This is a genomic window from Nocardia crassostreae (assembly GCF_001613405.1).
GTDB lineage: Bacteria > Actinomycetota > Actinomycetes > Mycobacteriales > Mycobacteriaceae > Nocardia > Nocardia crassostreae.
Genome location: NZ_BDCH01000014.1, coordinates 339,087 through 396,757, shown reverse-complemented (window position 1 = coordinate 396,757; position 57,671 = coordinate 339,087). Strand labels below are relative to the sequence as shown.

Genomic DNA, 57,671 nt, shown 5'->3' with positions numbered 1-57,671 from the left:
GCCATCGTTCAACTACGAAACCCCACACCCGGCCGCGTCTACTACGACCTGCGCAAAGGCGGCGGCAAGACATCCATGGAGGCCCTGCGCGCACTCAAACGCCGACTCTCGAATGTGGTCTACATGCGGATGCTCGCCGACCAACGACGTCGTGAATGGGCAGGCCCGGGAGGGCAATCGGGAACGACTCCTGCCTCCAGCGCGACCGGCTCAAACCCGCACACCGATCCTTCGGACAAGCCACATCCCGGACCCTCATTCCAGGCTAACCCCAACCCCGCCCCGAGGGGTTGACATAGAGGGGACCCAAAGGCGGATGTCTCGCGCCGCAGCCGGTCTCGGCCGGTCGGCCGTTTTCCCGGGCTCCCCGCCCAGCGGCATCGCCACGTGCCGGTGGGCGGTCGAATTCTCGTCGATGTTGTTGGGCGGGAACAGGTTTGGGGTGTCTGGTCGAAGGCCGATGCTCGGATCGCGCATCAGGGGACAGCCTGTCGACTAGACTTCGCCGGATACCACACTGTCGCGGGCTACTGTATGCCGGTATCGCATGAAGGCCATGGTGTACGACCGCTACGGCGGTCCCGAGGTGCTCTCGCTCGCGGAAGTTCCGGAACCTTTCCCGGGACCGAAACAGGTGCTCGTCCGGGTGCACGCGACATCGATCAACCTCTCCGATTGGGAGACCCTGCTGGGGACGCCGCTGTATTCGCGCATCGGCGGGCTGCGGGTGCCGATGCGCCCGGTTCTGGGATCCGATATCGCCGGACGGGTCGAGGCCGTCGGCTCCGAGGTCACACTGTTCGCTCCGGGTGACGAGGTCTACGGCGACAATCTCGCGCTCAAGGGCGGGTTCGCGGAATATGCCGTGGCGCCCGAGTCGGCGCTGGCTCGCAAACCGGCAACGCTGAGCTTCGCCGAGGCGTCGACGCTGCCGCAGTCGGGGGCGATTGCACTACAGGGCACAGCCGACATTGCCGCTGGTATGTCGGTGTTGATCAACGGTGCGGGCGGGGGATCGGGAGCGTTCGCGATCCAACTGGCCAAGAACGCAGGAGCGCACGTGACCGGGGTGGACAACGCCGACAAACTGGCGTTCATGCGCACGCTCGGCGCCGACGAGGTCATCGACTATCGCGTCGAGGACTTCACCCGAACCGGGCCGTACGACCGGGTGCTCGACCTCGTCGCCCACCGATCGGTTTTCGCCTATCGCAGGTCGGTCGTACGTGGCGGCCGGTATCGCTGCGTCGGCGGCACCACACGCGCGTTGCTGCGGATGACGACCGTCGGCGTGGTCGCCGGGATGGTGACCGGCCGGGGGCCCGGGGTCCTCGCGGTGAAAGAGGGCCCCGCCCACTTCACACCGCTGGCGGAGTTGTGCGTCGCGGACCGGATCGATATCCACATCGACCGCACCTTCCCCCTTGCCGAGACCGCGACCGCGCTGGCCCATGTCGGTGGCGGGCACGCCCTCGGCAAGGTAGTGGTCGAGATCCGCTGATCGAGAGCGTTCCGCCGACGTCATTGGCGGACAAGGGGAGCTGTGAAAACACCGCCGTACATCGACTGCTGCCGGATGCCGGAGCTACAGGTATTGCGAACCTTGTACGAGTCGCGGCATGACGTCGAGGCCTTACAACAGTGCCAGTCGTGTCATGCCTACTGGTTCTACCGGTTCCATGAGTACACCAACTGGTCGACCGGGGACGGCGATCTGACGTCGTGGTTCAGCCCGGTGTCGAGCGAGGAAGGGGCACAGCTTCATACCGCGACGGATCCGAGCCGAATCGACCTGACCTTCCTCGCGACCCGCTCATGCTGGATGGACGACAATGGCTGCATTCGGCGCGTCGGTGGCGGACCAGTGAATCCCTGGTCTTGAACGAACTCCGGTTCGCTCAGCGAGATCGGCGGACTCGGGCACGACTCGACCGGGAAGCCGCAGTCGCGTGTTATGGTTGGCTACGAGCGGCGGTAGACCAGACTCCGGCCGCCGATCGGGACATGTACCAACCCGATTTCGATACCTTCGTCCTCGGGCTGCAAATTGTGCCGCAAGTGCCATGAAGCACTGACACAGGTCCGCGATGGTCGCTTCGGATCGCACGGTATACGGCACGAGCGTGCGCTCGCGCGCCGGGTCTGGCCTGGTTGTGACCACAGAATCTGACACCAACCTGCCGCATGTGGACATACGATCACCGGGAACTGGTGGCGGCATCGGCCGAGAAGGCTCCGCCACCAGTTCCCGGTGATCAGTTGACCAGTCGGCTGGGACAGGTTCTGGTGCTGTCCATGCCCGATCGAGTGGCTCGGGCCGATGGCTCGAGCGGGTGTCCATCCGACCGTGCGTGACACGGTAATTCGTATGGTGGCCGCGTTCCGTGATACATGGTTTTCCCACCGACGATCGACCAGTAGGAGCTCGGCAAAGGCGGGTGCTGGATGGTACGAGCTTCTGGCGGGGACCAGGGTGGCGCTGTCGTCAATCGGTGACGACGGCCGATATCCGCCAGCATCGGGCAAGACGCCACGCTTGGATCGTCGATATGACGGAGAGTCCCGCAATCCCTGACGCTTCGAAATCTGCTGCCGAGTTCGTGGGCCGATTCGAGGCCTTCTGGGCGAATCCGGATCCGTCCGCGCTCGGTGAGCTGCTCCATCCGGACGCCCATCTCGTGCAACCGCTCCGTCCGGAGATGCACAGCTCGGCCGCCTATGCCGACGAGCTCACCCGGCTCCTTCGGTTATGTCCTGACCTGGCTGGTCACCTGCTCTGGTGGGCGGTCGTGGATGACGGTGTCGTCATCGAGCACACGCTGTCCGGAACCGTCGTCGGCAAGCGATTCGAGCTGGACCGAATCACCCTGCGCGCTGGGAAGGTGGTCGAGCGAATCGCCTACTTTGATCCCAGTCCGCTGATACTGACGATCGCTATCAGTCCGACGGTCTGGCTGCCCTATTTGAGGATGAGACTCGCTACGAGGACTTGAGAATTTCGCAATCGAGCGCCGCGCTGCGCCAGGTGCGGAAATACCATCGCGGAGCACTCGGCGGTCACCTGCGAAGGTGACATCGAGGTCGGAGGAGGGAGCCATCCCCGCTGGCCTCGGATCGGTTCTATCCGTTGGTCTTCCGATGTCGCGTGTTGATCGGTTGCTCAGTGCGGGAACCGGCATGCGTGTGTGGTCCTCTGAATGCGCACGATTCGGCGATATCGGCGCGCGGTTCGGCTTCGGTTGTGGTTATGGCTCATTCCGAGGGTTTGTCGCCATCGACGCAGGCCGGTGAGCGGCAGCCTTGTTGCGGTGGGACAGGTGGCCGGTCAGCTGCAGGCCGTCGCGGATATTGAGCGACATCAGCACGATATTCGTTGCACCGACAAGCAATTCGAGTGCCTGGATGCAGTAGAAGACGGCCCCGAACTGATCGCGTCGGGCGAGGATTGACAGGGTGATCGCGCAGGGGACCAGGATCAGCAGGCCGTTGGCTGCGATGATCGGCATCCGGCGTTTCTTGGCCAGGATCACCGGGTCGGCAGAATGGTCGGCCAGCCGGAAACCACTGGCTCCGGTGACAGCCAGTGCGAGCACCAGAATCGGTAGGGCCCAGGGGATGGTTTGTTTGACCGTGGTGACGGCGTGCTCGGATCCGGTGAGTTCGGTCGCGACGGTCGAGAGCCAGAAGGTGAGGATGGTGGCCAAACCGATTATGCCCGCCACGGGGTGGATGCGAGAGAGCATTGCGCACCTCTATTCGAGGGGTTGGGTGGCGCGAGCGCCTTCGAGGTTGTCGATCGCCCGCCGGAGCATGCGCAGGAACTGCTCGCCCTGGTTCTGTGCGAGCCCGGCGGTGGCGATGCCGTTGATTTCGGCGGCGGCAGTAGCCAAGGGGGCGTGCAGTTTTCGGGCGCGCTCGGTGAGGTAGATGAGCGCGCGCCGCCCATCGTCGGGGTCGGCGGTGCGCCGGATCAGGCCGTCGCGTTCCATGCGTTTGAGGGTGTGCGCCATGGTCGACTGGTCGATGCGGACCTTCTCGCAGAGTTCGTTCTGGGTGACGCCCTCCTGCTCGTACAACGCCAGCAGTTGCGCGAATTGCCCAGGCACCACACCGTATTCGGCGATGCGATCGCGCAGCGCCTGTTCCATGAGCCGCGCGAGATGGTTGACCACGTATCCCAGCGAGGTCGCTCGATCGACCGGCCACTTCTCGTTCGGCTCCATACCGCCTTCTTCCAGCGTTGTTCCGAGACTCCTCCATGATACATGGCAAGCAATGTAATTGCCCGACCATGGATGTCGGTGGCGCATGGCAGTGTCAGCCACTGTGACTGCTTTGGCTGGTAACGAAACGGGGACGGTATGAACACCACGACCGGTGGCCTCGGCTGGATGTACGGCAGGGATCTGCCGCTGCTCAGCCTCACCTTCGCGCGTCGGATCAACGCCCGGGGGCTACTGGAGCGGATGGGTGTTGACCACGGCACGGTGGCGGTGCGCGGGCCGGATGACTTCCACTACGAGCTGGGCGGCCTTCTCTATGCGTCCGACGGATATGTGGTCAGCGCAGGGCATTACCGAAGCTGGGCCTGGGTGTGGGAGCACGGCAGTTGGAAAGGCGTCGAAGACCGAGGACTGGTGCTGCGCGCCTCGATCGGCACCGCGGCGTTGGTGCTGAACACCAGCGAGAAACCAGGAGTGGTGTTCCGGTACGCCGAGGACGGCCGCCTTGTCACCGGACTCGACAGCACGGACATTTTCGCGCGGACAGGCAGCGACCCGCACCGCTTCGACGCCGAGATGCAGGCCCTCGGCGCCCGACCCGACGAACACGGGTACGGCGCCTTGGGATCCCGCGGAGTGTTCTACAAGCTCGCGGAGAACCTCGGCGTCGGCATCCGCGAGGACGACCTCACCAACCGCCCCGTCCTCAGCGGCCGGCTCCTGCCCCCAGCCTCACGGTAGTGCCGCCGCACCGCAGGGCTGCCCGAACCCGGGCTAGTCTGCCGGTGTGGCTAGGGCATGGGCTGAAGCGCAGTTGATCGAGGACGGCTTCGAGCGCGTGTACATCGAGTTGGACTGGTACGACGGACCTCGAGCGGGCATTGCCGACATCGGAGGCCGACCGCACTATTTCGAATGCCTGGACTACGACGAAGCTGACGAATACCGGGTTTGGCCCGCGTACGGCGAAGCCCTGGCGTGGGAGTTCGAGCAGTGGCGGATCTTCGTCAGCTGGAATCAACGCTATCGGTCGGGCGAGATCGGCACCGAAAGCCATCCGGGTCATGGCGGAATCGGCTCCCGCTACGACGAACTCACCCTCCTACTCGCGCCGCACCGTCGATCGCCGAGCGACACACGAACGTTGATGGGCGAGATACGGATCGACGACGGTGATCGCTACCGGCCAGAGGGGACCAACGTCTGGTTCCGGTGGCGGTCGAGCGACCCGCGTTGAAGTTAACCCGCAGCCAAGCACCCGCTCGGTGGCATTACAGAGCGGGCCGCAGTGCCAGTCGTGTCATGCCTACTGGTTCTACCGGTTCCATGAGTACACCAACTGGTCGACCGGGGACGGCGATCTGACGTCGTGGTTCAGCCCGGTGTCGAGCGAGGAAGGGGCACAGCTTCATACCGCGACGGATCCGAGCCGAATCGACCTGACCTTCCTCGCGACCCGCTCATGCTGGATGGACGACAATGGCTGCATTCGGCGCGTCGGTGGCGGACCAGTGAATCCCTGGTCTTGAACGAACTCCGGTTCGCTCAGCGGTCAGTGGAGGGGTTTGGGCACCAGCTCTCAACAGCGCGAAGTCGCACCTCATCGGCTACAGCTCGCCCACCACCGTTCGAGCCGAATCGGCCCCGGACGACGTCGCGAACGCAAGCGCTGGCCGCGGGGTGGGTCAGGGGCGGCCGGGGAGGTGGGAGATGAGGTTGGCCAGGGGGATTTGGGTGCGGTGGAAGCGGGTGGGTGGGGTGGTGGGGGGTGGGCCGAGGATGCCTAGTTTGGCGGTGGCGAGGGTTTGGGGGGTGGTGTATTTGAGGAGGCCTTCGGGGGCGTGGCGGTGGCCTAGGCCGGAGTTGCGGAGGCCGCCCATGGGGGCGGCAGGGGAGGCTGCGGCGGCTGCGTAGGACTCGTTGATGGTGACTGCGCCGGTGTGGAGGCGGGCGGCAATGGACTCGCCGGTGGCGGGGGTTGGGGCGAATACGGCTGCGGTCAAGCCATATTCGGAGTTGTTGGCGTGGGATATGGCCTCGTTCACGTCGGGGACGGGGTAGAGGGAGACGAGGGGGCCGAAGGTTTCGGCGTGGGCGCAGGTCATGGTGTCGGTGACGTCGGTGAGGAGGGTGGGTTCGAAGAAGAGGGGGCCGAGGTCGGGGCGGGGGTGGCCGCCGGTGAGGATTCGGGCGCCTTTGGAGGTGGCGTCGGCGAGGTCTTTGGTGACTTTTTCCAGTTGTTCGGGGGAGGTGAGGCTGCCCATGTCGTGGCTGAAGTCGTAGCCGGGGCCGAGTTTCATGGCGGCCACGGTGGAGACCAGTTTGGCGGTGAACTCTTCGGCTACAGGCTGTTCGACGTAGATGCGTTCGATCGACAGGCACAGTTGGCCCGCGTTGGAGAAGCAGGCGCGGGCCGCTACACGGGCGACGGCGTCGAGATCGGTTCCGGCGGTGACGATCATGGGGTTCTTGCCGCCGAGTTCGGCGGCGAAGCCGATGAGGCGGTCGGCGCAGCGGCGGGCCAGGGCGCGGCCGGTGTCGGTGGAACCGGTGAACATGAGGAAGTCGCAGGTGTCGGCGATGGCGCGGCCGACGGTGGCGCCGGGGCCGGGGAGCACGGCGAGCAGGGGGCGGGGGAGTCCGGCACGGTAGAGCAGTTCGGCATTGGCCAGTGCCGAGAAGGGGGTTCGGGCAGCGGGTTTCAGCAGGACCGCGTTTCCCGCGAGCAGGGCGGGGAGGGAGTCCCCGATGGCCAGGAACATGGGGTAGTTCCAGGGGGCGATCACGCCGACCACGCCCTTGGGGCGGTGGTGTACGCGGACACGGGTGACCAGCGGGAGCGGGCCGGGCACCCGGCGCGGGTGCAGCAGACCGGGTGCGGTGCGGGGTGTAGTAGCGCGTGGCCGCGAGGATGCCCAGGATTTCCTCCTGGGCCGTCCAGCGGGCGGGCGGCCCACTCGCGCTGGGCGGTGCGCGCCGCCGCCAGCGCGGTGGTGACATCACCGGCATCGGCTATCGGGACCGAGCCCAGCGGGGCGCCGGTGAACACTTCGCCGATGACGGCGGTGCGACCGCCGGGGGCGACCGCGGCCAGGCCGCTGAGATGTTGCAGGACTGTGGTTTCCGGGACAGGCATCGTCGTACTCCTCTTCGAACGACCCGCGCACCGACGCTAACGCGCGGTCGGTGTTCCCGGGTGCGGCGGTGGCCGCGCAGTTACCGCACGGTGGACGCGCGCAGACCGGGCGTTCCTAGGCTCGATCGAGACGGCGCCGCGATCTCCGGATCGTTCTGGTGCACGGTCTGTTTCGAGGCGCGGTAGCAGCGAGGAGCGCGACCATGGTGAACGACAGCGGGATGGCCGGTGGCGAGGATGCGGCCGACCAGGTGCGGCGGCTGGCCCGGCTGGCGCAACTGAGTCCGGCCGAACGGGTCCGGCTGCTGCGCGAGCTGATCGTGCGTCAGGTGCGCGAGGTGCTCGGCGCCCTGGCGCCCGACGAGATCGACGCCGACCTGTCGTTCCAGCAGCTGGGGTTCGACTCCCGCTCCGCGGTGGAACTGCGGGATCGCTTGCGTCGCACGACCGGTGTGGAACTCACCGCCGCGGTCGCCTTCGACTATCCGACCGTCGAGCGCATGGCCCAGCTGCTGCACATCCGGCTGACCGGCGCCGAACCCGCCGACGTCGACACCGATGCCCGGGCGGTGACCGCACCCGAGGAGCCCATCGCCATTATCGGCCTGGCCTGCCGCTATCCCGTCGGGATCGCCGCACCGGAGGACATGTGGCGCATTCTCGCCGAGGAGCGGGCGGTGACGGGGGAGTTCCCGGCCGATCGCGGCTGGGACGACGTCTATGATCCCGAACCCGGTGCGGGGGGCAAATCGTATGTGCGCACCGGCGGATTCCTCTACGACGCGACGACATTCGACGCCGACTTCTTCGACATCTCGCCACGCTAGGCCACCGCCATGGACCCGCAGCAGCGGCTGCTGCTGGAAACCTCCTGGGAGGAAATCGAACACGCGTGCATCGATCCGGTATCGCTGCGCGGCAGCCGAACCGGCGTCTACGCCGGGCAGTTCTACACCGACTATTCCGACGACGACGCACCACCGGAACTGCACGGATACCTCATGACCGGGGTGACGGGAAGCGTTGCCTCCGGCCGCATCTCGTACGCACTCGGGCTGGAAGGACCAGCCATCACCGTCGACACCGCGTGCTCGTCCTCGCTGGTCACCTTGCATCTGGCGACGCAGGCCCTGCGCCGCGGCGAATGCGAGCTCGCCCTGGCCGGTGGCGTCACGGTCATGGCGAAACCCAAGTCCTTCATCGGATTCAGCCTGCAGCGCGGACTGGCCCCGGACGGCCGCTGCAAGTCCTACGGCGCCGGAGCCGACGGCACGGTGTGGTCGGAGGGCGTGGGCATCCTGGTGCTGGAACGGCTTTCGCAGGCGCAACGCCGCGGCCGCCGAATCCTCGCGGTGGTGCGCGGTTCCGCGGTGAACCAGGACGGCGCGTCCAACGGTCTGGCCGCGCCCAACGGCCCGGCGCAGGAACGCGTGATCCGCGCGGCCCTGGCCGATGCGGGCATCGGCCCCGCGGATGTGGACCTGGTCGAGGGCCACGGCACCGGCACGGTACTCGGCGATCCGATCGAAGTGCAGGCCCTGCTGTCCACCTACGGCCGCGGCCACGGATCGGGCGAACCGCTGTGGCTGGGATCCATCAAATCCAATATGGGGCATACCCAGGCGGCCGCGGGTGTCGCCGGTGTCATCAAGACGGTACTGGCCATGCGGCAGGAGATCATGCCGCGCACCCTGCACGCCGATCGGCCCACCGAGCACGTGAACTGGGCCGACGGACAGGTGCGGCTGCTGTCGGCCGCGCGGCCCTGGCCGCGGCGCGAACGCGCACGGCGGGCGGGCATCTCCTCGTTCGGGATCAGCGGCACCAATGCGCACGTGATCATCGAGGAGCCGCCGCGCCAGGAATCCGCGCCCGCGCAGCGCACCCTGCCGCCGATCACCGCGTGGCTGCTCAGCGCGCGCTCAGGTCCGGCTCTCACCGCGCAAGCCGAGCGGTTGCGCACCACCGTGCAGGCCGATCCGGACCTGCCGGTCGTGGACATCGGCTATGCGCTGGCGGTCTCGCGCGCCGAATTCAGCCAGCGCGCCGTACTACTCGGCGCCGACCGCGCCGAACTGCTGGAAGCACTGGATGTGCCTGCGGCCGAAGGTGATTCCGAATCCGTCGTGCGCGGCTCCACCGACCGCGACGTGCGCACCGCGCTGCTGTTCCCCGGCCAGGGGGCGCAGCGCCCCGGTATGGGCCGGGCCTTGTACGACTCCTACCCGGTGTTCGCCGCAGCCCTCGACGAGCTCTGCGCCCAGTTCGACGCCATCAGCCCGCAGTGGCCGACGGGCCTGCGCGCGGTGATGTTCGCCGAGCCGGGCACTCCGGAGGCCGCGCTGCTCGACACCACCGAATACACCCAGCCCGCGCTGTTCGCCCTCGAGGTATCGCTCTACCGCCTGCTGACCGCATGGGGCCTGCGCCCGGATCGGCTGGCAGGGCATTCGATCGGCGAGATCGCCGCGGCGTACGCGGCCGGAGTCTGGTCACTGCCGGACGCCTGCGCCTTGGTCGCCGCGCGCGGCAGGCTCATGCAGGCGCTGCCGCCGGGCGGCGCCATGGTGGCGGTCGAGGCCGCGGAGGAGACGGTGGCCGAACTGGTCGCCGAACGCGCCGACCGCATGTCGGTGGCCGCCGTGAACGGCCCGCGCTCACTGGTGCTCTCCGGTGACGCGGCGGCCGTCGACGAGGTGACCGGACTGCTCGCCGCCCGTGGCACACGGACCAAGCGGCTGCTCGTCAGCCACGCCTTCCACTCGCCGCGCATGGACCCCATGCTCGACGAATTCCGCCGCGTCTGTGCGGGGCTGACCTTCCACGCCGCCACCGTCCCCGTGATTTCCACGGTCACCGGCCTGCCGCTCACCGAGGCCGAACTCCGGTCCCCGGAGTACTGGGTGGCACAGGTACGGCAGCCCGTGCGATTCCAATCGGCCGTGCAACGCCTGCTCGGTGAGGAAGGCGTCTCGGTGCTGTGGGATGCCGGACCGGGCACCGTGCTCACCGGGCTGGTGCATCGCACCGCCGCCGAACTCGATACCGCGCCGACCGCGACCGCCCTGCTGCGCGAACCGGCCGCGGAGGAAGCGCGGGAACTGTTGCACGCCTTGGCCGTCGGTTACTGCGCCGGGGGTCACCTGGACTGGGCGTCGATCTTCGCCGGAACCGGAGCGCGCCCGGTGGATCTGCCCACCTACCCGTTCCAGCGGCCACGCTACTGGCTGGAACCGGTGGGCGGCGCCAATGTGAGCGGCGCGGGCCTCACCGCCGCCGACCATCCGCTGCTGGGCGCCATGGTCGAACTCCCGGACACCGCCGGCCGGGTGTGGACCGGCCTGCTCGCCCTGCACACCCATTCCTGGCTGGCTGATCACGCCATTGCCGGGAGCGTGCTGCTGCCCGGCACCGCCTACGTCGAGATGGCGCTGCACGCGGGCGCGGCGACGGACTGCCCACAGCTGGCCGAACTGATTCTGCAAGCGCCGCTGGTGCTTCCGGACACCGGAGCGGTCGAACTGCGCGTGGTCGCCGGTGCGCCGGAACCGGACGGTTCCCGCTCGGTGAGCGTGCATTCCAGGCCGCGCGCCGAGGCGGCCGAGCCGGGAGACTGGACCTGCCATGCCACCGGAGTCCTGCAACCGGACGACGAATCCGTCCCGGCGGCAACCACTCTCGCCTCCTGGCCGCTGCCGGGCGCCGAAAGCGTGGAGCTGGACGGCGGTTACGAGCAACTCGCCGAGCACGGCTACCGCTACGGTCCGCTGTTCCGCGGGCTGACCGCCCTGTGGCGGCGCGGCGAGGAATTGTTCGCGGAAGTCGACCTGCCCGAGGCGGCGCGCGGATCGGCCGAGCGGTTCGGTATGCATCCGGCGCTGCTGGATGCCGCGCTGCACGCGCTGGCCCTGAGCGGCCGGATGCCCGGCGCGGACGAGGTCTCGGTGCCGTTCTCCTGGGAGGGCGTACGGCTGCACGCGGTGGGTGCGCAATCGCTGCGCGTGCGGGTGACCGCGCCGGGACCGGACCGGATCGCGCTCACCCTCGCCGATCCGGTCGGCAATCCCGTCGCGGAGGTGGGCGCGCTCACGCTGCGCACGCTGCCGCGGTCGGCGCTGACCGCCGGGCGGGCGGCCGGGACGGATCTCTTCGTCCCCAGCTGGAGCGCCCTGCCCACCGGCGAAGCCGAGACGATCGGGTGGGAAGCCGGGGACGGGCTCGGGATCGCGACCGCCGGGGAGCGGCGAATCGCGGTGCTCCGCGCGATATTCGAACCCGATGAGGCCGAAGTCGGCAGTGGAACATCCGAATTTACTCGCCTTCGCACGACCGAACTGCTGGCGCGCATGCAGGGGTTGCTCACCTCCGGCACGGGCGAGCAGACCGTCTGCGTGGTCACGCACCGCGCCGTGGCCGTGCATGCCGCGGAAGTCCCGGACCTCACCGGCGCGGCCGCCTGGGGCCTGCTGCGCAGCGCCCAGAGCGAATATCCGGGCCGCGTGCTGCTGGTGGACATCGACGATCCGGCCACCTACCGCGACGCCGTCGCCCGGGCCATGGCCCTCACGGAGGAACCGCAGCTCGCGCTGCGCGACAGCGTCGCCTACACGGTGCGACTCGGCCGCGAGAGCACAGAGGCATTGGTGCCCAGCGCTGTAGCGGACGGCTCGCCGTGGCGGCTCGCGCCGCAGGGTCTGGGCACCCTCAGCGCCGAGAACCTCGCGCTGGTGACCGACGACACCGCCACCGCGCCATTGCCGCCGGGCCACGTGCGGGTCGCGGTCCGCGCGTGCGGGGTCAACTTCCGCGATGTGCTGATCGTGCTGGGCATGTACCCGGATCCGGACGCCGCCATCGGCGGCGAGGGCGCGGGCGTGATCGTCGACATCGCACTCGATGTCACCGAATTCGCGCCCGGGGACCGGGTTTTCGGCTTTCTGCCCGCGGTCGCCTCGACCGCCATGGTGGACCGGCGGCTGCTGGCGCGGATACCGCGCGGCTGGACCTTCGCGCAGGCCGCCGGCACCCCGGTGGTCTTCGCGACCGCCTACTACGGGCTGGTCGACCTGGCCGGTCTCACCGGCGGTGAGACGCTGCTGCTGCACGCCGCCACCGGCGGCGTCGGCCTGGCCGCGGTCCAGCTGGCGCGCCACCTCGGCGAGGAACTCTATGTGACCGCCAGCAAGCCCAAATGGCCGGTGCTGCGGGAGCTGGGCTTCGACGCCGACCATATCGGCGACTCCCGCACCCTGGACTTCGAGCAACGGTTCGCCGCCGCCACCGGCGGACGCGGGGTCGACGTCGTACTCGATTCCCTCGCAGGTGAATTCGTCGACGCCTCGCTGCGGTTGCTGCCGCGCGGCGGCCGTTTCATCGAGATGGGCATGACCGACCGGCGCGACGCGCAGGAGGTGGCGGAGCACCATCCGGGTGTCCGCTATCGCGCCTTCCATCTGATGGAGGCGGGTCCGGACCGGTTGCGCGAGATCCTCGGCACGCTCGTCGAGCTGTTCGAATCCGGTGTGCTGCAACCGATCACCACCACCGCCCGGCCGGTCCGCGAGGCGGCCGAAACCCTGCGGTTCATGAGTCAGGCCCGCCACATCGGCAAGAACGTGCTCACCATCCCGGCGGCCTGGGCGGCCGAGGGCACCGTGCTGATCACCGGCGGCACCGGCGGACTGGGCGCAATGCTCGCACGCCATCTCGTCGACGTGCGCGGCGTGCGCAACCTGCTGCTGGTCAGCCGACGCGGACCCGAAGCCGACGGCGCGGCCGAACTGCGGGACGAACTCGCCGCCCAGGGCGCACAGGTGACCATTGCCGCCGCAGATGTGGCCGAGCCGGAGACGGTATCGGCACTGCTGGCCGGTATTCCGGCCGCCCATCCGCTCACCGCGGTCATCCACGCCGCCGGTGTGGTCGATGACGCGGTGCTGGAATCGCTGACCGCCGACCAGGTCGCGGCCGTATTCCGGCCCAAGGTGGACGCCGCCTGGCGGCTGCACGAGGCCACGGCGGATGCCGATCTGGCCGCCTTCGTCCTGTACTCGTCGGTGGCGGGCGTGCTCGGCGGACCCGGACAAGCCAATTACGCCGCGGCCAATGCCTTCCTCGACGCCCTCGCCCAGCGACGGCGCGCCGCCGGACTACCCGCCACCGCGATCGCCTGGGGCGCCTGGCGCGGCACCGACGGCATGACCGCCGAACTCGGCGACCAGGATTGGGCCCGCATGCGGCGGCAAGGCATGCGCCCCATCGACAATGCGCACGGCGCCGCGCTGTTCGACGCCGCCGTCACCGCGACGCCCGCGACGGTGGTGGCCGCCCGGCTCGATATCACCGCGCTGTCGGCACTGGATCCCAGCGATATCCCGCCCCCGCTGCGCGGGCTGGCGCGGCCGGGGCGACGCACCGCCGCTGTCCGGACCGCCGAATCGGCGTCCTTCGTCGCGGGTCTGGTGGGTAGAGAACCGGCCGAGCAGGTCCGGGCCATCGTGGACGCACTGCGGATACAGGCGGCCGCCGTACTCGGGCACCGCTCCCCGGACGCCATCGACCCGGCCCGGCCGTTCCAGGAGCTCGGCTTCGACTCGCTGGGCGTCATGGAATTCCGTAACCGGCTCAAGTCGGCGCTGGGCATCACCCTCGGGACCACCGTCGTCTTCGACCACCCCACGCCCGCGGCGCTGGCCGACCATCTGCGCGCCGAGCTCGTCCCCGTCGACGACGCACCCGCCCGCCTGCGCGCCGGAATCGAGGCGGTGGCCCGCGACTGCGCCGCCGCCCACCTGGAACCCGAGGACAAACGGGAATTGGCCGCCCGGCTGCGCGCCCTGGTGCGCGAACTGGATAACGGCCTCGACGAAGCCGCCCTCGACCTGGACACCGCCGAGGATCGCGAATTGTTCGGGCTGATCGACCAGTTGGACTGAGCGGCAGCGGATTCGGCAGAGAAACGAGGAGAGATGGCCGAGGAGGAGCTGCGCCGCTATCTGCGGCGCACCGTGCAGGACCTGCTGCAAGCGCGTCGGGAGCTACAGGAGCTGCGGGAGCGGGTCGCCGAGCCGATCGCCGTCATCGGCATGGCATGCCGCTTCCCCGGCGGCATCGGATCCCCGGAAGACCTGTGGCGCATGGTTTCCGAACGCCGTCACGTCAGCGCCCCGTTCCCGGCCGATCGCGGCTGGCGACCGGCCGCCGCCCACGACGAGCCGGGCAATCCGACCGTGGCCACCGGCGGATTCCTCGATGACGCCACGGGTTTCGACGCCGGATTCTTCGGCATCTCCGACCGGGAAGCCGCCGCCATGGATCCCCAGCAGTGGCTGCTACTGGAGGTGGGGTGGGAGGCCTTCGAACGCGCGCACATCGACCCGACCAGTCTGCGCGGCAGCGACACCGGGGTGTTCGCGGCGGTGAGCGACCAAGTGTACTCCGACTGGTGCCCCGACTGGGACGGCTACGAAACCTATTACGTCCTGGGCAATCAGGTCAGCCTGGCCACCGGCCGCGTCGCCTACGCACTCGGCCTCAACGGACCCGCCATCACCGTCGACACCGCCTGTTCGGGCGCGCTCGTCGCGGTGGACCAGGCCGTCGCAGCGCTGCGCGACGGCTCCTGCTCGCTCGCACTGTCCGGCGGCATCACCGTCATCGACTCACCCACCCAGTTCGTGGCATTCTCCCGACAACGCGCCCTGGCCCCCGACGGATTGTGCAAACCCTATGCGGCCGCCGCCGACGGCACCGCCTGGTCGGAGGGCGTGGGCCTGCTCGTCCTGGAACGACTTTCGGATGCCCGCCACAACGGCCACCCCATCCTGGCGGTGGTGCGCGGCACCGCCGTCAACTCCGACGGCGCCTCCAACGGCCTGACTGCGCCCAACGGCCGCGCCCAACAACAGGTGATCCGGCAGGCGCTGGCGGCAGCGGGGCTGAGCCCCACCGACATCGACGTGCTCGAAGGCCACGGCACCGGCACCGTGCTGGGCGACCCCATCGAGGCGCACGCGCTACTGGAAACCTATGGCAGACACCGCACCCCGGACCGGCCCGCGTGGCTGGGATCGGTGAAATCCAATATCGGCCACACCCAATCCGCCGCCGGGGCAGCGGGACTGATCAAGATGGTGTCGGCCATGCGCCACGGCACGGTCCCCGCCACCCTGCACGTGGACCGGCCGTCCGACCACATCGACTGGTCCGGTGGCCAGGTGCGGCTGGCGACCGAGGCGACCCCATGGCCGGACACGGGACGGCCACGCCGCGCAGCCGTCTCCGCCTTCGGCTTCATCGGCACCAACGCCCACGCCATCGTCGAATACGACCCGGCAGGATACGGGCAGCCGCCCGATGCGACGCCCGCCCGACCGGATGTGACGGTTGCCCGACCGGCGGCGCCGGTCGCCGCAGCGGCCGGAATGCCCCAATCGGAAATGCCCGCACGGCCGGATGCGGCGCCCGTGGCGGCGGATTGGGTCCGGCGCCGGGTGCTTCCCGCCTATCCGGTCGTGTTGTCGGCGCGTAGCGGCGCGGCGGTGCGGGAGCAGGCGGCACGGCTGGCGGGGGTGCTCGAAAAGCCCGGCGAGGGAGGAGAACCGGTCGGCGTGGCCGATCTCGGGCTTTCCTCGGTGACGACTCGGGCCGTGCTGGTGGCCGGGAATGCGGAGCGGCTGCGGGCGGCGGCGACAGCGCTTGCACGGGGCGGCGGTGACCGGGATGCGGTGGCGGGAGCGGTCGGTGCGGGAGGGCTCGGGGTGTTGTTGCCCGGGCAGGGGAGTCATCGGCCGGGGGCTGGACGGCAACTGTACGAGACGTTTCCGGCGTTCGCGACGGCCTTCGACGAGGTGTGCGCCGCATTCGACGGGCATCTGGATCGGCCGCTGCGCGAGCTCGCCTTCGGGGTGGAGGCCGAGGTGCTCGAACGCACGGAGTACACCCAGCCGGTGCTGTTCGGTGTGCAGGTCGCGCTGTGGCGATTGCTCGAATCATGGGGTATGACAGCGGATTTCCTGCTCGGACATTCGATCGGCGAATTGTCGGCCGCACATCTGAGCGGGGTGTTCGCCCTGCAGGACGCGGCCGCGGTGGTGGCCGCGCGCGGACGGCTCATGCAGGGGCTCGGCCCCGGTGCCATGCTCGCGGTGCGGGCTACGCGCGCCGACGCCGAGGGCGCGCTGGCCGGATACGAGGATCGGGTGTCGATTGCCGCGGACAATGGCCCGAACGCCACGGTGCTGTCCGGGGATGAGGCGGCGGTGCTGGAGTTGGGCCGCTACTGGCGGGCCCGGGGCCGCCGGGTGCGGCGATTGCGCGCCCAGCGCGCGTTCCATTCCCCGCATCTGGACGGCATGCTCGGCGAGTTCCGCACGGTGCTCGAGGCGGTCGAGCTCAAACCGCCGTCGATTCCCTTGGCCTCCAATGTGACCGGGGGGCTCGCCTCCGCCGCGCAGGTGTGCACGCCGGAGTACTGGGTGCGACATGCGCGCGGCACGGTGCTGTTCCGCGACGGCGTGCAGGCATTGCGTGCGGCCGGGGTGGACACCTTCCTCGAGGTCGGGCCCGGCGAGGTGCTCTCCGGGATGGCCGCCGAATGCGTCGCCGACGGCGGCTGCGCGATCGTGCCGAGTCTGCGCGAGAACGATGCCGAAGTCCCGGCGCTGTTGCGGGCGGTCGCGGGGGCCTGGGTGCGCGGAGCCGCCGTCACCTGGGCGGAGGTATTCGCCGGGACCGGGGCGCGCACCACCGATCTGCCCACCTACGCATTCCAGCATCGCCGGTATTGGCATGGCACCCAGCACTATTGGTGTGGCAGCACGGCTGCCGGAACGGTCGTGGAGCACACCCCGACCGCGGGGACCGACGCGAGCGCCGCCGCGCCGGAGGTCGATCCGGGCGCCGAATTCCGAGCTGAGCTGGCCGCGATCGCCGGTTCCGACCGCGACGAGTACTTGCTGGCCGCAGTCCGGGCGCAGCTCGCCGCGACCCTCGCCGACGGCGCCGGATCGGTGCGCCTCGAGGACGATCGCGGAGTTCTCGCCATTGGCCTGACCTCGCTGTCGGTGCTCGAATTGCGCAGCCGGATAAGCGGTCTCACCGGGCTGGTGCTGCCGGTCGGCGCCTTCCTGGATAACCCGACACCCCGCGCGCTGGCGAGTTTGCTGGCCACCGAACTGGGCGCCCTCGCGCCGCCGATGCCGTGACCGGAAAGGAGACGCGATGATCGCACCCCAACAAGACACACCCGCGGGCGGCCTGGGTTTCGAGCGGACCGTGCCCCGCTCCCTGGCGCACCGCCGCTGTGTGGGCGAGGTGTTCGTCACCGATACCGCCTCGGCGGGCAGCGGGGAATACCTTGCCGCGGTGCAGATTCCACGGACCCACCTGCTCTGGTCGGATCGCCCCGCCGGACTGCACAATCCGCTCGCGCTGGTGGAGGCGGTGCGGCAGACCATGACCGTGGTCGGGCACCGCTATCTGAACCTGCCGCCGGGCACCGCCCTGAGCCTGCAACGCGCCGCGGTGGAGGTCGAGGATCGCAGTGCCCTGCACGACGATGGCGCCACCCCGCTCGAGGGCATCGTGCAGTTGCGTACCGATCTCACCGCGGGCAGTGCGTTTCTCACCGATCACGGGTTCACCGCCACGGTGGCTGTCGGTGGCGCGGTCGCGGTCACCGTCCATGGCGGTGGCGTCGCCTTCCCTGCCGAGGCCTACGCCGACCTGCGGCGGCATCAGCGCGCGCAGCGCCCGTCCACGGCGGGCGGCGGCAGGCGGCGGGCGCCGGTCGCGCCCGCGCGGGTGGGCCGCCGGGATGCCCGCAATGTGGTGATCGCCGATGGCCCCGACGGTCTGGAACTCGTGGTGGACCAACGGCATCCGGCCTTCTTCAACCACCCCTACGATCATGTGCCCGGACCGCTGCTGCTGGAAGGTTTCCGGCAGGCCGCCCTGCTGGGGGTCGGCGACGACACCGCGGCGGCGCACCTCGATCCCGCGCCCACCGGGCCCGCGCTCGTGGTGCTGGAGGCCGATTTCACCGGCTTCGCCGAGTTCGGCGCGCCCCTGATGTTCACCACCCGAATCGATCGCGACGACGAGATGGACTCGGCCGAAATACATCTCGAACTCATCCAGTTCGGCGCCCGCATCGCGGGTTGCCGCATCGACATCGCCACCGGTTCTCCCGAATCGTGGCTCGACCCGGCCCCCGCCGCGGCATCCCGAGGAGACAGCTCATGAACAACCCGGTATTCGCCCAGCCGCGGATCGCGGTGGTCGGCGCAGGCATGGCCGGTATGTCGGCCGCCCTGGAACTGCACGAGGCCGGTTGCCGCGTCGACCTCTACGACCGGATGCCGGTGCTCGGCGGCCGTTTCGGGGTCGACCGGCTCGGTGACCGGCCCGTCATGACCGGCGGCAAGAACCTCGGGCACAAGTACTCGGCGCTGCGCAACTTCCTCGCGCGGCTGGAGACGCCGCGCTATGAAATGTTCGGCATCAATACCTCCCGCGTGGTCGACGGACAGTTGCTGACCCTCGCCAGCACCCAGTCGCCGTGGGACAAACTGACCCGGCTGCGGCGGCTCGGCTCGGTGCGCGATCTGGTGAAGCTGGCCTGGCTGGGCCTGCTGGTGCGGCGCGACGAGACCAACCGCTTCCTCGGCGCACCCGCCTTCGCCAAACTCGCCGCCGCCTCCGACGACCGGCTCCTGGCCGCGCATTTCGGCCCCGATATCGTGCGGAAGATGTTCCGGCCCACGACTGTTCGCATGAACGGCGCGGAACCCGACGAGGTGTACCTGGGCACCTTCGGCACAAATCTGTCGATGATCATGGACACCTACGATCAGCTCACCGACGGCATCGGCCCCGCCATCGCCGCACTGATCCAGCGCGTCACGGCACACACCGGCGCGCGGGTGGAACGGCTGATCATGGAGGGCGACCGCGTGACCGGGCTGGCGGTCAGCATCGACGGGGGACCGGTGACCGAACACCCCTACGACACCGTCGTGCTGGCCACACCGGCGTACGCGACCGCCGACATCGTGAAGGGCGACCTGCCGCGCTTGAGCGAAATGCTGGAACCGGTGCGCTATTTCCCGGCCGCGGTGGTCCTGGTGCACTATGAGCGCCCCGTCTTCGGGGCGAAGGTCCGCGCCATCGTGCTCGACGACGGCCCGTGCAGCAATGCCGGGGTGTACGGGGTCGACGACCTCGATATCGTCCGCTACACCTTCAGCGGCCGCCTGGCGCGCCCCGCGCCCACCGAGGACCTCCTCGACGCCTGGATCGACGACGCCGAGCAGCGCTTGTTCGCACTGCTGGGCCACACCCGCATCGCGCGCAAGGCCATGGTCAAACGCATCTGGGAGGCCGCCTACTGCGCCTACGTGCCCGATCACGGCGCCTTCCTGGACCGCGTTGGCGATCAGGTCGCCGGTGTCGAGGGACTGGAACTGGCCGGAGACTATCTGCGCGGCGCCGCCCTGGAAGCCTGCTGCCGCTCGGGAGTCGAAGCCGCCCAACGGGTCCGGAACCGGCTCACCATCGCGACCGCCTGAGGCCGCGTCCGGCTCACGCCGTCGGACGAAACTGCCGGGACTGCAGGCACGAGTCCTGCGCGAGAATTAGCCGGTGCAGCCGCCGCAGATCCCGGCCCGGCTCGATCCCGAGATGCTCGACCAGCGTCGCCCGCGAGCGGTGATACACCCGCAGGGCCTCGGCCTGCCGACCGGACCGGTACAGCGCCAGCATGTACTGCCGATGAAACCCCTCCCGCAAAGGCGCTGTCGCCGTGAGCATCTCGAGTTCGGGAGTGATCTCCCGATGCCGCCCGACCGCCAACTCCGCCTCCAGGCAGTCCTCGTAGACATTGAGGCGTTCATCCTCGAGCGCGGTCAACTCGTTCCAGTCGATCCCGGCCTCCACCAGATCGGCCAGCGCCGCCCCCGACCACATCCCCACGGCCGCCCGCAAGCACTCCCGCCCCGGATCGGCCGCCCCCGCCAGCAGGGCGGACCGCCCCTGTTCGGCGAACCGCCGAAAACGATTGAGATCCACCGCATCCGGATCCACCCGCAGCCGATATCCTGGATTCTCGGTGAGCAGCACCGCACCATCCCCGTCGCCGAGGGTCTTCCGAATGGCCGACACCGCCTGATTATCGTGCAACAGCAGATACCCGAGCACGGCCCGCCGGGTCAGCCCGCCCAGATCGAGCCTGCTCCCACCGGATCTGATGTCCAGTGCGCCGAGAACACGGAATTCCACGGTGCTGCCCTCCGCTCCGCCCTTCGCTGTCGACCCCGATGGTGTCGCACCGAGGCACCGGCCAGTACCCCTACGACCGGCACCCTTAGAACCGGCTCCGTCAGGCGGCGAAGACGGTGCGCACGACGGACTCGTCGCCGTCGATCTCGACCAGGCCGAGCGCGCGGGCGTCACCGAGAATGAGGGCGCCCGCGGCGAGCCCGAGAAGGCAGGCGGGGTCGGCGTGGACGGTGGCGTCGAGGTCGCCGCCGTCGTGCGGGCCGACCTCGAACCCGGAGCCGGAGTGGCGGGCCGCCGATCTCGAGGCCGACAGTCGCCGCGGCGCGGACCTTCACCCGGGTGTCGAGCAGCGCGGGGACAGCGAGGGCGAGCCACTCGGGGCGGAAGGAATCGCCGCCGGGGCCGCGGACCATGAGCGGCGTGGACCAGCGGATGAGGCTCTCGATCGGCGTGCGTAGCTCGGCGCCCCACGGCGTGAGGACGTACTCGACCACGCTGCCCGCGCCGGTCAGGCGCCGCTCGATCACACCTGTGGCCTCGAGGTCGCGCAGCCGATCCGCGAGCAGGTTGGTCGCGATGCCGGGGAGTCCGTCGATCAGGTCCCGGTAGCGGGCGGGCGCGATGAGGAGTTGGCGGACGATGAGCAGATTCCACCGGTCGCCGACCACTTCGAGGGACCGGGCGAGCCCGCAGTACTGGCCGTAACTACGCATCATGTCCTTCTGCTTGAGTTTCTCAAGTGCACGTGAAAAACTCACGTCTACCGTGCGACCGAGCCGAAAAGGGGGCCGCCATCGCCGATACCACCGAGAGTGTGCGGCCCGCCTGGGTCGACGACGAGCTGTTCCCGTTCGAGAGCCGCTTCGTCGAGATCGACGGACACACCGTGCATTACGTGGACGAGGGGTCGGGTCCCACATTGCTGTTCTTGCACGGCAATCCGACCTGGTCGTTCCTCTGGCGCGAGGTGATCCGCGCGTTGCGCGACGACTTCCGGTGCGTCGCACTCGATTACCCGGGCTTCGGGCTGTCGACGCCGAAGCCCGGGTATCGCTATCTGCCCGAGGAGCATGCCGACGTGGTCACCGGGTTCGTCGATGCGCTCGGGCTCGAGGGGGTCACGCTGGTCGGGCAGGACTGGGGCGGCCTGATCGGCCTGGCCACCGCGCAGCGGCGGCCGGATGTCTTCGACCGGCTGGTGCTCGCCAACACCTGGGCCTGGCCCGTCAACGGCGTCCTCCACTTCGAGGCCTTCTCCCACATCATCGGCAACCCCGCGAGCCGCTTCCTGGTCCGGAAGTTGAACCTGCTCGTCAACGTGTTCATCCCCACCGGCCATCGCAGGCGCACACCGACCGCGGCCGAGATGGCTCACTACCGCCGGGCGCTGAACACCCCCGAGCGGCGCCAGGCCTCCGCCGTGCTCCCCGGCCGGGTCCTCGCCAGCCGGGCCTTCTTCGCCGAGGTCGAGGTCGGTCTCGCCGACATCGCCCACCTGCCGACACTCATCGTGTGGGGCGACGCCGATATCGCCTTCCGCCCGCTGGAACGTGAGCGCCTCGAAGCCACGTTCAGCGACCACACAACCGTGATCGTCGAAGGCGCAGGCACTTACGTGGAGTCCGACGCACCCGAGGAGTTCGTCGCCGCGCTCCGCGAGTGGGCGGCGACGCCGCGTGAGAATACGAGCAGCGCGGGTGGAACGGACCGATAGACCGGGTGTGCGCTGATCCGGCTGCTCGGACCGGAATCAGTTCACGGCGCGGTCGCGGCCCTGCCAGAACGGTTCGCGCAGGCGGCGGCGGAGGATTTTGCCGCTGGCATTGCGGGGGACGGCGTCGAGGATGTCGATCTGCTGGGGGAGTTTGAAGGAGGGGAGTTTGTCGCGGAGGAATATGAGGAGTTCGTGGGGGGTGGCGGTCTGGCCGGGGTGGAAGGCGACGAAGGCGTGGATGCGTTCGCCCCAGCGGTCGTCGGGGGCGCCGACCACTGCCGCTTCGCGGACGGTGGGGTGGGCGACGAGGGCGTTCTCCACTTCGGCGGGGTAGACGTTCTCCCCGGCGATAATGATCATGTCCTTGATGCGGTCGCAGATGAACAGGTAACCGTCGGCGTCCAGGCGGCCCGCGTCGCCGGTGTGCAGCCAGCCGTCGACCAGGGTGTCGGCGGTGGCGCAGGGGTTGCGGAAGTGCTCGAGCATCATGGCGGGGCCGCGCACCACGACTTCGCCGATTTCGTCGGGCGGCAAGGCATTTCCGGCCTTGTCCAGGATCATGATCTCGGATCCGGCGTAGGCGGCCCCGGCCGAACGCAGGCGCGGATTGCCGGGGGTGTGGTCGCACGGCGGCAGGAAGGTGATGGGGGTGGCGGTTTCGGTCATGCCGTAGAACTGGAGGAATTCGCAGCCGTAGAGCGACATGCACAGGGCGAGCATCTGTTCGGGCATGGGGGAGCCGCCGTAGGCGACCTGGCGCAGGCCGGTGAAATCCGCGGGGGTGACGCCCGGTTCGGCCAGCACCAGCAGCAGCATGACCGGGACTCCGCAGACGGCGGTGATGCCGAGGGTGCGGATGGCGTCCAGTGCGGCGGCCGGGGTGTACTCGGGCAGGACGACGGTGGTGACCCCGTCGAGCAGGCCCTGCACCGCCCAGGCCAGACCGGCGATGTGGAAGCCGGGAATCAGGACCAGGCAACGATCTTCCGGCGGTACCTCGAGCCACGGCATATCCGAGCTGTCGCGCACCTCGCGCACCGCGAACAGGCTCTGTTGCGGGATGACCACGCCCTTGGGGTTGCCGGTGGTGCCGCTGGTGTACATCTGCAGCAGCGCCCGCTGCCGGTCGGATGTGGCGGGCGGACGATGGTTGGCGTAGGGGGCGTACCAGGCGGCGAAGCCCGCGCCCGCGACACCGCCGGAATCCATGCGCACCAACTCCACCCGCTCGTCGAGACCCTGCGTGGCCTGGACGGCGACCGCCTCGTCGGCGGCGTCGGTGAACAGCAGGCGGCATTCGGAATCGGCCAGGATGTACGCGATTTCGGTGCCCGTGAGCCGCCAGTTGACCGGCACCAGCACGACGCCGATATCCGCGGCGGCGATGAGCAGCTGATAGAGCCGCTCGCTGTCGCGGCCGAGATATCCGATCCGCGCCCCCGGCGTGAGTCCGGCCGCCAGCAGCGCATTGGCGACCCGGCACGAGACCTGGTGCAGGGTGGCGAAGGTCGTCTCCCGCCCCGCGCACACCAGGGCCACCGCATCCGGTTCCCGCGCCGCACGGGCGGCGATGGCGGCGGACAGTCCTACTGTTGCCGATACCGTTTCCGGTGTCGCTGGCTTGGTCATGGCATCCCCTGAAACAGCTGTGGCGCACTGCATTTCGACACCTCACGGTATCGACCGGCGGTAATCGGGCAGTAACCGCGCGGACTCCGCCGGGATATATCTGCAAATTCGCAGATACCCCGTGCGTTTTTCGTTCTTGTCCGCACACGAGTGGGTGATCGATACTCGGCGACCGAGCCCTGTGCCGCGCGTCACACGCGCCGCGCGGGCTCGGGTGTGAGAGCAGAAAGAGGAGGAACGCCGGTATGACGTCCGCCAGCGCAGACACCAGCCCCGACAAGAACGAGGCGGCCAGTTCGGAGAAAGGGCTCGCGCGGATCGCGCAATCGCTCGCTCGGTGGACCGAGAAATGGTTCCCCGACGCGTATGTCGTCGCCCTGGCGGGCGTGGTCATCGTGGCCGTGGCCGCGCTGGCCAATGGTTCGTCGCCGCGCACGGTGGCGAATGCGTTCGGCGACGGGTTCTGGGATCTGACCGCCTTCACCTTGCAGATGGCCATGGTGGTGCTCACCGGCTACGTCATCGCCACTTCGCCGCCCATCGCCAGGCTCATCGACCGGCTGGCCACCGTGCCGCGCGCCGCCGCCAGCGCGGTGAGTTTCGTTGCGTTCCTGTCCATGTCGATCTCCTTCCTGAACTGGGGACTGAGCCTGGTCTTCGGCGGCCTGCTGGCGCGGGCCATCGCGCGCCGCACCGACCTGCGCGTGGACTACCGTGCGCTCGGCGCGGCGGCGTTCATGGGACTGGGAGCGGTCTGGGCGCTGGGCATTTCGTCCTCGGCCGCCCAATTGCAGGCTACCGCGGCCTCCTTGCCGCCCGCGCTGCTGAAGATCACCGGCGTCCTCGATTTCGGGACCACCATCTTCACCTGGCAGTCGCTGCTCACCTGCGCGATCATCATGGCGATCACCGTGGTGATCGCGCACTTCTCGGCGCCGAAGGGCGCGGCCATCAAGACCGCCGCGGATCTGGAGGTCGACCTGGACGACCAGCTCGCCGAGGTGGCCCCGCGGTCGCGCCCGGGGGAGTGGCTCGAATACAGCCGCGTCCTGCCGATCCTGGCCGGAATACTGACACTGGGCTGGCTGATCTCCCAGCTCGCCGCCAAGCCGGTGCTCACCGTGGTCAGCAGCCTCAACGGCTATCTGCTCGTATTCCTCATGCTGGGCCTGGTGCTGCACGGGACCCCGCGTAAGTTCCTGCAGGCGGTCTCGCTCGCCGTGCCCGCCACGGCCGGGATCCTCGTGCAGTTCCCGCTGTACGCCGCCATGGCCGCCATTCTCACCAAGGCGAAAGGCCGTGGCGGGTATACCGTTTCGCACCATCTGGCGGAGTTCTTCACCACTATCGGTGGCGGCGGCGCCTTCGCCGTCGTGATCGCCCTCTACACAGTGGTACTGGGCATCTTCATTCCCTCCGGCGGCGGAAAATTGCTGGTCGAGGCCCCCTATGTCATGCAGGCCTCGACCGATGTCCAGATGAACCTCGGCTGGACGGTCCAGATCTACAATGTCGCCGAGGCGCTGCCGAATCTCATCAACCCGTTCTTCATGCTGCCGCTGCTGGCCGTCCTGCGCCTACGCGCCCGGGACCTGGTCGGATTCACGTTCCTGCAGTTCCTGTTCCACCTACCGGTGGTCCTGCTGCTCGTGTGGCTGCTGGGCATGACCTTCGACTACGTCCCGCCGGTCGTGCCCGCCACGCCGTGACCGTCGGGTGGCCAGTATCGCGGTGGCCGTGCCCAGCGCGGTGAGCACCGCGATACCGAAGGTCATGAGGCGGGCCGAATCCACCAGGGACGCATCGCCGAGCCGGATGAGGGTGCCGACGATGGCGGAGGTCACGGCGTAGGCGATCAACTGGGTGGTGTTGAGGGCGGCCGCGGCCTTCGCGCCCTCGGCCGGGTCGTCGGTGCTGCTCATGGCGGCGACGCTCAGATGCGGGAAGGCCAGACCGATGCCCATGCCCGCGAGGAAGAGAACAGCGGCCCAGACGATGACGATCGCCGTCGAGGCATGGTCGGTTTGCAGCAGACCGTAGGCGACCAGGCCGCCGGTGAGTAGGAGCGGGGCAATGCGGATCGCGCGGCGGGCGCCGACGGCGGCGAGATTCACGCTGAAGAGCTGGGCTACAACCCATTCCACCGAGAGGGCGGCGCCGAGCAGTCCGGCCACCAGCGGGGAGAGGCCGCCCAGTTTCTGGCCGAACAGCGGAATGAAATTCTCGGTCATCACGCCCGCGCACAGTGCGGCGACGGTGAGATAGACCCATTTGAGACCGGTGCCGCGGGTGTAGGTGAGTCGCGGCAGAACGCTCACCGATCCCGTCCGCTCGACTACGAGGAAGGCCGCGATCAACAGCGCGCCCACGCCCAGGGCGATGACGGTCGGCGCGACCGGCGCGACCGTGGAACTAAGGCTGAACGCGCTCGCCGCCAGCGTCAGCAGCACCAGCGGCGTCACCGGAATCGGGCTGTGCTCACCCGAAGATTGTGTGGTGCGCGGCAAGGCTTTCCGGGTGAGCGCCGCCAGCAGCAGCGCGACGGCGAGCAGCAGCCCGTACGCCCAGCGCCACAAACCCAGCTCGGCGAAGACACCGCCCAGGGCCGGGCCGACGAGGGTGCCCACACCCCACATGGCCGAGACGAGTCCGGCCGCCCGCGCCCAGAGATGATCCGGCAGTGCGGTTCTGATGACGGCGTAGCCGGGCCCGGCCAGCAGCCCGCCGCCGAAGCCCTGCACCACGCGGCCCGCAATGAGGATCTCCATGGTCGGGCTCAGCGCATTGATCGCCGCACCGGCTGCGAAAACCAGGAAACCGGTGAGGTAGGCCGCCGCCGCGCCCCACCCCGCGAGGAACCGGCTGACCAGCATGGACGCAATGACCGCGGCCATGAGGAATCCGGTCGCGACCCACGCGTAATAGCGCTCCCCACCGATGTTCTCGACGATCGAGGGCATGAGCGCGGCGGTGAAATAGAGGTTCATAGCGTACAGCGCCACACCGCCCGCGAGGATCGCCACGGTGGCCAGATAGCGCCCGGCGAACAGCTCCGACCAGCGTCCGGTACCTTCGCCTGTCTGTTCCGGCTCGGCGTCATCCGGCGTATTGTCCGCTCTCGCCTGGGCATTCGAGGAAGTTGCAGTCACTCGCGCTACGCTAGAACTTCAAGAGAACTTGAAGTCAAGAGAGAAGATCCATGGCCGCACCCACCGATCTGCTCACCATCGGCGAGCTCGCTCACCGCGCGGGCGTGGCCACCTCGGCCGTCCGCTTCTACGAGGAGCAGGGGCTGATCACCTCGGTCCGCACCTCCGGCAATCAACGCCGCTACCCGCGTCATGTGCTGCGCCGATTGTCGCTGGTGCTGTTCGCCAAACGCCTGGGCATTCCGCTGGCCGAAGTGGCGGAGGCCTTCGACGGGCTGCCCGAGGAACGCATGCCGAGCAAACGCGATTGGGATCGCATAGCGAAACGCTGGAGCGATCACCTCGAGGCGCGCCGCCGCGAGATCGAGCAGCTGCAGCGTGAACTCACCGGCTGTATCGGCTGCGGCTGCCTGTCATTGCGGCGCTGCTACGTGCTCAATCCCAGCGACACTCTCGCCGCGCACGGCGCCGGGCCGCAGCGGCTGCTGCATCCCGACGACGAACTCTGAACTCAGCCGAGCAGCTGCCGCTCCACGGTGGTGCCCAGGCTGGTGCCGTTGAGGTCGAGGAACAGTTCGCGTTCGGTGACCGACACGCTGAGGGTATTGCGCCGGTCGATCGACGCGGCCGCCGCATCGATGAACTCGCGGTCGAGGCTGTAGAGCGGAATCGTCTCCGCGCGATGAATCCGCTTGCCGGACAACTGCGCCAGCACCTTCATCGGATCGCGATGGGTATACACCGCGGTCCGATCGGCCAGCTTGCTGCCCCGATGCACCCGATCCGCATCCGGCGCGCCGATCTCGATCCAGGCGGTAATGCGCCCCGTGAGGTCGCGCACCAGCACGGCCGGTTCATCGGTGGAGGACACCCCACCCTCGCTGAAGGTGATGCCCTCCTCATATTCCAGGCAGTACGCCAGCACCCGGGTGAGCATGAACTCGACGGTCTCCGACGGATGCCGCGCGACCCGCAACTCCAGGTCCTCGTACACGCCGCGATCGACGTCGGCGAGCTGGACGGCGAAGTGGTGCAGGGTTGCGCTGAGGGCCATAAGTGCCAGAGCCTACTGCCGCGCGCCGGGCCGGTCGCGGCTCGGCCCCGGCAGGGGCCCATGCGGCGGGAGCGACCCGTCGATCGGCCGGGCAGGCGGCGGTGTAGCGCACTTCGTTGCCCTGCACGAGATCGGCGAATGCCGGTTCCAGCACGTCGTCCACCCGGTGAGGGCGCGCCCAATGGTACCGCACCGGACCGCTCGACCGGTGGGCCGACCATTAGATCGGGCCGAATAGACCTCTGCTGCCTGTGTTTCGGTCGTGGCACCAGGTACTGGGCACCAAGCACCGGCGCGAGGCTCTGACCTAGGCTACGCGGACCGGCGCGGGGCTGGATGCGCCGGTCCCGCGCCGCTAGTCGAGCCGTGCCTCGTTCTGCGGGGCGACGTCCAGGGTCCGCGTGCCACTGCCGTCCGTATCGGCGTTGTGCGCCAACGAGTGATCCTCTGCCGCTGGTGTCTCACCCGCGGCGGGCAGGTGCCGCAGCAGGATCGCGGCGGATACGGCCATGGCCGCGATGAGCGCCGCGCTGATACCGCCCGCGAGATTCAGACCGTGGGTGAAGGCCGCCCGCGCCTGGGTGAGCAGGTGTTCGCCGAGGTCGGCGGGCAGCTCCCGGGCTGTCGCGTCGGCGCGCGTGAGTGTTTCGCGAACCGCGTCCGGCACTCCCGCGGGCAGGGCGGTCATGTCCGCGCGGTATACGGCCGCGACGACGCTGCCCAGGGTGGCGATGCCCAGCCCGATGCCCAATTCCATTCCGGTTTCGGACATGGCGGCTGCCGAGCCCGCCTTCTCCGGGGGCGCGGTGCCGACGACGAGGTCGGTGCCGAGCACCATGACGGGGCTGATACCGGTGTAGATGAGCACGAATCCGACGACCAGGCGGGGCAGCCCGTCGGCCGCGTCGACGGTGGCGATCAGCAGATATCCGGCGACCGAGAGCAGCAGGGCGGCCGCGACGACATAGCCGGGGCGGATGCGGCGGGTGAGCACCGGGGTCAGCGCCGAGGCGACGATCAGCGCGAATGCTGCGGGCAGCAGCCACATTCCGGCGCGCAACGGGGTGAGCCCGGCGACCAGCTGCAGGTACTGGGTGATGAACAGGTACAGCCCGCCCATCAGGCCGAGGCCGAGCAGCAGGACCAGCAGCGCGGTGCTGAACGCCCGGTCGCCGAACAGGCGCACATCGAGCAGCGGATCGGTCAGGATGCGCTGGCGGCGGGTGAAGACGATCCCGAAGACGAGGCCCACCACGCCCGAACCGAGCGCGAGGGGCGAGAATCCGTGCTCGCCAATGCTTTTGACGGCGTAGACGATCGGCAGCACGGTCAGCAGGGACAGGGCGACGCTGATCGTGTCCAGACGTCCCGCCGACGCATCGCGGTATTCCGGCAGCGTCAGCGGCGCCGCGATCAGCAGCACCACCATGACCGGCACACCGAGCAGGAAAACCGCACCCCACCAGAACCATTCGAGCAGCAAGCCGCCCAGCACCGGGCCGACCGCCACACCCACGGAGAAGCACGTCACCCACACGCTGATGGCGACGCCGCGCTGGCGCGCATCCTGGAACATGGTGCTGATCAACGCCAGCGTGGACGGCATGAGCGTCGCACCGGTGATGCCCAGCAGCGCCCGCGCCACGATGAGCACCTCGATGGTGGGCGCGGTGGCGGCCAGCACGGACGCGAGCCCGAACCCGAGCGCACCGGCCATGAGCAACCGGCGCCGTCCGATCCGGTCGCCCAGGGTGCCCATGGTGACCAGGAATCCGGCGATCATGAACCCGTAGATGTCGACCACCCACAGCACCTCGGTGGCCCCGGGCCGCAAATCGTCGCTGATATGCGGCACCGCGAGATTCAGCACGGTGGAATCCAGCGCGAGCAACAGCGTGGGCAGCGTGAGCACGGCCAGCCCGAGCCATTCCCGCGGCCCCGCCCGCCGCTGGTCCTGCACATCGATAGTCACAGCGAAACCTTTCGTGAAAGACGCCCAGTCCGGATCGATCTCGGCGCGGAGATCCACCATGGCGACCGCCGCTCTCGCTCCGCTCTCCATCGGCTCTCGATCTGTCGGCGCGGTCCGATACCGTGGCGCGGTGCGTTTCGTGGTGCTGGGGCCGGTGGCGGCGTGGACCGAGGACGGCCGCGAGGTCACCGTCCCCGGCGCCAAAGCCCGCACCCTGCTGGCGGTGTTGCTCGCACACGACGGCCGGGTGGTCTCCACCGATCGGCTGATCGACGACCTGTGGGGCCGCGTGCGCCGACCCGGTGACCCGGAAGCCGCCCTGCAGACCAAGGTCTGGCAACTGCGCCGCGCCCTGGACACCGCCGAACCCGGCGCCGGTGAGCTACTGCAGCGGCGCGGCAGCGGTTACGGGCTGCACATCGAGCCGGATGCGGTGGACGCCCGCCGATTCCTGGCGCAGCTCGACCGCGCCCGCACCACCGCCGACTCCCGCGCGCGACAAGCGGCGCTCGCGGCCGGGCTGGACCTGTGGGCGGGCGAACCGTACACCGGCCACACCGACGCCGAGTTCGCCGCACCCGTCATCGCCGGTTTGCGGGAGGCCCGCCTCGCCGCCCTCGAACTGGCTGCCGCGGCCCGGCTGGCGATGGGTGAACACCGCACCGTGGCACGGGAATTGCACACACTGGTCGAATCGCACCCCTTGCACGAAGGCCTGCGCGCACTACACATGCGCGCTCTCTACGGGTCCGGACAAGGGACCGCCGCGCTGGCCGGATACCGCGAATTCCGTTCGTACCTGGCCACCGAACTCGGCGTCGACCCCGGACCGGAACTCGCCGCGCTCGAACAGGCCATCCTCCGGCAGGATCCCGCACTCGATGTCGAAATGCTGGCAGTGCAAACATCCCCCGAAGCCCCGCCACCGGCAAAGGACGACCACCCACGCGGCCCGCACACCAATCCCGCGAGCCCACCCACGAATGTGCCCGTGCCCCCGACCGAACTGATCGGCCGCGCCGCCGCAGTCGCGTCGGTGCGGGAACTACTGTCCACCGCACGGCATGTGACATTGACGGGCTCCGGCGGCGTCGGCAAAACCCGCCTGGCGCTCGAAACCGCGCGGCAGACAGCGGCCGAATTCCCCGATGGCGCATGGCTCGTCGAACTGGCCGCCGTGGACCGAGTAGCCGACACCGCGAAGACGATCACCCTCGTGGTCGAGGCGATCATGGTGGCCCTCGGCATCAGGGGGTCCCCACCCGCGATACCTGGCGCCGCCCTGGCCTCCAACTCCGCTCTGGAGTCCGGCCTCGTCCTGGAGTCCGGCGCCGCCTCGGAACCCGGTGTCACGGTCGCGCCCGGTGCACTGCGGACTCTGGTGTACTCCGCGCCGATCGAGTCGCTGGCCGCGGCGCTGCGGGGAAAGCGGTTGCTGCGGGTTCTCGACAACTGCGAGCACCTTGTCGGTGGGGTCGCGGAGGTGACCGCGCGGCTGTTGGCGCGCGTGCCGGGCCTGCGCATTCTGGCGACCGGTCAGGAGCCGATCGGTATTGCGGGTGAGGCGATCTGGCCGGTGCTGCCGCTGTCGGTGCCGGAGTCGTCCGGGGACCTGCGAGACGTCCGGGCGGCGAGTGCGGTGCGATTGTTCACCACACGGGTCGCGGCCACCATGCCGGGATTCACCCTCGACGCAGGCAACGCCGCGGACATCGCCACCATCTGCCGCCGCCTGGACGGCATTCCGCTGGCCCTGGAACTGGCGGCCACCCGCGTGCGCACCCTGGGCGTGCGCGATCTGCTCGCTCGCCTCGACGACCGTTTCCGGGTACTGACCACCGGCTATCGCGGCGCTCCGCCGCGCCAGCAGACCTTGCGCGCCATGCTCGACTGGAGCTGGGAACTACTGTCCGAACCCGAACGGGTCCTGTTGCGCCGCCTGTCGGTTCACGCCGGGAGCAGCGACCTGACCGCGATCGAAGCGGTCTGCTCGGGTGGTCCGGTCAGCCCCGGCGACATACTCGACCTGGTCGCCCGCCTGGTCGACAAGTCACTGGTCGTCCCTGTCGAGACGCCCGCCGGAATGCGCTACCGACTGCTCGAATCGGTAGCCGACTACGGCCAGGACCGGCTACACGAAGCGGGTGAGCCCGTGCGGATCCGGCACCGCCACCTCGACCATTACGTCGAACTCGCCGAACGGATTTCGTCCACCCTGCCCGGCCCGCACCAGCCCCGCCTGCTGCAACAGGCCGACACCGAGTCCGCCAACTTCCGCCGCGCCTTCGACACCGCCATCCGGCAGCCCTCACCCGACCATGCCGTCCGCCTCGCAAATGCCCTGGCCTGGCCCTGGTTCCTGCGCGGACGCCTACGAGAGGCCACCCGGTTCTTCGATGCAGCCCTGTCCTTCGGCCCGTCCCCGGACGGCCGCCCGGCCACAGCAGACGGCGCCAGTCCCGCATCGCCCGCAGCAGTTTCGGGACTTGGCGCAGCGGGCGGCGCTCGTCCCGTGGAGCCCGTGGCAGCATCGGGTCTCGGCGCGGCGGATGCTCCCGATCCCGGTCGGTCGGCCGGTGCGCGGTGGGTGCAGGCCCGTCAGTGGCACAACGGGTTTCGCGCATTGATCGGTTCGGCGATTGATGGTGTGGATGTGGAGTCTGTTGTCGGCGTGTGGGATTCGGACGGTCGTCGTGGGATTGCCAGGGCGCGGTGGTTTCTCGGCTTCGCGCTGTTCGGGAGCGGGGACCAGGCTGAGAGTGAGCGGGTGATCGACGAGGTGCTGGTCGAATTCCAGGCGCTCGACGACAGGTGGGGGATTGCGGCGGCGCTGGGGGTGCGCGCCAACCAGGCTCACGTGCGCGGGGATATCGCGACGCTCGAATGTGACGGCCGCCGGAGTGCCGAGCTGTTCGCGGCACTCGGCGATCACTGGGGACGATTGCAGACGGTGGAGCCGTTTGCCGCGCTCGCCGAGATACGGGGCGATTACGGGCGCGCGCGACAGCTTCAGCGTGAAGGGCTGGGGCTGGCCGAGGAATTGGGGCTGTGGCCCGATGCGGTGCTGCGGCTGGTGGGGCTGGGGAATCTCGCCATGTTGAGTGGGGACCACGACGGGGCGCGCACGCACCATCGGCGTGCCGCCGAGCTGGCGGAGGAGCACGCGTACCAGCCCGGTCGGATCCATGCCGAAGTCGGGTTGGGTCTGGGTGCACGGCGGGCGGGTGATGCGGACGGCGCCGAAAGCCATCTGCGCACGGCTCTCGGCTGGCTCACCGCCGTCTCCTTCGAGCCGGGCCGGTCGCTCGTGCTGGCCGAACTCGGATTCATCGCCGAACAAGGCGGGGATGGTGCCGCGGCCTACCGGCTGCACCATGACGGGTGGGCGGCCGCGCAGCGCAGCGGTGACATTCGCGCGATGGCGCTCGCGTTGGAAGGTCTTGCGGGAGTCCTCGGTTCGACCGGCCGGGGTGTGGAGGCAGCGCTGTTGCTGGGATCGGCTGCCGCGGCACGGAGTTCGGTCGGGCTGCCGTTGCCACCGGCCGAACGCGGCGACGTCGATCGCATCACCGCAGGGCTGCGCACCCGATTGGAATCCGCCGAATTCGACGATGCCTATCGGTGCGGGCTGGAGCTGGCGCCGGTGGGCGCGTTGGCGGCGATCCGGCTATTCGATGGGGCGGACGACGGCGCGCTGGTAGCGGGCGATGAGGGTGTGGATGGCCGCGGCCAGTTCCGGTGAGTCGACGATCTCGAAGTCCGCGTCCAGCATGCCGAGGTAGAGAGCCAACTGGTACGGGTGGTCCGAGCCCGGGCGGAAGCGGCAGCGGTGCTCGTCGAGGGGTTCGATATCGGCGGGGATCGGCAGGCGGTCGCGGACGTGCGCGGCGGAGGCGTGCACGATGACGGTGGCGCGGAAATGCCATGCGGCCTCGCCGATTCCGCGCTCCGCGCGGGCGGTGATCTCGGCATCGGGCGGCAGGGGTCGCGGAGTGAATCGCGGACCGGTGGGGGTACCCGGCTGGATACGGTCGACGCGGAAGGTGCGCCAGTCGGCGCGGTCGGAATCCCAGGCGAACAGATACCAGCGCTGGCGGTGATCGAGCAGGCGGTAGGGCTCCACCGAGCGGCGGGCGGTGGCCCCGGAGTGGGCGCGGTAGTTGAAATGCAGCCGCTCGCGGTCGCGGCAGGCCGCGGCGAGCAGGGTCAGCGTGGCGGGATCGACGCGAGGGCCGCGGGCGGGAATGGGCAGGGCGTGCTGAAAGGCGTCGACGCGGTGGCGCAGCCGGGAGGGCAGGATCTGCTGCAGTTTGGTCAGGGCGCGCAGCGAGGTTTCCTCGATACCGGTGATGGAACCGGTTGCGGCGGTGCGTAATCCAAGGGCGACCGCGACGGCTTCCTCATCGTCGAGCAGCAGCGGGGGCAGCGTGCCGCCCGCGCCGAGGCGGTAACCGCCGGTCACGCCCGGGCGCGCCTGGACCGGATACCCGAGTTCGCGCAGCCGCTCGATGTCATTGCGGACGGTGCGGGTGGTGACCTGAAGTCTGTCCGCCAGCTCCGGCCCGGTCCAATCGCGGCGAGCCTGCAACAGCGACAGCAGGCGGAGCAGGCGGGCGGAGGTTTCCAGCATTCCTCGAGATTAGCGCGCAAACGCGGAACGGAACTTTCCGCAATTGTTTCTAGAGTTCTTCCTGACAGCATGAAAAGCGCGTGATCCGCCAGCGCTGATCGAGAGGAATCATTCTGATGAGCACCGAGATTCGCCCCTTCCGCCTCGACATCCCGCAGTCCGATATCGACGACCTGCACGACCGCCTCGATCGCACCCGCTGGGCGGCCACCCTGCCCGGAATCGGGTGGGAGCGCGGCATCCCCCTCGATTACCTGAAGGAGCTCGCCGACCACTGGCACAACGAATTCGACTGGCGCGCACAGGAAGCCAAGCTGAATGCCTTCCCTCAGTTCACCACCGAGATCGACGGCCAGCACATCCACTTCCTGCACCTGCGCTCCGAACACCCGGACGCCAAGCCGCTGCTGATCACCCACGGCTATCCGAGCTCGGTCGCGGAATTCCTGAATCTCATCGACCTGCTGGTGAATCCGGCCGAGGGCCAGGCCTTCCACGTGGTGGCGCCGTCCCTGCCGGGATACACGCTCTCGACGCCCTTGTCCGCGACCGGCTGGACCATGTCGCGCATGGCGTGGGCCTGGGTCGAGCTCATGCGCCGCCTCGGCTACGAGCGCTACGGCCTGCACGCCGGAGATGTCGGCGCCGGGGTGTCCGGGGCGGTCGCGGGCCTGGCCGGTGCGAATGTCATGGGCCTGCACGTGGTGACCGATCCCATGACCGCGGCGGCCACGGCCACCTTCCTGCCCGGTATGGCCGATCGGCTGGATTCCAATGATCCGGTGGACAAGGTGATCCTGTCCCGCATGGAGGAATTCCGGCGGGAGGGCTCGGGCTACCTCGCCATCCAGAACAGCCGCCCGCAGAACGTCGGCTACGGCCTGGCCGACTCGCCGATCTTCCAATTGTCGTGGATCGCCGAGAGTTTCGAGGTCTGGACCGATCTGCCGATCGATCGCGATCAGATGCTCACCACCGTGAGCCTGTACTGGTTCACCGGCTCCGGCGTCAGCGCCGCGCACACGCTCTACGAGCAGGCGCACTCCCACGATTGGGGCGCGCCCGCGCAGGTTCCCGAGGGATACGCGGTCTTCGGCGCGGACGAGACCGTGCGCCGGGTGGTCGCGCCCCCGGAGGGCGCGCATTGGACGGAATTCGAACGGGGCCTGCACTTCCCGGCCATGGAGGCGCCGCAGCTCCTCGCGGGGGATCTGCGGAAGTTCTTCGGCCCCTTGGCCTGAGCCTGCCGCGGCGGCCCGATGCGATCACCGGGCCGCCGCGGCCATCCGCTCAGACAACCGCGGGCAGCCGCACGACCTGACCCGCATAGGCCAGCCCCGCACCGAATCCCAGCAGCAGTGCGGTATCGCCGGGCTTGGCCGCGCCCGTGCGCAGCAGCTGCTCCATGGCCATGGGAATGGAGGCCGCACTGGTGTTCCCGGTCTCGACGATATCCCGGGCCACCGCGACCGAGTCGGGCATGTGCAGCGCTCGGGTCAGCGCGTCGGTGATACGCCCATTGGCCTGATGCGGCACGAACGCGTCGAGATCCTCGACGCCGACCCCGGCCCGATCGAGGGCATCCCGGCACGCCTTCTCCAGAAACGTGACGGCCCAGCGGAACACCGCCGACCCGTTCATCCGGATATAGGGCCGCACGGAAGTCCCGCCGCTCGCCTCGGCCGCCGCGACCTCGGCGAAATACTGCTGAAAATCCTTGTCCTGCTTGATGGCCGCGGTCTGGCTGCCGTCCGAGCCCCACGCGGTCGGCCCGATACCCTCGGCCTCGGCCGGTCCCACCACCACCGCGCCCGCCCCGTCGGCGAAGATGAACGCGCAGGTGCGGTCGGTCGGATCCAGCAGATCCGAGAGCCGCTCCACGCCGATCACCAGCACGTGCCGGGCCTGGCCCGCGCGCACCAGGCTCGCGGCATTGCCGAGCGCGTAGCAGAATCCGGCGCAACCGGCCGAGACATCGTAGGCGGCGGTGTCGTGCATACCGAGTTCGGTGGCCACCACCGCACCCGCCGAGGGGCCCAGCACCATCTGCGAGGACGTGGCCAGCACCACCGCGTCGATCTGCTCGGTCGTCACCCCCGCGGCCGTCAGCGCGTCGCGGGCCGCGGCCACGCTCATGGACACGATGGTCTCGTCGTCACCGGCCCAGCGGCGCGCGGCAATGCCCGAGCGGGTCTGGATCCACTCGTCGGAGGAATCGATGGCGTCGACGATCTCGGCATTGGGGACGATCCGGCGCGGGCGGTAGGCCCCGAGGCCGAGCAGCGCGGCATGGGTGACCGGGGTGGCGGTGGCAATGGTCGCGGGCATGGGTTCCTCTCCGTGGTGAACCGATCGGTTCACACGGGATAACGTTTAACATGGACCGATCGGTTCACACAAGGGTTGGAGGAGATGATCCATGGCCGCCGGACCGCGCGCCCGATTGATCGCGAGCACCATCGCCACCGTCCAGGAGCACGGCGTGCACGCCGCCGGGCTCAGTGAACTGCTCAAACGCAGCAGCGCCTCCCGGAATTCGCTGTATCAGCACTTCCCGGCGGGCAAGGGCGAACTCGTGGAGGCGGCCACCCGGATCGTGTCGAGGCTGGTGTACCAGCACGTGAGCCGGATGGCCGACGCCCTGCCGAAGGCGGCCACGCCGGAGACCTGGCTCGAGGAGCTGCTCGGGTTCTGGCGCGGGCAGCTCGAATCCAGCGACTACCGGGCCGGATCGTTCATGATGGCGGCCGCGCTCGACGAGCTGGATCCGGCGGTGCAGTCGGCGGCGGGGCAAGCGTTCGCGGAATGGACCGCGCGGCTCGCGGACGGGCTGGTGGCGGCCGGGATCGAGCGGTCGACGGCGTGCTCGGTGGCAGGACTGCTGCTGTCGGTGATCGAGGGGGCGATCGTGCAGAGCCGGGCGCTCAAATCGAGCCTGCCCTTCGACGACGCGCGGACCCAGCTGGCGGTGCTGCTGCGGTGCTATCTGCCGCCGCGCTAGTTGACCTCGAGTGGACTCGAGGTTGCATGGTGGGGATATGACGCGATCCGCAGAATTCTGGAACACCGTGTACGACAACGACACCGCACCGTGGGTGATCGGGCAGCCGCAGCCCGCCATCGTCGCGCTGGAACGGCAGGGGGCCATTCGCGGCCGGGTGCTCGATCCGGGCGCCGGGGCGGGGGAGCACACCATCCTGCTGACCCGGCTCGGCTACGACGTGACGGGGTTGGACCTGTCGCCGAGCGCGGTCGACTACGCGCGCGGGAACGCCGAGTCCCAAGGGGTTCCGCAGGCGCGGTTCGAGGTGGCCGACGCGCTCGAACTGGGGCGGCGGGCCGATCTCGCGGGTGATCCGGCAGGTTCCGCGCCGGTGTTCGACACCGTCGTCGACAGTGCGCTGTTCCATGTGTTCGGGGCCGAGCCCGAGTTGCGGGCGGCGTATGTGCGCAGCCTGGGCGCGGTGGTCAAGCCGGGCGGGGTGGTGCACATGCTGGCCTTGTCGACTGCCGAGCCGGGCATCGGACCGCGCATCGGGGCCGAGGTGATTCGCGAATCCTTCGGGGCGGGATGGCAATTGGAGTCCCTGGAAGCCGCTCGGTATCGCGGCCGGGCGGGGGATGCGACCCCGGAACAGATCGGCGGGCTCGCGGTGTCGCCGGAGGGGTTCGCCGATTTCGCGGCCTGGATCACACGGGTCCGGCGGCTCTGAACGTGGTCGGTGAGCCGGGTTAAGGCCGAGGAATGCCGACTGCCTTCGAGGATCTGCCCTATGCCCGTTTCGTCGAACCGTTCGAGGGTGAGTTGCGGATCGAGGGCGAATACGACTGCGTGCGGATCGATGGCCGCGAGTTCACCCATCCCGAACTCCGCCACCTGCGGTTCAACGAGTCGGTGGGCACCGGCCTGAACTTCGTCGGCGGCAACCTCTCGCACAGCCGGTTCTCCGATGTCTGGTTCCGCCAGCTGAACATGGCGGGTACCGCGCTCGGGGACAGCAACTGGCTGGACGCGGAGATCATCGACAGCGCCTGGTCCGGGGTCGAGATCGTGTCCGGTGCGATCCGCCGGGTCACCTTCGTCGGCTGCAAGCTCGACGCGGTGAACTTCCGGTCCGCCACCCTCAAGGACGTCGTCTTCCGTGATTGCATGCTGCGCGACGTGGACTTCGGCGAGGCGCGACTGACCTCGGTGACCTTCCCCGGATCGAGGGTGCAGGGCCTGCTGATGAACAAGACGGTGCTGAGCAAGGTCGATTTCCGCGGGGCCGCCATGCTCACGGTGTCGGGCGGGATCGAATCGCTGCGCGGCGCGATCGTGGACAGTGGCCAGTTGATGGAGTTGGCGCCCGCCTTCGCTGCGGCCGCCGGGCTGCGCGTCGAGGACTGACGCGGCGAATCCGCCGAGCGGGCGCTCGGCGGATTCGGAGCGCGGGACGCGTCGCGTCAGGCCAGGGCCGGGGCGACCACCGGTGCAGTGGCGCGGACCCGGTGGCGGGCGGCGAGTGTCGCGCCCGCGTAGGCGGCCGGGACGCCCAGGGCGGCGAGGGTCAGCGGGTAGTAGTGCGGGCCGATCTCCATGTTCCAGGTCGCGATGGCCGTGACGAGAGAACCGATCGAACCGAAGATGCCGAGTCCGAGCGCGTGGGCCAGCGGGCGGGCCGGGGCGAGGCGTGCGGCGACGTAGGCGCCGAGCACGTTGAAGACGGTGCGGTAGGTGACGACGGTGAGGACCATCGGCACCGAGGCGTAGATGTGGCCGGTGGGCAGGGCGCCGGTGGCTTGTAGCACCGAATCGACGGCCGAGGAGGCGATCGCAGCGACCGCCAGTCCGCCGAGGACGGCGCCGACGCTCTTGACCTTGGTGTTCTTGACGATGTTCATGGTGTGCTCCTGTGAGGTTTTTCGTTCCCCGGGTGGTGGGGTGTTCTGCCTCTTGGTCGGAGCGAGTCGCGCGGTCTCGACATACTCGGCGAAGAATTCTGAAAAAAGTTTCGGATCGAGTGAAACCCCAGTTCAGCGTGTGCGCCAATCGAGTTCGGGCCACGCGCCGTAGTCTTCCGGCCCGCCGCGCAACCATTTGTCGAGGAATCCGGCCGTCACCGCGCGCGTAATGGTGGCGGTCCGCTCGGGCGCCACGGTGCCGCACAGCATCGGGGTGCCGCCCAGGGCGGGCAGATCGGTCGAGACGTAGTGCGCGCCCGCGCGAATCGTCGCCAGGGCGAACGGTCCGGGCGTCGACTGCCCGAAGCTGATCCAGCTCGCGTGCACCATATCCCCGGCCGCCAGCACCAGCACGGGGCGATTCACCCCGGCGTGCTCGAGCTCGCTGGGCTCGAGGAAGGCCACGGACCCGTCGAGCACCACGGCCGCGCGCACCCGCTCGTCGCGCGCCGCCGCCAGCACCGCGGTGTACCCGCCGTACGAATGCCCCGCCGCCGCAATACGTTCCGGGTCGATGCGAGCGCCGACTCCCGGCAGGGCGGGCAGACTGTCGAGCACCAGGCGCACATCGCCGACGCGGGTTTCCAGCGCGCGCCGCATGGCCTCGCGATCCGCGATGTTCACCGGTTGCCCGACAACGATGCGCTCGCCGGGGAATTCGACCACCGGTGATTCACCGGTGTGATCGACGGTCACCACCAGCCACCCCTTGGACGCGAGATCGGCCGCCAGCCCCGACCCCAGCCAGCGCGGCGTGCCCAATCCCGGCGACCAGACCAGCACGGGCAGTCGCCCCGCCGCCGGATCGACCGTCGCGCCCCACGCGGCCGGTGCCGTTGCGGCAACCAACGGCGCGGCCGCCAACGCGGGCAACAAGTTCGAGGCCTGCCACGCGATATGCGCGCGCCCCGCCATCGTCCCGGCGGGCAGATACGGCGCGGGCGCCGAGCCCGCCACCGCCGGATACCACGCCGACACCATGAGCTCCCGCCCGCCCGCCGCCACCCGCGCATCGATCCGCCCCACCTGATACGCCCCCGTGGGCGCCGGAATCGCGGCGGGCGCAGGCCGCAACGGCATCACGCTGCACGATTGCGCGGACGCGGTGCACAACACCTCGACAATGTCCGCAGCCGCAGGCGCCGCAAACCAGCCGGGCCCGCTCACCACCAACGCAGCCAGCACACCAGCAACGGATACAGCGCGTACACACGGCATTCGACGACTCCTTCGGGCAGTCGGGCAGTTCCATGACAGCGGAGCGCCCACCACCGTAAAGAAGTTTGCCGAAAAATCGCGGACGGCTCGCGGGAAACCGTCGGCCCGACCGATTCACCGAACTCTGCAACAGCTCGCCGCGGTGCCCGCTGATGCAAGCCCCGAGACTACGTCGCCCCGGTGGTGCGACTCCCGATCACGTTGCCACGCTGGTGCGTCATCTGACCCCGTCACTGCGCTGGCGCGTCCCCCCGATCACGTCACCGCAAGTGCGTCACCGCTGGTGCGTCACCCGGTACCGGGTCATCGGCCCGAGCAGTCCGGGCACCACCTCGAACGGTGTCATCCCGAGTCGCTCGACCACCGCGATCGAGGCGGCGTTGCCCTCGTCGACCTCCGCGAGCACATGCGGCAGCCCGAGTTAACCGAGCCCGTAATCGATTACCGCGAGCGCCGCCTCGGTCGCGTATCCCCGCACCCAGGCGCGCGGCTCCAGACTGTAGAACACCTCGAGCCCGAGCTCATCCAACGGCCGCAACCCCGCCACCCCGACCAACTCGCCGGAATCCCGCTGCCGCAGCACCCAGATCCCGTACCCCTCGGCCGCAAAACTGCGCACACTGCCCCCGATCGCGTCGGCGATCTCCCCTGCCGCCAGCATGCTCCCATCGAACAGATACTCGCGCACGTCCGGATCGGTCCAATGCCGAAGCAACGCGGACTCGTCCTGCGCGTTCGCAGGCCGCAAACTCAGCCGTCCACTGGTCAGCACATGGTTCACACCCGGCAGGTTAGCGGTCGAACAATGCCGCCCGCCTCTGGATTTCGATGCTCGGTGCGCCCGGGAGGCACCGCCCTGGCCTTGGAGCCGCGGATGGTGGCCGCATCGTCCTGGTGCGATATGGGCATCGGCAACTCGGGCCCCCCAGCCGCGGTCGTGGTATCGGCATCGCGGAAGGGTGTCGGGCGGTGCGGATATCCGTGGTGGATCGGGCTGATGTGGATACGTGCGGGTGTCCGGTCGGTGTGGACACGAGCGGGCGCCGGGCTGTTTCGGGCACGAGGGGGGCGCGACCGGGTTTGTCCAGGGTGGCCGATTACCCGTCCTGGGGTTCGCGGCATCGGGTGTCAGGTGGTTGGTGCGCCCTCGATATCGGGGGCGTTATCGGGTGGGTGTGCCCGTCTCCGCTGTCCGGTGTGGGCTCGGTATCGGGAACTCGGCCCACACGGGTACGCCGGGAGTGAAATCGGCGCGCGCCGAACGGGATTGGTGTCGAGAATGGCGGGGTTGGAATCGATCGCGGCGGTATGCCGGGAAGGTGTGGCGATGGCTGAGGTGCTTCTTACTCCACCGGATGCCGGGGAGGTGCGGTTGCTGGCGCGTGGGGTGGCTACTGCGGCGCGGGGGGAGGGTGGGTTGACGGCATTGCAGGAGTTGCTGATTCCGGCGTTGTTTCTGTCGATGACCGGGCATTCGGTGGAGTTGGCGGAGCTGGAGCCGGTTTCGGCCGCGGAGTTCGCGACTGGGTTGGCGCGGCGCAATCGGATCTTCCGGGAGCGGATCGTGCAGACGATGCTGCTTTCGGCGCTGGTGGTGCGGCCGCTGCCTGCCACGGTGGCCGCGCGTCTACGCGAATTCGCGGATGCGCTGGGCGTGGACGACGACATGATGGCCGTGGCGGAGAAGTACGCGGACGGGGCTGTCGATCTTGCGGCTGTGGACTTCTCGCGCAACGGTTACTTGGGCGGAGTGGATGCCGCTCGGCTCCAGGCGCTGCACACCGACGGGCTGGACTCCTCCTGGAGCGCCGTGGTCGACGACCCGGCTCTCGCTGCCCGGTGGGCGGAACTGTGGGACCTGCCCGTCGGTACTCTCGGCCGTGGCGTCGCCGATTTCTATCGCGACCGTGGCTTCGTCACCCCCGGCCGCCCCGGCTCCGCGCCGCCGCTGCTGGCCCAGCACGACTGGGTGCACGTCCTCGCGGGCTACGGCACGACCCTCGAGAACGAGATCGAGGTCTTCGCTTTCATGGCCCGCGCCAATGACGATCCGCGCGCTTTCAGCCTCCTCGCCATGGTGATCTCCCTGTTCGAAACCGGCTATCTCCGTGCCGGTGCGGGTCTCTTCGAAGCCAACGAGGGCCACCTGCGCGCGACCGGCATGGCAGGCCGCCTGGCCGACGCCATGCGCCGCGGCGCCCTCACCCAGGGCAGCCACGACTTCCTCGACCTGGACTGGTTCACCCTCGCCGAGCGCCCGATCACCGTGGTCCGCACCGAGATCGGCCTGGTCCCCAAATCCGCCGCCGCCCTCTCCGCCGGTTCGGTGGGCCCCTGGCAACCCGGCGGAATCACCCCCTACCAGCTCAACTCCGCCTACACCGCCGCCACCGCTGAAGGCCGCGAATACATCCCCTGGCAACCGGATCCCACCCGCGACTGGCGGTTTCGGCGGTCATCGCATCGCCGCCAGTCCGCGCGCCCTGAGCGGCGTCGACCGCCGCCACTGACTGTGGCGGCTGGCCCGCGACGATCTCGTTGTCGGGGGATCTTCGCGGAGCCGTCGTGACCTGGCCGCCGAGGAGAGGGGATGCTCCTCGGCGGCCAGACGGCCACGCGGCCAGGTGACCAGGCTGTCACGCGGCCGAGTGGTCACGCGGCCAGGCGGCCAGGTGGTCACGCGGCTAGGCGGCCAGGCGACCAGGCGACCAGGCGGCTAGTCGGCCAAGTGGCTAGGTGGCCAGGTGGCTAGGCGGCTCGCGGCGGTGCGAGCACCAATGTTGTGGCGCAGGCGTTTAAGCGGTGCCGAGCAGGTCGAGCATGCCCGCCACGGCGGCGGGCCAGGTGAACTGTTCGGCGCGGGTGCGGGCGGCTTGGCGGCGTTGGGCCGGGGGGCGGGCCAGGACGTCGGTGACGGCGTGGGCGAAGGCGGAGGGGTGGTCGTCGGCGACGGCGCCGCATTCGGTAGTGACGATATCGGCGAGGGCGGAGGAGCGGCTCGCGACGACCGGGGTTCCGGCGGCCAGGGCTTCCAGGGCTGCCAGGCCGAAGGTTTCGTGGGGGCCGGGGGCGAGGGAGACGTCGGCGGTGGCGAGCAGGGTCGCCAATCGGGTTCGGTCGTCGATGAATCCGGTGAAGTGGACGGCGGGCAGGCCGTCGCGCAGCGGAGGGAGGGCGCGGGCGCGGCGCTCCAGGGCCTCGCGGCGCGGGCCGTCACCGGCGACCACCAGCCGGACGTCGAGCCCCTCGCGGCGCAGTCTGCCCACGGCTTCGATACTGCGATCGACTCGCTTCTCCACCGAGAGACGGCCGCAGTGCACCAGCAGCGGGTGGTCGTCCGCCCCCAGATCGGCGCGCAGTCGCAGGTCGTGGCGGTCGGGCCGGAACATGTCCAGATCCACCCCGAGCGGCACCAGTTCCACATTCGGCACATCGATGCGCTGGAACTCCTCGCGCGCGAATGCCGTTGTGCAGACCACGACGTCGTAGCTCTGCGCGGTCCGCCGATTGGCGGCGTCGGCGGCCCGGCGCGCGGCGGGACCGGGCAGCACCTGCCCGAGCAGCCGATCGAGACGCTCATGGGAGATCACCAGGCTCAGCACGTCGCGCCGCCGCGCCCAGCGCCCGAATCCCCGCAGGGTCAATCGATCCGACACCTCGAGTGCGTCGGGACGCAACCCGCCGAGCACATCGGCGACCCGGCGCGGATCGGCCGCCCGATACCCGCCGGTCAACGGAATCGCCGGAGCCGGAACGGTTATGCGCAGCACCCCCGACGCCAGCAGCTCCTCACCGCGCCGCGGCCCCGGCACGATCAACACCACTTCATGCCCGGCCGCCACATACCCTTCACCGAGATGATGCAGCGCCGTGCGAAGCCCCCCGGAGCGCGGGCCGTAAAAATTAGCCAGCTGAACAATGCGCACGTCGCCGATCGTCCAAGGCGCGAGGTTCCCGGCGGGACCCCCACGACGAATGGCAAGTGAACTCCAGCCGAAGAAGCCCCCAACTGTCCTGGCGCCGGGCAACAATTCCGCCGCGATCGGCCTGCGGGCACGTGCGCACGTTGTCCAGCCGAGATCGTGTCGGCCCTTGGTCGGCAAGACGGGCCGATGCCATGGGTGCTGCGGCGTCGAGGTCGATCCGGAACATTCCGGCGGATCCGGGCGGGACGTCCCGACATGGGTCCGGCGTGGCATCGCTCAACCGGGGTACTCGGGCCGGAGCTTCTTTCCCGGCGACCATGGCTGTGATCACGGCGGCCTGGTGCTCGCGCGGGCGGATGGCGTGGCCGGTGTGGCCGCGGGACCGGTGTGGCCGGTGTGGCCGCGGGGCGGACCGCCGAGGCCGCGGCGCCGGTGCGCGCGGACAACCAGTTTGCTCGACCCGGCCAAGCTCGCGGCCCCGGTCGATTTCGAAGGCTCGATCGCCCACGCGCGAGGCTGACCTGCGCGAAGAGAGGGCACCCGCCGTCAATTCCCGCGAATGGGTGTCTGCCTGCGGCCCAACCGGTTTGTCGCGGCCGCGGATTTGTGATCAAGTGGGATCCGAACGAGTGATCCCGGTCATCCGGGAAAGGTGAGAACCATGGGCGCCAGAGGCGAACTCGAGCACGAATTGGGTGGGCCGCTCGCGGCGCTGGATCTACTGAGCGAGGCCGAGACCGCGGAGTTGCTCGGCATGTTCCGGCAGGCGCAGCGCAAGGAGACCGCCGATATGGTGGAGGCGGTCGACAAGACCGTAGGCGCGCTGCCGTGGCCCTTGCGGACCGCGGCCAAGAAGATCATGTTCGGCAACGCGCTCGGGTAGGGGAGATGAGCGATCTGATGACCCGGGCGCAGATCACCCTGCTGTCCCGGACCTTGCACGTGCCCGCGGACCGGCTGGCGCATCTGGAGAAGATCGGCGCGGCCGGACTGCACGAATTGCAGGAGCGCATGGCGGAAGTCATTTTCGCCCGGCACAATGCGACGTTCTCGCGATTGAGCATGCTGGTGCCGATCATCCCGCTCAGCATTTCGCTGCCGCTGGTGCAGCGCATGGTGCCGCCGGTCATGGCGGGGCGCGCCGCCGGGGCGATCGGCGTGGACCATCCGAAGAAGGCGGCCGAGGCGGTGGGCATGCTGAAACCCGGCTATGCCGCCGATGCCGCGCCGTACATGGATCCGCACACCGTCGGGCAGCTGGCCGATGTGGCGCCCTCCGGGCCGGTGGTCGGGATCGTGAACGAGATCCTGCGCCGCGGCGACTATGTGACGGCCGGGCCGTTCCTGGCCTATGCGACACCGGGATTGATCAAGGCCGTGGAGGAGGGCGTCGACGACGACGAGGGAATGATCCGCTCGGCGGCGTTCTCGTACTCCAGCCAGGCGATCAGCACCATCGTGCGGCATCTGCTCAATGGGGAGGGCCGACGCATTCCCCGCCTGGTGGAAACGATCGTGCACGGATCCACCGAGTTGCGGCTGGCCGCCCTGTCGGTCTTCGCGCGCTGCGACGCCGACGTGATCGAGGGCATCGGCGACATCCTCCTCGATCTCGGCTCACCCACCGAGATAGCCGACCTGACGCGGGATTTCATTACCGCCGGTGCGGTGCCGGAGACCCTGCGATTCGTCGCGCACCTGAGCCCCTCGGCCCTCGAGAAACTGGGCGCGGCCTGGACGGGGCTCGACGCCGAGCAACGCGGTGAACTCGCGAGCGAAATCATCGAACAAGGCTTGAGCGAGCAGCTTTCAACACTGACTGCGGTATTGCAGCCCGCGAAGTGACGCACTCGATGCACGAATGCGCGGGCTGCCGGATCGCGACTGCGCAGCGCCGCCCAGAGTAGTTGGGTGAGAGCTGCATGGGAGCGTGATCAAGTCGGCTGCGCCGCACCACGATGACACTCGAGCTGCACTGGAGCGTGACTGAACGGCTGCGCCGGGGTGTAATCGCATCGGCTGCGCTGACGCGCGATCGCGTGGGTGATGCGGTCACGCAGTCGTGTGGGTTGCGCGGTAACGCCATTGGGGTTGTGCCGGAGCGTGACGCGCGCGGCCTGGCCGGTGCGTGAGTGCGTGGGATGTGTAGTGCCTGAGTGCGTGAGCTCCCGCCGCATATTTGCGGCGGGAGCTCACGCGCTATCGGCGGGGTGTTCAGCGGCCCCCGAGCGCACGCACTGTCAGCGCAGTTCCTCGATGGTGCGGGTGAAGGCGGCTCCGCTGTGCCCGGCCTGGACCTGGCGGTCGATCGACTGCTGGACCGGGGAGATGAAGTCGGTCGCCACGCCCGCGTCGTTGTGGGCGCGCACGATGGCATCGACCGCCGCCTTCTGGAACGCCAGGTACTGCACCTCGGCGGAGTAGTCACCGGCGTCGATGGCCTTGCCGTACTCGGGCAGCCCGTGCGTCATGGCCGTCAGCCACGCGGCGGCGCGCTCACCGAAGCGCGTGGCCGAGATGCCCGCGGTCCCCGCTAGGGCGGCGCCCTGGAAGAAACCGGAGAACATCAGGTACATGTTCGTCAGCAGCGCGAAGTCCAGGATCGCGGCCAATCCGGCGTCCTCGCCGAGGAATTCGGCCGCACCGAACAGCTCGAGCACATCGCGGTGGGCCTCCACGACCGACTCGGTGCCGCTGTAGAGAATCTCCGCGCCCGGGCTGCCGATCATGGGCGGAACCGCCATGATGCCGCCGTCGGCGAATCCGATCCCGTGCCCGGCCGCCCACCGGGCCAGCTCGCGGGACTCCTCGGGTGCGGTGCTGGTCAGATTGATCAGATGCTTCCCGGCCAGCTCGCCGACCACCGGATCCAGTGTCTGATGGACCGACGCGTGATCGAGCAGCACCGCGATCACCACCTCGGTCCCGCGCACCGCCTCGGCCACCGTCACCGCCTCGACCGCGCCCGCGGCCACCAGCTCACCGGCCTTGCCTGCGCTGCGATTCCACACCGTCGTCGGCACCCCGGCCTTGACCAGCGCCGCGGCCATCGCCTGTCCCATGGCGCCGAGGCCGAGCAGGGCGACCGGGCGGTACTGGGTGTTCGTCATTGCGGGACAACTCCTTCGATTTGATTTCCGTTGTGCTCGGCGCGCGCTGGAATCGAGATTGCCCCCCGTCGTGTTGCCCCACAAGTACGCACTATTTTGGCTGGATACTTACTTTTCGGTGTGTTCGCAGGCAGTGAGGACGGGTGATGGGCGAAAAGAGACACGGACCATACTTCTGCGGGATCGACGCCGCCATGGACGTGGTGGGCGGCAAGTGGAAGTCCCTGATCCTCTGGGAACTTCACGAACACAGCACCCGCCGCTTCGGTGAACTCCGCCGCGGCCTCCCCGGCGTCTCGGAGAAGATGCTCAACCAGCACCTCCGCGAACTCGCCGAAGACGGCATAGTCCACCGCGAGATCTACCCCGAAATCCCACCCCGAGTCGAGTACTCCCTCACCGACGAAGGCATAGCCCTCAACACCGCCCTCTCCGCCCTCGGCGAATGGGGCAAACGCCGCATAGCCCGCATAGACGCAGCCCGTATCCACGTCGTAGCCTGACCCCCGAGTCTGAAACGACATCGATCGGGAACTGATGGCGGACCCCACTCGACAAACGCCGCCACCAGTTCCTGGTGATCACGCGCCCAACAGTTTTGGCCGCTCACCGGGAAGAGAGTCGGCTCCCTCCCCACCGAGTGTCGCCGTCGCTCGGATAGTCAGAGACGACCACGGTCGCGCTGTCGCGGGCAAAGACCTCGGCAATCGTTGAGCCAATGCCGCGGGTAGCGGCGTTGCCCTCGAACGGCTCGTCCCGGCTGGCCGGGACGAGCCCGCCCGAATCCGGAGCGAGCATCGGCGTCACTCCGATCAGACGCGTCGGTCTGGCTGCGATCGGTACCGCTCGGGTTCGGATCAGGCGGGGGGTGCCGAACCAGCGGGTGAGGGCTTGTTCGAGGCCTTCTGTCGCGGAAGTGTCCGCGGCCCAGGCGACGATGCCGTCGGGGCGGATGAGCAGGGCCGAGAAGCCGGTGGGCTGAGCGGGTTTGGCGGTGACGAGGCGGATGTGGTCGGGGTGGCGGGCGGCCGTGGCGGCCAGGGTGGGGGAGTCGGTCAGGTCGAGGAGAATGCCGGTGCCGGTGGCGAAGTGTTCGGCGAGGCGGGTGCCGTCGGACAGGGGGAGATCCGGGGGCGCGGCGCCGACGAGGGGGTGGTCGCTGCCGAGGTCGTAGCGGTGCAGGACACCGGCGATCTTCTTGAAGACGGTGGTGGCCGCAGGGGTGGAGGCGAGGAGTTCGGTGGTGAGGGCGCGCATGGCGCGGCTGCGGGGGTCGGTGCGCATGAGGGCGACTTGGGCGCGAGTCCATTCCAGGACCCAGGCGCCGATGGGGTGGCGTTCGCCGGTGTAGGTGTCGAGCAGGTCCTCCGAGGCCCGGCCGCGAATCACCGCGGCCAGCTTCCAGCCGAGGTTGACCGCATCGCCCATGCCGAGGTTGAGGCCCTGACCGCCGAATGGCGAATGGACGTGTGCGGCATCGCCCGCCAGTAGGACGCGGCCCTTCCGATATTCGGGCACCTGGCGCGTGTTGTCGGTGAAGCGGGTCGCGGACTGCACGGCGTCGATGCGCACGCGAACTCCGGAAACCCGATAGAGGCTGTCGCGCAGTTCCTCCGCGCTGACGGGTGCGTCGCGATCGGCGGGCGGTCCGTCGACCTCGACGGTGAGCAGCCGCCCCGGCATCGGCCCGTGCACATAGATGCCGGTGGGCGTGGTGTTCCAGCCCGGTTGCAGCCCTTCGGTTCCGGTCATCCGGACCAGCGCCTGCCGCCCCGTGATCTCCGGATCCAGCCCCGGAAACTCGAATCCCGCGCGCTTGCGTACCGTGCTGCGACCGCCATCGCAGCCGACCAGCCACGCGGTGCGCACCACCCGATCACCACACGCGACCGTCACCCCCACTCCGTCATCGGTGAACTCGCCGACCTCCACCCCGCGCCGCACCACCACACCCAGCTCGGCCGCCCGCTGCGCCAGGATCGACTCGATGGCCTGCTGCGCCACCAGCGTCGCCTGCCCGGCGGGCCCAACCCCCGCGAAGGCCGCATCCTCGAGGTCGATCAGCCCCGGATCCACCATGATCCCGGCGAAATGCCCGAACACCGGCGGCCTCCCATTCGACCCCGCACCCCCGCGCCCCCCGAAATGCGCCAGCACCGCCCGCTGCGCCTCGATCAACTGCGGCAACATCCCCCGCCGATCCATCGCTTGTGCGGTAGGCGCATTGATAGCCCCGGCCTTGACCGTCATATCCGGCTCGCTGAGCCGCTCGACAACCAGCACATCCACCCCCGCCAGCCGCAACTCGCAAGCCAGCATGAGCCCGACCGGTCCAGCGCCGACCACCACCACATCACGTGTCTCGTTCATGCCCCCACTGTGCGCACCACCGTTTACCCGCCCCTTGCACCGACTTGCATCCCCCTTGCACGCGCCCCACCACCCCGCTCGATAGCCGCCGCCCAGCACCCGGAATCGGTGCAGCCGCTGATGATCAGCACGGCGACGATCCCGCGCCCGAGGCACCAGGCTCGCACCACCCGTGCGGCGCACGACCATCACCGCGGCGGTATCCATCCCGGGCAGTCGCCGCAACCACCGCGGTGCGGGGGAGCAGTCGTTCGGGCCGGACCGTGGCGCGGGGATGCGCCCTCTCGGGGGTATCCCACCGCTGGGTGACTCATGGCCGCATCCCGGCGGTCATTGGGAGTCTGCACTGTTTGCGATTTTTGCGACATTCGCGCCTCTATGATGGGCGGTCGAACGCGGGGTGTCCGGGCACTGTCACCGGAGAAACGGGGAAATGATGTCTGCCAGAGCCGAACTCGGCGATACCGCAACCCAGACGACCCGGCGCGGCTTATGACCGATTCGGTGACGCGAGCGCAGCTCGTCCTCCTGGCGCGAACCCTGCACGTGCCCGTCGAGCAGCTCGCGCACCTGGAGAAACTAGGGCCCGCGCGCCTGCACGAACTGCAACAGCGCATGGCGGGCCGCCTGTTCGACCAGCACGCACCGGTTTTCGAACGGATCAGCAATCTGGTGCCGATCGTTCCGCTGGCGGTGTCGCTGCCGATCGTGCAGCGGCTGGTCCCGGCGACCATGACCGGGCGCGCCGCGGGCGCGGTCGGCGTACAGCATCGGCGCAAGGCGATCGACGCGCTCACCCGCCTGGATGTGTCCTATGCCGCGGACTGCGCCCCGTATCTGGATCCGCGCACCGTCGGCCAGCTCGCCGACGACGCGCCCGCGGAGCCGGTGGTCGCCATCGTGAACGAGTTGCTGCGCCGCCGCGACTACATCACCGCCGGACCGTTCCTGGCCTATGCCACACCGGAATTGATCGCCGCCGTGGAATCCGGCGTCCATGACGACGAGGGCCTGATCCGCTCGGCCGCCTACGCCTATTCCAGCGAGAGCGTCAGCGCCATTGTGCGCCAACTGCTTTCCGGCCGCAGCCAGCGTATCCCGCGCCTGCTCATGACGGTCATCGACGGCTCCAAGGAACTACGTCTGGCCGCCCTGTCGGTCTTCGCCCGCTGCGCCCCCGATGTGATCGCCGCCGTCGGCGACATCCTCTTCGAGGTCGCCCCGCCCTCGGCCATCGCCGATCTCATCGCCACTTTCCTGCACGCCGACGCCACCCCGGAAATGCTGCGCTTCCTCGGCCAGCTCAGCCCCAACGCCCTGACCCGCCTCGCCCTCAACCCGATCCTCGGCGATATCGCCGAACACCTCGTCGCGACCGTCGACGGCACGAGCGATCTCTCGCTCTGGCGCGGCGTCCTCGAACCCCTCGCCCGCACCCCCGATTCCGTCCGCCGCCGCGCCGGTGCGCAACTGGCCGCCCTCGACCCGTACACCCTGGTCATGCTGCCCGCGATAGCCCAGGCCGCCCGCCTCTGGGCCCCGCTGCTCTGGGTCCTCGCTGCCACCGACGTCGACGTGCAAGCAAAGATCGCCGAACTCTGGGCCACCTCCACCCGCCTCGACCCCGACCTCCTCGAACGCCGCATCACCGACCAGCGCCTCGCCACCCTCACCGCCACCCTCCGCATCCTCCGCTGATCCGGTGGGCAGGTAATGGTGCAGGCAAACGTCGAGAGGGTTGCTGCACGATTACCTGCACGCGGGGTGGAAACCCTTGTGTGGTGGCTGATTCGAATCGAGGTGGCGGGGTGCGACCTGCGCGTGACGCATGAGCGGGGTCGAGCACTCGGACACCGCGTAGTGCCGAGGTGGTAGGAAAGTGAAGTGTCCAAAACAGGTGAAACTCGCACGTCCCCTGCCGTCGCGGAAGTCGTGGACCTGGTCAGCACGCTGATCCGGTTCGACACCTCCAATACCGGCGAGCTGGAAACCACCAAGGGCGAGCGCGAATGCGCCGAATGGGTGATCGAGCGCCTGCAGGAGGTCGGGTATACGACCGAGTACGTGGAATCCGGTGCGCCCGGACGCGGCAATGTCTTCGCGCGCTTGCAGGGCGCGGACTCCTCGCGCGGTGCGCTGCTCACGCACGGGCATCTCGATGTCGTTCCCGCCGAGGAGTCCGACTGGAGCGTGCACCCGTTCTCCGGGGCCGTGCGCGACGGATATGTGTGGGGCCGCGGCGCGGTCGATATGAAGGATATGGTCGGCATGATGCTGGCCATCGCCCGGCAGTTCAAGATCGAGGGCACGGTGCCGCCGCGCGATATCGTCTTCGCCTTCCTCGCCGACGAGGAGAACTGCGGGCGCTGGGGTTCGCAGTGGCTGGTGGAGCATCGGCCGGATCTGTTCGAGGGCATTACCGAGGCGGTCGGGGAGGTCGGCGGGTTCTCGCTCACCGTGCCGCGGCCCGACGGCACCGAGCGGCGGCTGTATCTGGTGGAGACCGCCGAGAAGGGGCTGGGCTGGATGCGGTTGCGCGCCAAGGCGCGTGCGGGGCACGGGTCGTTCCTGCACGAGGACAATGCGGTCACCATTCTGTCGCAGGCGGTGGCGCGGCTGGGCACCCACACCTTCCCGCTGGTCGTCTCGGATTCGGTGGCCGAGTTCCTGGCCGCGGTCGCCGAGGAGTCCGGGCTCGCCTTCGATCCGGCCTCGCCCGATATCGAAGGCCAGCTGGCGAAACTGGGCCCCATCTCCCGCATTATCGGCGCGACCCTACGGGATACGGCCAATCCGACCATGCTGCGCGCGGGTTACAAGGCGAATGTCATCCCGCAGACCGCCGAGGCGGTCGTCGACTGCCGGGTCGTGCCCGGTCGCCAGGCCGCCTTCGAACGCGAGGTCGACGCCCTCATCGGCCCGGACGTGGAACGTGAGTGGATCACCAAACTCGATTCCTACGAAACCACTTTCGACGGCCACCTCGTCGACGCCATGAACGACGCCATCCTCGCCCACGACCCGGCGGGGCGCACCGTGCCCTATATGCTCTCCGGCGGCACCGACGCGAAAGCCTTCGCCCGCTTGGGAATCCGCTGCTTCGGTTTCGCGCCGCTGCAGCTGCCGCCCGAGCTGGACTTCACCGCCCTGTTCCACGGCGTCGACGAACGAGTTCCGGTGGAGTCGCTGGAATTCGGGACCCGGGTCTTGGAACATTTCCTGCTGAACTGCTGATCGAAAGGACTGCTCGTGCCCGACTACAGCTACAACCCTTACGCCGCGCTCCCGGAACTGCCTTCCTTGTTTTCGCCATGGCCGCGGGCATGCCGCCGAAGATGACCATCTTCACCGTCGGCGGACGACTCACCATCCAGGTCGAGTACGACACCGCCGCGCACAGTCACGCTCAGATGGGCCGGATCACCGAGGCCATGCAGACACAGGTGCGGGGCCTGTGCGGCAGCATCACCCGCTAGCCAGCGTGGGGGACGCGAGCGGACCGAGCGGCACGCCACGGTACTGCCTGGAATCGCCGTGCGATCCACGCCGCTCCTACCGCACCCCGCGATGGCGCCGCCCCCGGGCACAGCGAGACGCTGCCGACGCCCGTGGGAGAACCCGTGGCGGCCGGCAGATACCCCACGACACAAGCGAATCCGTCGACGGCGGTGATCCACGGACCGCGCGGCGGCGCCGGGCGTTCCGGGAGAGGGCGCTCGCGGTCGTAGCCATGACCCTGCTGCTGTTCGGCTACTCGGTCTTCATCTTCGGCCGGGCAGGCTGGGCGTGGGACGGCCCGCACACCGTCGCCGTCTCCGGCCAGTGGTTCGAGGTGGCCGGTCCCGTCACGGACCCGGACCTGACCACCCGCTGCGGCCCCCGCCAGCCCGTGCACGTCACCGGCCTGCACTACTGCCGCCTCCCGCAATCCTCGATGGCCCTGCTGATCTGGTACAACGGCGACCTGTACGCATTCGACACCACCCGCCCCCTGGCTTTCCCATGACCCGGCGAGTCCTGGACATGCGATCACCGGGAATTGGTGGCGGTATCGGTCGAGTAGCCTCCGCCACCAGTTCCCGGTCGTCGTCGTTTCAGACCGGATACGGGTGCGGCCCGGAGCGAAAGGCTCCGGGCCGCGGGGATACTCGGGTCGTTACGACAGGTTGATGACGCCCTCGGGTGCGGGAGTCGTGTACAGGGACGCGATTTCGGTCGCGTACTTGGTGGTGATCGGGTTGCGCTTGAGGGTGGGGGTGAGTTCGTCACCGCCGGGTTCCCAGCCCTTGTCGAGGATGACGAAGCGCTTGATCTGTTCCACGCGCGAGAGTTTCGCATTGGCGGTGGCGACGGCGGCCTTGATCTTGTCGATGATCTCCGGGGTGGTGGAGAGCGTCTGCAGGTCGGCGTCGGGGGTGCCCAGGGCCTTGGCGCGCACCACCGCGGTGTCGGGATCGAGGACGATGAGCGCGGCGATGAACGGCTTGGCGTCGCCGATGGCCACGACCTGGCCGACCAGGGAGGAGGCCGCCTTCACGGTGTTCTCGATATTTGTGGGAGACAGGTTCTTTCCCGCCTCGTTGATGATGAGTTCCTTCTTGCGGTCCACGATGGTGACGTACCCGTCGCCGTCGATGGTGGCCACGTCGCCGGTGTGCAGCCAGCCGTCGGCGTCGATGGCCTCGGCGGTCTTCTCCGGCATCTTGCGGTAGCCGCGGGTGACGATGGCGCCGCGCAGCAGCAGCTCACCGTCCTCGGCCAGCTTGATCTCGGTGCCCTGCAACGTGATTCCCACGGTGCCCGGGCGCGGCTTGTCGAGCGGGGTGTAGGTGCCCACACCGGAGGTCTCCGACATGCCCCACACTTCCGTGACCGTAAACCCAAGGCCCAGCATGTATTCCAGGGTCTCCGGCGGAATGGCCGCGGCGCCGGAGACGGCGACCTTGAGCTCGTCGAAGCCCAGCGCGTGGCGCAGCTTGGACAGCACCAGCGCGTCGGCGATCTTGTGCTGCACATCCAGCAGCGCGCCGCGCCCGGTACCGGCCAGATCGGCGCGCGCGGCGCTCACGCCGACGCCGATGGCCCAGTTGGCCAGGGCCTTCTTGACCCCGCTGGGTTCGGTGGCCAGCTTGGCGTCGATGCCCGCCTTGATCTTCTGCCACACTCGCGGCACGCCGAAGAACGCGGTCGGGCGGGCATCGGGCAGCGCGGCGGCGATCTCGCGCGGATCCGGGACGGTGGTCATCTGCACACCGGTGAACAGGTTGGCGCAGTGACCGGAAATGCGGTCGGCCACATGGGCGGCGGGCAGATACGACACCGACCGGTCGTCCAGTCCGACTACGAGGGGCCCGCTGACCAGGCCCACGATCTGGGCGACCACATTGGAATGGGTCAGCTCCACACCCTTGGACGGCCCCGTGGTGCCGGAGGTGTAGATGAGCGTGGCCACATCATCGGGCTTGACCGCCCGCAAGGCGGCGTCGAAATCGAAATCGGCCGCGGGTGCGGCCTCCACCTCGGCCAGGGTGATGGTGCCCTCGGCACTGCCTTCCACCAGCACGATGTGCTCGAGCTCCACCCCCGCCCCGCGCACCGCGTCGAGGAACACCAGCTCGGTGATCACGACCTTGTTCTCGGCATTGGTGAACAAGTGCGTGATCTGCTCGGCCGAACTCGTGTTGTAGATCGAGAACGGCGTCGCCCCCACATGCAGCGCCGCGGTATCGACCAGATTGAACTCCGGCCGATTGGTCAGCATGATCCCCACGGTGTCCCCGTGGCCCACCCCCAACCCCGCGAGCCCGGCCGCGAGCGTGCGCACCCGCTCCGCATACTCCCGCCAGGTGATCTGCTGGGTACCCCCCACCGTCCGCAACGCCACCTGCTCAGGCCGCAGCGTCACCGTCTCCTGAAACGCCTCCGGAATGGTGAAGACCGTTTTGCCCGATTTGTGCGTATAGCCGATGTCTGTCGTCATAACCCTTTTCCCGATTGCCTCTCGCTCACACCCGCCACGCGCGCACCTCATCTACCTGCGCGAACCCCGTCGTCCCGAGAGATAACCGCAAATGGCCGCGCGCCATACTGTGGCGCGGCTCACTCATCGTAGCCACAAATTGACCCTTGTGTCGCGCACAACAGCACGGGCCTTGTGGTGAGGCCGCAGACCGCCGCCGGATCGGCCCGCGAAACCTGGTCCATCACCGCCCGGAGGGGCCCGGGGCAGCGCGCCGCGTAACTCGACTGCGGCCGTGCGGCGACAGCGGCAGTGCTGCGGGACGCGCTGTCGACGCGCCACAATCGCCGCTCGGCGGATCGCTCGGATGCGGGCATCCGCACGGAGGCCGAGTCGGCAAGCGGCACAGCATCATCCGACGACACGCTCGCTTGCCGCACGTCCTTCGTGACACACCGAGAACTCTGCCCGGAGACCTTGTACGCCGGGTCGGGAAAGCGGCAGGATTGCTGCGATATACGCTCGTCGCGCTCGCCGATAGTGAGATGAACCACATCATCCCTGTGCCCGGCCAGCCGAGCGGGCGCACCTATGACGGAGGATCTCCTGGCTTGTCCACCTCAGTTGAGCCACCCGCGACGGGCGGCATAACACTCGCGCGCCACTACGAGCGCCTTCGGATCACCGCGCGAAGCCGGAAGCAGGGGCGAGTGCTGTATCCGGACGAATCCTCGACCACTGAACATCCGTTGACCCGCAAAGGCCAGGAATTGCGGGTGTGGGTGCGGCGCCTCGACGTCGGGGTCGACGGTGGTCACCTGCTGGTCTTCGGATCGATCACCGACCACTGTCTGGTGCGCATCCATTCCCGATGTCTCTACGGCGATGTGCTCCGATCCCAGGATTGCGATTGCGGTGCCGAACTCGACCGGACCATGGACATGATTCAGGCCGAGGGAAACGGCGTGCTGATCTATCTGGAGCAGGAGGGCCGTGGCACGGGCCTGACGATCAAGGCTCGTGGACTGCACTTGACCGAGGAACTCGGCGTCGACACCTTCGCCGCCTACGAGATGCTGGGTGAGGCGCCCGATCGGCGTTGTTACGCCACCGCGGCGGAAAGTATTGCCACCCTGGGCCTGTCCTCGGTGCGGCTGATCACCAACAACCCCGAGAAGGTGGCCGCGGTCCGGGCCGCGGGAGTGCGGGTGACCAAGGTCCCGGTGCATACGCTGCCGGAGAGTCGGCGCGCGGCGCGGTATCTGCGGGCCCAGCGGCGCCACGGCGGGCACCGGCTCCCGCTGCACTATCGGTCGCGCGTGGTGGTGCCGAGCCTGGCGACCGTCGTCGCCGTCGCAG

Annotated in this window: 45 protein-coding genes and 2 pseudogenes (2 of these 47 cut by a window edge); 28 read left to right on the top strand and 19 right to left on the bottom strand. The window is 69.1% G+C overall.

The window, feature by feature from the left end; all coding sequences use genetic code 11:
- The 4 genes from NC4_RS14405 to NC4_RS14390 form a co-directional block, all read left to right on the top strand.
- Positions 1–294, top strand: partial view of a transposase gene (locus NC4_RS14405; RefSeq protein WP_218021100.1) — the 3' portion only. It extends 492 nt beyond the left edge of the window; only the last 294 of its 786 coding nucleotides appear in the window; the start codon falls outside the window, past its left edge; the stop codon is at positions 292–294.
- 253 nt (positions 295–547) lie between these two features.
- Positions 548–1,501, top strand: a complete 954-nt coding sequence (locus NC4_RS14400; protein ID WP_067537605.1) for an NAD(P)-dependent alcohol dehydrogenase — start codon at positions 548–550, stop codon at positions 1,499–1,501.
- Positions 1,502–1,543: 42 nt separating this feature from the next.
- Positions 1,544–1,882, top strand: coding sequence for a hypothetical protein (locus NC4_RS14395; RefSeq protein ID WP_157554696.1), 339 nt, complete (start codon positions 1,544–1,546; stop codon positions 1,880–1,882).
- A gap of 610 nt (positions 1,883–2,492) precedes the next feature.
- The gene (locus tag NC4_RS14390) at positions 2,493–2,993 is read left to right on the top strand and encodes a nuclear transport factor 2 family protein (protein ID WP_157554694.1); all 501 of its coding nucleotides are present in this window, start codon (positions 2,493–2,495) and stop codon (positions 2,991–2,993) included.
- Positions 2,994–3,245: 252 nt separating this feature from the next.
- Here the strand turns inward: NC4_RS14390 and NC4_RS14385 are convergent, their stop codons facing one another.
- Positions 3,246–3,704 carry a hypothetical protein gene (locus NC4_RS14385; protein ID WP_218021098.1) on the bottom strand — a complete coding sequence of 153 codons (459 nt, stop codon included), beginning with the start codon at positions 3,702–3,704 and terminating at the stop codon, positions 3,246–3,248.
- Between the two features lie 48 nt (positions 3,705–3,752).
- Entirely contained in the window at positions 3,753–4,223 is a 471-nt protein-coding gene (locus NC4_RS14380) for a MarR family winged helix-turn-helix transcriptional regulator (protein WP_067537598.1), read from the bottom strand.
- A gap of 138 nt (positions 4,224–4,361) precedes the next feature.
- Between NC4_RS14380 and NC4_RS14375 the strand changes: the two genes are divergently transcribed.
- Positions 4,362–4,964 (top strand): DUF6461 domain-containing protein, encoded by a 603-nt coding sequence (locus tag NC4_RS14375; RefSeq protein WP_067537597.1) that lies wholly within the window; start codon positions 4,362–4,364, stop codon positions 4,962–4,964.
- 46 nt (positions 4,965–5,010) lie between these two features.
- Entirely contained in the window at positions 5,011–5,460 is a 450-nt protein-coding gene (locus NC4_RS14370; RefSeq protein ID WP_067537594.1) for a hypothetical protein, read from the top strand.
- A gap of 448 nt (positions 5,461–5,908) precedes the next feature.
- Here NC4_RS14370 and NC4_RS14365 read toward each other — a convergent pair.
- Positions 5,909–7,359 (bottom strand): annotated as a pseudogene (locus NC4_RS14365) (succinic semialdehyde dehydrogenase).
- Positions 7,360–7,562: 203 nt separating this feature from the next.
- Here NC4_RS14365 and NC4_RS42615 point away from each other — a divergent pair.
- The 5 genes and pseudogenes from NC4_RS42615 to NC4_RS14340 all read left to right on the top strand — a co-directional run.
- Positions 7,563–8,999 (top strand): annotated as a pseudogene (locus NC4_RS42615) (acyl carrier protein); the annotation flags it as partial.
- Between the two features lie 24 nt (positions 9,000–9,023).
- A complete protein-coding gene (locus NC4_RS14355; RefSeq protein WP_369690750.1) occupies positions 9,024–14,294 on the top strand; it encodes an SDR family NAD(P)-dependent oxidoreductase in 5,271 nt (1,756 codons plus the stop codon).
- 33 nt (positions 14,295–14,327) lie between these two features.
- Entirely contained in the window at positions 14,328–17,564 is a 3,237-nt protein-coding gene (locus NC4_RS14350) for a type I polyketide synthase (protein WP_067537580.1), read from the top strand.
- Positions 17,565–17,580: 16 nt separating this feature from the next.
- Complete coding sequence (locus tag NC4_RS14345; protein WP_067537574.1) at positions 17,581–18,603, top strand: AfsA-related hotdog domain-containing protein; 1,023 nt, start codon at positions 17,581–17,583, stop codon at positions 18,601–18,603.
- Positions 18,600–19,928 carry a protoporphyrinogen/coproporphyrinogen oxidase gene (locus NC4_RS14340; protein WP_067537571.1) on the top strand — a complete coding sequence of 443 codons (1,329 nt, stop codon included), beginning with the start codon at positions 18,600–18,602 and terminating at the stop codon, positions 19,926–19,928. The genes NC4_RS14345 and NC4_RS14340 overlap by 4 nt, the downstream gene beginning before the upstream one ends.
- 13 nt (positions 19,929–19,941) lie before the next feature.
- Here the strand turns inward: NC4_RS14340 and NC4_RS14335 are convergent, their stop codons facing one another.
- Positions 19,942–20,637 (bottom strand): AfsR/SARP family transcriptional regulator, encoded by a 696-nt coding sequence (locus NC4_RS14335; RefSeq protein ID WP_067537569.1) that lies wholly within the window; start codon positions 20,635–20,637, stop codon positions 19,942–19,944.
- Between the two features lie 170 nt (positions 20,638–20,807).
- On the bottom strand, positions 20,808–21,353 hold the full coding sequence (locus NC4_RS14330; RefSeq protein WP_439957503.1) for a winged helix-turn-helix transcriptional regulator: 546 nt from the start codon (positions 21,351–21,353) through the stop codon (positions 20,808–20,810).
- 98 nt (positions 21,354–21,451) lie between these two features.
- On the opposite strand from NC4_RS14330, the gene NC4_RS14325 reads away from it, so the two are divergent.
- A complete protein-coding gene (locus NC4_RS14325; RefSeq protein WP_369690743.1) occupies positions 21,452–22,351 on the top strand; it encodes an alpha/beta fold hydrolase in 900 nt (299 codons plus the stop codon).
- A gap of 36 nt (positions 22,352–22,387) precedes the next feature.
- Here NC4_RS14325 and NC4_RS14320 read toward each other — a convergent pair whose 3' ends face one another.
- On the bottom strand, positions 22,388–23,980 hold the full coding sequence (locus tag NC4_RS14320) for a long-chain-fatty-acid--CoA ligase (protein WP_067537566.1): 1,593 nt from the start codon (positions 23,978–23,980) through the stop codon (positions 22,388–22,390).
- A gap of 245 nt (positions 23,981–24,225) precedes the next feature.
- Here NC4_RS14320 and NC4_RS14315 point away from each other — a divergent pair, with 245 nt between their 5' ends.
- On the top strand, positions 24,226–25,689 hold the full coding sequence (locus NC4_RS14315; RefSeq protein ID WP_067537561.1) for a short-chain fatty acid transporter: 1,464 nt from the start codon (positions 24,226–24,228) through the stop codon (positions 25,687–25,689).
- On the opposite strand, the gene NC4_RS14310 is transcribed toward NC4_RS14315, so the two are convergent.
- The gene (locus NC4_RS14310) at positions 25,609–27,129 is read right to left on the bottom strand and encodes an MFS transporter (RefSeq protein WP_067537558.1); all 1,521 of its coding nucleotides are present in this window, start codon (positions 27,127–27,129) and stop codon (positions 25,609–25,611) included. The two genes, NC4_RS14315 and NC4_RS14310, sit on opposite strands and share 81 nt — an antisense overlap.
- A gap of 50 nt (positions 27,130–27,179) precedes the next feature.
- Here NC4_RS14310 and soxR point away from each other — a divergent pair, with 50 nt between their 5' ends.
- On the top strand, positions 27,180–27,638 hold the full coding sequence (soxR, locus tag NC4_RS14305) for a redox-sensitive transcriptional activator SoxR (protein ID WP_067537554.1): 459 nt from the start codon (positions 27,180–27,182) through the stop codon (positions 27,636–27,638).
- 2 nt (positions 27,639–27,640) lie between these two features.
- On the opposite strand, the gene NC4_RS14300 is transcribed toward soxR, so the two are convergent.
- On the bottom strand, positions 27,641–28,183 hold the full coding sequence (locus tag NC4_RS14300; protein WP_067537551.1) for a YaeQ family protein: 543 nt from the start codon (positions 28,181–28,183) through the stop codon (positions 27,641–27,643).
- A gap of 355 nt (positions 28,184–28,538) precedes the next feature.
- Positions 28,539–30,155, bottom strand: a complete 1,617-nt coding sequence (locus tag NC4_RS14295; RefSeq protein ID WP_245721679.1) for an MFS transporter — start codon at positions 30,153–30,155, stop codon at positions 28,539–28,541.
- A gap of 58 nt (positions 30,156–30,213) precedes the next feature.
- Here NC4_RS14295 and NC4_RS14290 point away from each other — a divergent pair, with 58 nt between their 5' ends.
- The gene (locus NC4_RS14290; protein ID WP_067537548.1) at positions 30,214–33,897 is read left to right on the top strand and encodes an AfsR/SARP family transcriptional regulator; all 3,684 of its coding nucleotides are present in this window, start codon (positions 30,214–30,216) and stop codon (positions 33,895–33,897) included.
- Here the strand turns inward: NC4_RS14290 and NC4_RS14285 are convergent.
- Entirely contained in the window at positions 33,823–34,785 is a 963-nt protein-coding gene (locus NC4_RS14285; protein ID WP_067537546.1) for a helix-turn-helix transcriptional regulator, read from the bottom strand. The genes NC4_RS14290 and NC4_RS14285 overlap by 75 nt on opposite strands.
- Before the next feature lie 116 nt (positions 34,786–34,901).
- On the opposite strand from NC4_RS14285, the gene NC4_RS14280 reads away from it, so the two are divergent.
- The gene (locus NC4_RS14280) at positions 34,902–36,026 is read left to right on the top strand and encodes an epoxide hydrolase family protein (RefSeq protein ID WP_157554692.1); all 1,125 of its coding nucleotides are present in this window, start codon (positions 34,902–34,904) and stop codon (positions 36,024–36,026) included.
- Positions 36,027–36,075: 49 nt separating this feature from the next.
- Here NC4_RS14280 and NC4_RS14275 read toward each other — a convergent pair whose 3' ends face one another.
- The gene (locus NC4_RS14275) at positions 36,076–37,113 is read right to left on the bottom strand and encodes a beta-ketoacyl-ACP synthase III (RefSeq protein ID WP_067537540.1); all 1,038 of its coding nucleotides are present in this window, start codon (positions 37,111–37,113) and stop codon (positions 36,076–36,078) included.
- Positions 37,114–37,204: 91 nt separating this feature from the next.
- On the opposite strand from NC4_RS14275, the gene NC4_RS14270 reads away from it, so the two are divergent.
- Genes NC4_RS14270 through NC4_RS14260 form a run of 3 tightly spaced genes read left to right on the top strand, consistent with a single transcriptional unit; the run spans position 37,205 to position 39,175 of the window.
- Positions 37,205–37,786 carry a TetR/AcrR family transcriptional regulator gene (locus tag NC4_RS14270; protein WP_067537538.1) on the top strand — a complete coding sequence of 194 codons (582 nt, stop codon included), beginning with the start codon at positions 37,205–37,207 and terminating at the stop codon, positions 37,784–37,786.
- A 37-nt stretch (positions 37,787–37,823) separates the two neighbouring features.
- On the top strand, positions 37,824–38,498 hold the full coding sequence (locus NC4_RS14265) for a class I SAM-dependent methyltransferase (protein ID WP_067537535.1): 675 nt from the start codon (positions 37,824–37,826) through the stop codon (positions 38,496–38,498).
- Between the two features lie 32 nt (positions 38,499–38,530).
- Entirely contained in the window at positions 38,531–39,175 is a 645-nt protein-coding gene (locus tag NC4_RS14260; protein WP_067537531.1) for a pentapeptide repeat-containing protein, read from the top strand.
- Positions 39,176–39,231: 56 nt separating this feature from the next.
- Here the strand turns inward: NC4_RS14260 and NC4_RS14255 are convergent, their stop codons facing one another.
- From NC4_RS14255 to NC4_RS41035, 4 genes are all read right to left on the bottom strand, one after another.
- Positions 39,232–39,669, bottom strand: a complete 438-nt coding sequence (locus tag NC4_RS14255; protein WP_067537528.1) for a hypothetical protein — start codon at positions 39,667–39,669, stop codon at positions 39,232–39,234.
- 132 nt (positions 39,670–39,801) lie between these two features.
- Positions 39,802–40,809, bottom strand: coding sequence for an alpha/beta hydrolase family protein (locus NC4_RS14250; protein ID WP_169814798.1), 1,008 nt, complete (start codon positions 40,807–40,809; stop codon positions 39,802–39,804).
- Positions 40,810–41,221: 412 nt separating this feature from the next.
- Positions 41,222–41,353, bottom strand: a complete 132-nt coding sequence (locus tag NC4_RS43945; protein WP_281186284.1) for a hypothetical protein — start codon at positions 41,351–41,353, stop codon at positions 41,222–41,224.
- 15 nt (positions 41,354–41,368) lie between these two features.
- Entirely contained in the window at positions 41,369–41,728 is a 360-nt protein-coding gene (locus NC4_RS41035; RefSeq protein WP_169814797.1) for a GNAT family N-acetyltransferase, read from the bottom strand.
- A 546-nt stretch (positions 41,729–42,274) separates the two neighbouring features.
- Here NC4_RS41035 and NC4_RS14240 point away from each other — a divergent pair.
- Positions 42,275–43,516, top strand: a complete 1,242-nt coding sequence (locus NC4_RS14240; RefSeq protein ID WP_157554690.1) for a hypothetical protein — start codon at positions 42,275–42,277, stop codon at positions 43,514–43,516.
- A gap of 226 nt (positions 43,517–43,742) precedes the next feature.
- Here the strand turns inward: NC4_RS14240 and NC4_RS14235 are convergent, their stop codons facing one another.
- Positions 43,743–44,873 (bottom strand): glycosyltransferase, encoded by a 1,131-nt coding sequence (locus NC4_RS14235; RefSeq protein ID WP_067537520.1) that lies wholly within the window; start codon positions 44,871–44,873, stop codon positions 43,743–43,745.
- Between the two features lie 661 nt (positions 44,874–45,534).
- Between NC4_RS14235 and NC4_RS14230 the strand changes: the two genes are divergently transcribed.
- Both NC4_RS14230 and NC4_RS14225 read left to right on the top strand, forming a co-directional pair.
- Complete coding sequence (locus tag NC4_RS14230; protein ID WP_067537517.1) at positions 45,535–45,756, top strand: hypothetical protein; 222 nt, start codon at positions 45,535–45,537, stop codon at positions 45,754–45,756.
- A 5-nt stretch (positions 45,757–45,761) separates the two neighbouring features.
- On the top strand, positions 45,762–46,718 hold the full coding sequence (locus tag NC4_RS14225) for a hypothetical protein (protein ID WP_067537514.1): 957 nt from the start codon (positions 45,762–45,764) through the stop codon (positions 46,716–46,718).
- A 395-nt stretch (positions 46,719–47,113) separates the two neighbouring features.
- Here the strand turns inward: NC4_RS14225 and NC4_RS14220 are convergent, their stop codons facing one another.
- Positions 47,114–47,983 carry an NAD(P)-dependent oxidoreductase gene (locus NC4_RS14220; RefSeq protein WP_067537511.1) on the bottom strand — a complete coding sequence of 290 codons (870 nt, stop codon included), beginning with the start codon at positions 47,981–47,983 and terminating at the stop codon, positions 47,114–47,116.
- Positions 47,984–48,129: 146 nt separating this feature from the next.
- Here NC4_RS14220 and NC4_RS14215 point away from each other — a divergent pair, with 146 nt between their 5' ends.
- The gene (locus tag NC4_RS14215; RefSeq protein ID WP_067537508.1) at positions 48,130–48,486 is read left to right on the top strand and encodes a winged helix-turn-helix transcriptional regulator; all 357 of its coding nucleotides are present in this window, start codon (positions 48,130–48,132) and stop codon (positions 48,484–48,486) included.
- Positions 48,487–48,589: 103 nt separating this feature from the next.
- Here NC4_RS14215 and NC4_RS14210 read toward each other — a convergent pair whose 3' ends face one another.
- Positions 48,590–50,353: an FAD-dependent monooxygenase gene (locus NC4_RS14210; RefSeq protein ID WP_067537505.1), complete on the bottom strand. Its 1,764-nt coding sequence runs from the start codon at positions 50,351–50,353 to the stop codon at positions 48,590–48,592.
- A gap of 504 nt (positions 50,354–50,857) precedes the next feature.
- Here NC4_RS14210 and NC4_RS14205 point away from each other — a divergent pair.
- From NC4_RS14205 to NC4_RS14195, 4 genes are all read left to right on the top strand, one after another.
- Positions 50,858–52,051, top strand: coding sequence for a hypothetical protein (locus tag NC4_RS14205; protein ID WP_157554688.1), 1,194 nt, complete (start codon positions 50,858–50,860; stop codon positions 52,049–52,051).
- 186 nt (positions 52,052–52,237) lie between these two features.
- On the top strand, positions 52,238–53,587 hold the full coding sequence (locus NC4_RS14200; protein WP_084529067.1) for a M20/M25/M40 family metallo-hydrolase: 1,350 nt from the start codon (positions 52,238–52,240) through the stop codon (positions 53,585–53,587).
- Between the two features lie 77 nt (positions 53,588–53,664).
- Complete coding sequence (locus NC4_RS40210; protein ID WP_157554687.1) at positions 53,665–53,829, top strand: hypothetical protein; 165 nt, start codon at positions 53,665–53,667, stop codon at positions 53,827–53,829.
- 254 nt (positions 53,830–54,083) lie between these two features.
- Entirely contained in the window at positions 54,084–54,359 is a 276-nt protein-coding gene (locus NC4_RS14195; protein WP_067537497.1) for a hypothetical protein, read from the top strand.
- Positions 54,360–54,509: 150 nt separating this feature from the next.
- Here the strand turns inward: NC4_RS14195 and NC4_RS14190 are convergent, their stop codons facing one another.
- Entirely contained in the window at positions 54,510–56,333 is a 1,824-nt protein-coding gene (locus NC4_RS14190; protein WP_067537494.1) for an AMP-dependent synthetase/ligase, read from the bottom strand.
- A 689-nt stretch (positions 56,334–57,022) separates the two neighbouring features.
- Here NC4_RS14190 and ribA point away from each other — a divergent pair.
- Positions 57,023–57,671: the 5' portion of a GTP cyclohydrolase II RibA gene (gene ribA / locus NC4_RS14185; protein WP_067537491.1), read on the top strand. 98 nt of this gene lie beyond the right edge of the window; 649 of the gene's 747 nt are visible here — the first part of the coding sequence; it begins with the start codon at positions 57,023–57,025; the stop codon falls past the right edge of the window.

Coding starts and splice junctions, on each gene's coding strand:
- NC4_RS14355 (WP_369690750.1), top strand. CDS start 9,024: ATGCGGCAGGAGATCATGCCGCGCACCCTGCACGCCGATCGGCCCACC.
- NC4_RS14220 (WP_067537511.1), bottom strand. CDS start 47,983: ATGACGAACACCCAGTACCGCCCGGTCGCCCTGCTCGGCCTCGGCGCC.
- NC4_RS14225 (WP_067537514.1), top strand. CDS start 45,762: ATGAGCGATCTGATGACCCGGGCGCAGATCACCCTGCTGTCCCGGACC.
- NC4_RS14195 (WP_067537497.1), top strand. CDS start 54,084: ATGACCCTGCTGCTGTTCGGCTACTCGGTCTTCATCTTCGGCCGGGCA.
- NC4_RS14275 (WP_067537540.1), bottom strand. CDS start 37,113: ATGCCCGCGACCATTGCCACCGCCACCCCGGTCACCCATGCCGCGCTG.
- NC4_RS14255 (WP_067537528.1), bottom strand. CDS start 39,669: ATGAACATCGTCAAGAACACCAAGGTCAAGAGCGTCGGCGCCGTCCTC.
- NC4_RS14280 (WP_157554692.1), top strand. CDS start 34,902: ATGAGCACCGAGATTCGCCCCTTCCGCCTCGACATCCCGCAGTCCGAT.
- NC4_RS14240 (WP_157554690.1), top strand. CDS start 42,275: ATGGCTGAGGTGCTTCTTACTCCACCGGATGCCGGGGAGGTGCGGTTG.
- NC4_RS14300 (WP_067537551.1), bottom strand. CDS start 28,183: ATGGCCCTCAGCGCAACCCTGCACCACTTCGCCGTCCAGCTCGCCGAC.
- NC4_RS14380 (WP_067537598.1), bottom strand. CDS start 4,223: ATGGAGCCGAACGAGAAGTGGCCGGTCGATCGAGCGACCTCGCTGGGA.
- NC4_RS14320 (WP_067537566.1), bottom strand. CDS start 23,980: ATGACCAAGCCAGCGACACCGGAAACGGTATCGGCAACAGTAGGACTG.
- NC4_RS14400 (WP_067537605.1), top strand. CDS start 548: ATGAAGGCCATGGTGTACGACCGCTACGGCGGTCCCGAGGTGCTCTCG.
- NC4_RS14285 (WP_067537546.1), bottom strand. CDS start 34,785: ATGCTGGAAACCTCCGCCCGCCTGCTCCGCCTGCTGTCGCTGTTGCAG.
- NC4_RS14340 (WP_067537571.1), top strand. CDS start 18,600: ATGAACAACCCGGTATTCGCCCAGCCGCGGATCGCGGTGGTCGGCGCA.
- NC4_RS14210 (WP_067537505.1), bottom strand. CDS start 50,353: ATGAACGAGACACGTGATGTGGTGGTGGTCGGCGCTGGACCGGTCGGG.
- NC4_RS14230 (WP_067537517.1), top strand. CDS start 45,535: ATGGGCGCCAGAGGCGAACTCGAGCACGAATTGGGTGGGCCGCTCGCG.
- NC4_RS14270 (WP_067537538.1), top strand. CDS start 37,205: ATGGCCGCCGGACCGCGCGCCCGATTGATCGCGAGCACCATCGCCACC.
- NC4_RS14350 (WP_067537580.1), top strand. CDS start 14,328: ATGGCCGAGGAGGAGCTGCGCCGCTATCTGCGGCGCACCGTGCAGGAC.
- NC4_RS14315 (WP_067537561.1), top strand. CDS start 24,226: ATGACGTCCGCCAGCGCAGACACCAGCCCCGACAAGAACGAGGCGGCC.
- NC4_RS14330 (WP_439957503.1), bottom strand. CDS start 21,353: ATGATGCGTAGTTACGGCCAGTACTGCGGGCTCGCCCGGTCCCTCGAA.
- NC4_RS14190 (WP_067537494.1), bottom strand. CDS start 56,333: ATGACGACAGACATCGGCTATACGCACAAATCGGGCAAAACGGTCTTC.
- NC4_RS14375 (WP_067537597.1), top strand. CDS start 4,362: ATGAACACCACGACCGGTGGCCTCGGCTGGATGTACGGCAGGGATCTG.
- NC4_RS14215 (WP_067537508.1), top strand. CDS start 48,130: ATGGGCGAAAAGAGACACGGACCATACTTCTGCGGGATCGACGCCGCC.
- NC4_RS14345 (WP_067537574.1), top strand. CDS start 17,581: ATGATCGCACCCCAACAAGACACACCCGCGGGCGGCCTGGGTTTCGAG.
- NC4_RS40210 (WP_157554687.1), top strand. CDS start 53,665: ATGGCCGCGGGCATGCCGCCGAAGATGACCATCTTCACCGTCGGCGGA.
- NC4_RS14250 (WP_169814798.1), bottom strand. CDS start 40,809: ATGCCGTTGCGGCCTGCGCCCGCCGCGATTCCGGCGCCCACGGGGGCG.
- NC4_RS14260 (WP_067537531.1), top strand. CDS start 38,531: ATGCCGACTGCCTTCGAGGATCTGCCCTATGCCCGTTTCGTCGAACCG.
- soxR (WP_067537554.1), top strand. CDS start 27,180: ATGGCCGCACCCACCGATCTGCTCACCATCGGCGAGCTCGCTCACCGC.
- NC4_RS14290 (WP_067537548.1), top strand. CDS start 30,214: ATGGCGACCGCCGCTCTCGCTCCGCTCTCCATCGGCTCTCGATCTGTC.
- NC4_RS14265 (WP_067537535.1), top strand. CDS start 37,824: ATGACGCGATCCGCAGAATTCTGGAACACCGTGTACGACAACGACACC.